The sequence below is a fragment of the Streptomyces sodiiphilus genome (genome assembly GCF_039529215.1).
Taxonomy (GTDB): Bacteria; Actinomycetota; Actinomycetes; order Streptomycetales; family Streptomycetaceae; genus Streptomyces; species Streptomyces sodiiphilus.
The window spans coordinates 1-57,331 of the sequence record NZ_BAAAMJ010000004.1 but is presented as its reverse complement, the minus strand read 5'-3'; the positions used below and the strand labels follow the sequence as shown (position 1 = coordinate 57,331).

The window sequence follows — 57,331 nt, the reverse complement described above, 5'->3', positions numbered from 1 at the left end:
GTGGTCAGGTCGGCGGCAAGTGCCCGCGCCCAGTCGGGTCCGGGCACCACGTCGTCGTCGAGGAAGACCACCCAGGGCTCCGGCACGGTGCGCCAGCCGGCGTTACGGGCGGCGGCCGGACCCGCGGCGGGGCCGGTGACGATCTCCACCAGGTCGCGCAGCGGCCCCGGGACGGTCACCGGCAGCGGCCGGGGATCCCACGGCGGGCGGTCGTCCACCAGGACGATCCGGTGCGGGCGCGGGCCGCGGCCGTCGGCCAGCGCCCGCAGCACACCTGCGAGGCTGGGCCGCCCCAGGGTGGGGATCACGATCGCGTAGTCGGGCGCCCGGGTCTCTCCGCCGCTTGCCTCCCGGCGGTGCTCCTGAGGCGCGGGGGCGCTCATCGTTCCTCCTCCGCCATGCCGGAGGAGGCCGCCCCCGCCGCGCTGCCGGCGAAGAAGCCGGCTCTGCGGACCACGAACGGGCCGATGGCCAGCAGGTCCACCGGAGCCGAACCGAAGCACTCCAGGGCATCGCGCGGATCGTCCACCATGGGGCGGCCGACGGTGTTGAGGCTGGTGTTCACCACCACCGGAAGGCCGGTCAGCTTCTCGAAGGACCGGAGCATGCGGGCCACCAGCGGCTCGGTGCCCGGGTCCACGGTCTGGATGCGGGCGGTGCCGTCCACGTGCACCACGGCCGGTATCCGGTCCCGCCAGGCCTCGGCCACCGTGTGCACGAAGAGCATGTACGGGCTGGGCAGCGGCCCGTCGAAGATTTCCGCGGCCCGGTCGGTGAGCACCATCGGGGCCACCGGCCGGAACCGCTCGCGTCCCTTGACGTCGTTGAGCCGCTCCAGGTTGCCCGACTTCCCCGGGTGGGCGAGCAGCGACCGGTGCCCCAGTGCCCGCGGTCCGCACTCCGAGCGGCCCTGGAACCAGGCGACGACACTGTCCTCGGCGAGGGCCCGCGCCACCGTGCGGGCCACGTCGGCGGGGCGCTCGTAGGGCACCGCGGCGGTCTTCAGCCACGCCTCCAGCTCGGCGTCCGACCAGCCGCGGCCCAGGTCGGCGCCGTGCGGCGGCGTGGGTTCCTCGCCGCGCGCCGCGGACAGCAGAAGTGCGCCGCCCAGCGCGGTGCCGGCGTCCCCCGCGGCCGGCTGCACCCACACCCGGTCGAACGGCCCCTCGCGGACGATGCGGGAGTTCGCCACGCAGTTGAGGGCCACGCCGCCGGCCATCGTCAGGACCCGGTCCCCGGTGCGGCCGTGCAGCCAGCGCACCAGGTCCAGCAGTGTCTCCTCCAGGCACGCCTGGGCGCTGGCCGCCAGATCGGCGTGCTCCTGTCCCCACGCCTGGCCGGGCCGGCGCGCGGGGCACAGTTCGTGCCACGGCACTCCGGCGGCACGGAAGCCGCCGTCGCCGGTGGGATGCACATGCCGGCGCAGCTCCGGCAGCATCCGGGGCCGGCCGTAGGAAGCCAGCGCCACCACCTTGTCCGCGTCACAGGAACGCAGGAATCCCAGGTGCTCGGTCAGTTCCTCGTGGACCAGGCCGAGGGAGTGCGGCAGCTGCTGGCTGCGCAGCGGCTCCAGCCCGTCCCGGGTGCGCCGGGCGGCCAAGTGGGACGTCGCCTCTCCGCGTCCGTCGAGGACGAGGACCGAGCAGTCCCCGGCGTCCGGGGCGGCGAACGCCGCGGACGCCGCGTGCGCCATGTGGTGCGGCACGAACTGCACGAGGGCCGGCTCCAGCCCGGGCAGTGCCGAGGCGAGGAAGTCGGGTGCCTGCCGCGCGTACATCAGCCGCAGGTGGTCCCAGGGATCGTCCAGACCCATCCGGTCGGCGGGCCGGGCCAGCCGGGGGTCGAAGGAGAAGGCGACGGCGTCCAGGTCCTCCGGCCGCAGCCCGGCCTGCTCCAGGCACCAGGCGGCGGACATCTCCGGCTGTTCCCAGGCGGAGAAGGGAACAGGCCGCTTGCCGTGCTTGCGCCGGGAGAAGCGTTCCTCCTCCGCGGCGGCGACGGTACGGCCGTCGACCACCAGGGCGGCGGCGGGATCGTGGAACACGGCGTTGATGCCGAGGATGCGCATGGGCGGGTCCTTCCGGCAGGCGTTCGGGCGCGTGGCGGGAACCGCCTGCTGCGGTCGGAGGGAAGGGCTGCGGAGATCAGTACGGCTGGGGGACGCGGCGCGGCAGGAAGACGCCGAGCGCGATCATGCCCAGGCCCAGCCCGAAGTGCAGCCAGTCGTCCGCGGTGTTCAGTGGCACGAAGTTGGCCGCCGAGTCGTGGTCGATGAGCAGGCCGTAGATCCACAGCACCAGGTAGATCGCTCCGCCGCCGATCAGGTACAGCCGGGCGAGGCGGGTGGTACGGGACATGGCCAGGCCGGCGATACCGAAGGCGACGTGCACCAGGTTGTGGAGCACCGAGACCTGGAAGATGCCCAGCAGCATCGCCTCGGACTCGTGCCCGGCGAACTCCATGGTGTCGTAGTCGGTGGTGATGCCGGGAATGAAGCCCGCCACCCCCACCAGCAGGAACACCACGCCGACCACCAGGGCGGCGAGAGAGACCGGCGTTCTTCCGGCCGGGGCACCGGTGCGGTCTGCGTGCGTCATCGCTCAACTCCCATCGAGGGACGGATACGGCCGCACCGGAGTACCCGCCCGCCACGAGAGGAAACGGTACTAATCCCCGCAAATGATCCGCATTGCTCCGCATGGGGGATCACGGCACGGGTACTCCGCCGCCTGACACCTACACCGTCCATCGAAGGGAGGTACGGTGACCATGTCCTCGCAGCCTTCGCACATGCGGACCGGTACCGAAGACGGGGCCGGGCAGGCCAGGGAGGCCGCCGGAGAGGTGGCCGGAACGGCCCGGGAGCAGGCCCGCGCCGTCGGGTCGGAGGCCCGGGAGCAGGCCCAGGAGCTGACCGGCGAACTCCGTCACCGGCTCGTCCGGGAAGTGGACAGCCAGGCGCACCGCACCGCGGGCAGTCTGCGGCAGTGGGCCGATGATCTTTCCGGCATGGCGGAAGGCGCCCGCCAGGAGTCGCCGGCCCGCGATCTGGCGTCCAAGGCGGCCGGGAAGACCCGCGAGCTGGCCGACACGCTGGAGAACCAGGGGTTCGAGGGCGCTGTGGAGGGCGTCCAGTCCTTCGCGCGGCGGCAGCCCGCGCTCTTCCTCGGAGGAGCCGCGCTCGCCGGACTCGTCGTCGGCCGGATGGCCAGGTCCGCCAGGGCCGTCCACTCCGACGGCTCGCACGGCGCTCACCGGAGCGGTCCGCCGCCCGTCCCGGAGTCCGAGCCGCGCCCGGCCTCGGGAGCCGCACCTCCGCCCGCCCCCTCCTCCCCGGGGGTGAGCTGAGATGGCGCTGCACCCGGGCCCCCGCACCGGACGGGAGGAGGACTCCCTCTCGGAGGTGCTGACCGATCTGACCTCGGACGCCCAGCGGCTGTTCCGTCAGGAGGTGGCGCTGGCCAAGACCGAGATCCGCCAGGAGGCCACCCGTGCGGGCAAGGCCGCCGGGATGTTCGGCGGGGCGGGCTTCGCCGGCTGGATGGTGGCCGTCTTCGGCTCGCTGGCCGCCGTGCTGGGGCTCGCCAACGTCATGGACGGCGGCTGGGCCGCCCTGATCGTCACCGGTGTGTGGGCGGTGGCCGCCCTGGTCCTGTACCTGATGGGCCGGTCCCGGATGCGTGAGGTCTCGCCCCGGCCCGAGGAGACCATCGACACCCTGAAGGAGGACGCGCAGTGGGCACGACAGTGGAGGAGCTGAAGGCCGAGATCGACCGCACCAGGGAGGACCTCACCCGGGATGTCGACCGGCTGGCCGAGCGCGTCAGCCCGCGCAACGCGGTGCGCCGCCGAGGCCGCCGGATGCGCGGCACCGCCCGCCGGGTGCGCGGTCGCGTCATGGGTGGCTCGCACGAGGCGGCGGAGAGCGGGCAGCAGACCGCAGAACGGGCCCAGGAGGCCGCCAGGTCGGCCGGTGAGACCGCCCGGTCCGCGCCGCGCGAGGCCGTCCGCCGGACCGAGGGCAATCCCCTGGCGGCAGGTCTGATCGCCTTCGGCGCCGGGCTGCTGGCGGCCTCGCTGATGCCCCCCAGCCGGCCCGAGGAGCAGGCCGCGGCCCGCCTGTCGGAACAGGCCGGGGAGAGCCTGGAGCCGGTGAAGGAGTCGGTGAGGAAGTCGGCTCAGCGGGTGGCGCAGGAGACCGGGGACTCCGCGCGCCGGTCGGCGGAACGGGTACGGGACGAGGCGCGGGGCGCCGGCCGGGAAGTGGCCGGGCAGGCCCGCGACCGGGCACCGGGCTCGGCTCAGTGACCCCGCGGGCCCGGGGACCGGCGGTCCGCCGGTCCCCGGGCCCGCCCGCCTCCGCAGCTGGAAGAGGGAGAGAAACGCATGCCGGCGCACACCTCCGACAGCCCTCCACCCCGCCGGGACTCCGGCAGCCCGCCGGGCAGCCCGGTCAAGCTGCCCAAGGGCTCCTGGAAAGGCGTGCTCAAACGCACCGTCACCGAGTTCAAGGCCGACAACCTGATCGACTGGGCGGCGGCGCTCACCTACTACGGGGTGCTGTCCATCTTCCCGGCGTTGCTGGCGCTGGTGTCCGTGCTCGGCCTGCTCGGCAGCGACGCCATCGACCCGCTGATCGAGAACGTCGGGACCTTCGCTCCGGACTCCGTGCAGCAGTTGCTCACCGAGATGCTCGGCCGGCTCCGGGAGAACCAGGCCACCGCGGGCGTGGCGCTGATCACCGGTCTGGCCGTGGCCCTGTGGTCGGCCTCCGGTTACGTGGCCGGCTTCATGCGCGCCTCCAACGCCGTCTACGACATCGGTGAGGGGCGTCCGGTATGGAAGACGCTGCCCATCCGGGTCGGCGTGACGCTGGTCCTCGTGGTGCTGCTGGCGGCCTCGGCCATCGCGGTCGTGCTCACCGGCACCCTGGCGCGGCAGGTGGGGGACGTCATCGGTCTGGGGGAGACCGCCGTGCGGGTGTGGGACATCGCGAAGTGGCCGGTCCTGGTCCTCCTGGTGGCCTTCATGATCGGGCTGCTGTTCCGTGCCTCGCCCAACGCCCGGCAGTCCGGCATGCCCTGGGTGAGCCCCGGCAGCCTGCTGGCCGTCCTGATCTGGATCATCGCCTCGGCGGCCTTCGCCTTCTATGTCGGGAACTTCGGCAATTACAACCAGACCTACGGCTCCATTGCCGGTGTGATCATCTTCCTCATCTGGTTGTGGATCTCCAACATCGCCATCCTGCTGGGCCACAAGTTCAACGCCGAACTCGAACGGGCCCGGGCCATCGCCACCGGGCATCCCCCCGAGGAGGAGCCCTACGTCGAGCCCCGCGACACGCGCAAGCTGGACGACTGACGGTGCCGCCGGTCGCCGGGCGGCACCGGTGACGCACAATGACAGCCAGGCCCCGCGAGCTGCGCAACCCGCCGGAAACCCCGTCACGTGATACTGGAGTGGCCCGGATGTGCACCGGCACGGCCCGAAAGAGTATGTGACCAGCGAGGATGGGTGGCTATGGATAAGCAGCAGGAGTTCGTGCTCCGGACGCTGGAGGAGCGCGACATCCGCTTCGTCCGGCTGTGGTTCACCGACGTGCTCGGCTTCCTGAAGTCCGTCGCCGTCGCCCCGGCCGAGCTGGAGCAGGCGTTCGACGAGGGCATCGGCTTCGACGGATCGGCCATCGAGGGCTTCGCCCGGGTGCACGAATCCGACATGATCGCCAAGCCCGCGCCCAGCACCTTCCAGATCCTGCCCTGGCGCGCCGAGGCACCGGGGACCGCGAGGATGTTCTGCGACATCCTGATGCCCGACGGCTCCCCCTCCTACGCCGACCCGCGCTACGTCCTCAAGCGCATCCTGGCCAAGACCTCCGACCTCGGGTTCACCTTCTACACCCACCCCGAGATCGAGTTCTTCCTGCTCAAGGACAAGCCGGTGGACGGCACCCGCCCGGTACCCGCCGACTCCTCGGGGTACTTCGACCACACCCCGCAGAACGTCGGCATGGACTTCCGCCGGCAGGCCATCACCATGCTGGAGTCCATGGGCATCTCGGTGGAGTTCTCCCACCACGAGGGAGCCCCGGGTCAGCAGGAGATCGACCTCAGGTACGCCGACGCGCTGTCCACGGCCGACAACATCATGACCTTCCGGCTGGTGATGAAGCAGGTCGCGCTCGAACAAGGCGTGCAGGCGACCTTCATGCCCAAGCCCTTCTCCGAGCACCCCGGCTCCGGCATGCACACGCACCTCTCCCTCTTCGAGGGCGACCGCAACGCCTTCCACGAGACCGGCGCCGAGTACCAGCTCTCCAAGGTCGGCCGCTCCTTCATCGCCGGCCTGCTCCGGCACGCCGGCGAGATCTCCGCCGTCACCAACCAGTGGGTGAACTCCTACAAGCGCATCTGGGGCGGCGCCAACCGTCCGGCCGGGGCCGGCGGCGAGGCACCCTCGTACATCTGCTGGGGCCACAACAACCGCTCCGCGCTGATCCGGGTGCCCATGTACAAGCCCGGCAAGATGGGTTCCACTCGCGTCGAGGTCCGCTCCCTGGACGCCGGCGCCAACCCCTATCTCGCCTACGCCGTCCTTCTGGCCGCCGGTCTCAAGGGCGTCGAGGAGGGCTACGAGCTGCCGCCCGGCGCCGAGGACGACGTGTGGGCGCTCACCGACCGCGAACGCCGGGCCCTGGGCATCGATCCGCTTCCGCAGAACCTCGGCGAGGCCATCGACCTGATGCAGCGCAGCGAACTGGTCGCCGAGACCCTGGGCGAGCACGTCTTCGATTTTTTCCTGCGCAACAAGCGCCAGGAGTGGGAGGAGTACCGCTCCGAGGTCACCGCCTTCGAACTGCGCAAGTCCCTGCCGGTGCTGTGACGGCCACGGGCCGGGGCACCGCGGGGATCCGGCCCGGCCGTTGCCGCCCCCGGACCGCCCGGTGCGGTTAGGCTCTCCCTCCGGTACAGCACGACGGCACGTCCGCACCCCGGTGCGCGGGAGGGCCGGACGAGAAAGGCACAACGTGGTGATGCAGGGCGGGCGAGGAGACAGCCGGGTCCGGCGGCTCCTGCGAGCGGGCTTCACCGACCCCAAGGCGGCCGCCGGACTGCTGGACTCGCCGGTGCTGTCCGCCGTCCGCAGCGACGGTGTGCTGATCGACGCCCTGGGTTCGGCCGCCGATCCCGACCTCGCCCTGCGCGGCCTCGCCCGGCTTGCCGAGGCGCAGGGGGACGCCACCGGCGGCCCGGCCCGGCTGCTGGAGACCGTGCAGGCCGCCAAACCGCTGCGGGACCGGCTGCTGGCCGTCCTCGGCTCCTCCGAGGCGCTCGCCGACCACCTGGTGCGTCATTCGGACCAGTGGCGGACGCTGGCCGCTTTCGAGACCCGTGACCTGCATCCGGGGCCCCAGGAGTTCGAAGCCGCGCTCGCCGGGGCCGAGGACCCCGACGCCCTGCGCGTCGCCTACCGCGGGGCCCTGCTCACCATCGCCGCCCGCGACATGACCGGAACCACCGCGTTCGCCGAGGCCGCCGCCGAACTCGCCGATCTGGCCTCCGCGACCCTCGCCGCCGCGCTGCGCATCGCCGCGGGCGAGGCCCCCCGGGGCGCCGCCTCCTGCCGGCTGGCCGTCATCGGCATGGGAAAGTGCGGCGGCCGGGAGCTCAACTACGTCTCCGACGTGGACGTGGTGCTGGTCGCCGAACCCGCCGAGGGCCACGGGGAGCAGACCGCCCTGCAGGCCGCCACCCGGCTGGCCGCCCGCATGATGCGGATCTGCTCGGACACCACCGCCGAGGGAACCATCTGGCCGGTCGACGCCAACCTCCGCCCCGAGGGACGCAACGGCCCGCTGGTGCGCACGCTGACCAGCCACCTGGCCTACTACCACCGCTGGGCCAAGACCTGGGAGTTCCAGGCACTGCTCAAGGCCCGGCCGGTGGCCGGCGACCCGGGACTGGGCGAGGAGTACTGCCGGGCGGTGGCCCCCCTGGTGTGGCAGGCGGCCGAGCGGGACAACTTCGTGCCCGACGTCCAGCAGATGCGCCGCCGCGTCGAGCGGAGCATCCCGGCCGCGCAGCTCGAACGCGAGCTCAAGCTCGGGCCCGGCGGGCTGCGCGACGTGGAGTTCGCCGTCCAGCTCCTCCAGCTCGTGCACGGCCGCACCGACCCGGATCTGCGCAGCCCCACCACGCTTACGGCGCTGGCCGACCTCGCCGCCGGCGGCTACGTCGGCCGCCAGGACGCCGCCGCGCTGGACGCCTCCTACCGCTTTCTGCGCACCGTGGAGCACCGCATCCAGCTCTACCGGCTGCGCCGTACCCACCTGATGCCCGAGGACCCCGCCGAGCTGCGCAGGCTGGGACGCTCCCTCGGCTTCACCAGTGACCCCGTCACCGAGCTCACCCGCGCCTGGAAACGGCACACGGCCGTCGTCCGCCGGCTCCACGAGAAGCTGTTCTACCGGCCGCTGCTGGACGCCGTCGCCCAGCTGGAGGCGGGCCAGGTGCGGCTGGGCACCGAGGCCGCCCGGCAGCGGCTGGAAGCCCTCGGGTACGCCGACCCCGCCGCCGCGCTGCGCCACCTGAAGGCGCTGGCCTCCGGTGTCAGCCGCAAGGCCGCCATCCAGCGCACCCTGCTGCCCGTCCTGCTGGACCGTTTCGCGGACTCCGCCGACCCCGATGCCGGGCTGCTGGGTTTCCGCAAGGTCTCCGATGCCCTGGGCACCACTCCGTGGTACCTGCGGCTGCTGCGCGACGAGGGCGCCGCCGCCGAGAACCTCGCCCGGGTGCTCTCCGCCGGCCGGCTCGCCCCCGACCTGCTGCTGCGCGCCCCCGAGGCGGTGGCGCTGCTGGGCGACCCCGAAGGACTCCGTCCCCGCCCCGCGCAGGCGCTCACCCAGGAGGTGCTCGCCGCGGTCGGCCGGGCCGACAGAGCGGAACAGGCGGTGGCCGTGGCCCGCGGGGTGCGCCGCCGGGAGCTGTTCCGCACTGCCGCCGCCGATATCGTCGGTGCCTACACCCCCGGCGGCACCCCCGGTCACGAGGAACAGGCCGCCGCCCTGGACACCGTGGGCGACGCGCTGACCGCGCTGAACGCCGCCACGGTGGCCGGGGCGCTGCGCGCGGCCACCGCGGCCGGCTGGGGCGACACCCTCCCCACCCGGTTCGCGGTCATCGCCATGGGCCGCTTCGGGGGCCACGAGATGAGCTACGGTTCGGACGCCGACGTGCTCTTCGTGCACGAACCCCGTGCGGGCGAGGACGAACAGCTGGCGGCCCGCGCGGCACTGGCCGTCGCCACCGAACTGCGCCGGCTGCTCCAGCTGCCGACCTCCGATCCCCCGCTGGTGATCGACGCCGACCTGCGCCCCGAGGGCCGCAGCGGCCCGCTGGTGCGCACCCTGGAGGGCTACGCCGCCTACTACCGGAGGTGGGCCCTCACCTGGGAGAGCCACGCGCTGTTGCGCGCCCTGCCGGTCGCCGGCGATCCGGGGGTGGGGGAGCGGTTCACCCGGCTGATCGACCCGCTGCGCTATCCCGAGGGCGGGCTCGGCGAGGAGGCCGTGCGGGAGGTCCGCCGGCTGAAGGCGAGGATGGAGGCCGAACGGCTGCCCCGCGGCGCCGACCCGGCCACGCACACCAAGCTGGGCCGTGGCGGGCTGTCCGACATCGAGTGGACGGTGCAGCTGCTCCAGCTGCGGCACGCCTGGTCGGAGCCGTCGCTGCGCACCACCCGCACCCGTCCCGCGCTGGCCGCAGCGCGCGACGCCGGCCTGCTGGACGCCGAGGACGCCCGGGTGCTGGACGAGGCGTGGGTGCTGGCCTCCCGGGTGCGCAACGCGGTGATGCTGGTGCGCGGCCGCCCCTCCGACACCTTTCCCTCCGACGCCAGGGAACTGGCGGCGGTGGCCCGCTATCTGGGGTACGAGCCGGGGGCCGCCCGGCAGCAGGACACCGGCAGCGGCGGGCAGATGCTCGACGACTACCGGCGCACCACCCGCCGGGCCCGGGCCGTGGTGGAGCGGTTGTTCTACGAGGGCTGATCTCCGGAGCCGGCCGGGCCGGGGGAGGCCGGGGCGGCCGGTGGCTCCGGCACCCTGCGGGGCAGCCGGTGGCAGGGGCGGCCGTACCACAGCCAGGAGACGGCGAACCCGAAGCCGAGGCAGATCACGCCGCCGACCGCGTCGAGCCAGAAGTGATTGGCGGTGGCCACGATGACCACCAGGGTCAGCACCGGGTAGAGCACGCCCAGCGCCTTGGCCCACAGCGGCCGGGCCAGCCAGACGATGATCAGCCCGCACCACAGGGACCAGCCCGCGTGCATCGAGGGCATCGCCGCGTACTGGTTGGAGACGGCGGCCATGCTCTCGGAGGACATCGCCCCCCAGGTGTTGTGGACCTTGACGGTGTCGATGAAGTCGACGCCGTGCATCAGCCGCGGCGGGGCGAGCGGATAGTAGTAGTAGCCGAGCAGGGCGATGGCGGTGGTGGCGAAGAGCGCCAGCCGCATCCCTCCGTACCGGCCGGGGTGGCGGCGGAACAGCCACACCAGGACGGCGACGGTGACGATGAAGTGCAAGGTCGCGTAGTAGTAGTTCATCGTCACGATCAGCCAGGTCACGCCGTTGACCGCGTGGTTGACCGACTGCTCGAAGGCCAGCCCCATGCTCTGCTGGACCTCCCAGATCCAGCGGGCGTTGCGCTGGGCCTGCCCGACCTGTTCGGGCGCCGCGTTGCGGATGAGCGAGTAGACCCAGTAACTGATCCCGATCAGCAGCAGCTCGAACCGGAGGCGGGGCCGCCGGGGCGCGCGCAGCTGCTGCAGACGCTCGGCGCGGGAGTCCGTGCCCCCGTTGTCGGGCGCGGGACGCGCTGCATTCACCCGGACATCATCTTTCGGCCTGACGCTGGTTGCCCCCATGGCCCACAGTCTGCCAGAGCCCTCCCAGCGGGCCGATCATCCTCCGGTCGGGTCTTGTGCCCGCTTGATCCTCCGCGCGGGGGAGCGGGGGCGGGGGCCGCTCCCGGGGTTTTCCCGGTGACCGGGGGCGCGGGCCGTCAGCTCCCGGCCGGGGGCGCGGCGGCGGTGGAGCCGCGCACCACGAGCTCCGGCATGAAGACGAATTCGCTGTGCGGAGCCGGGGTGCCGCCGATCTCCTCCAGCAGTGCCCGGACCGCCGCCTGGCCCATCGCGGCCACCGGCTGGCGGATCGTGGTCAGCGGCGGATCCGTGAACGCGATCAGGGGGGAGTCGTCGAACCCTATGACCGAGAACTGCCCCGGCACGGCCAGCCCCTGCCGGCGGGCGGCCCGGATGGCACCCAGCGCCATCATGTCGCTGGCGCAGACCACCGCCGTGCACCCCCGGGCCAGCAGGGCCGAGGCCGCCGCCTGGCCGCCCTCCAGGGTGAACAGGGAGTGCTCGATGAGTTCCCGGGCCTCCTCCTCGCCCGCCTCCAGTTCCTCCCGCATACTGCGCAGGAATCCCTCGATCTTGCGCTGCACCGGCACGAACCTGGCCGGGCCGAGGGCCAGTCCGATCCGCCGGTGCCCCAGCGACACCAGGTGCGTGACGGCCAGCCGCATCGCGGCCCGGTCGTCGGGCGAGACGAACGGTGCCCGGATCCGCGGGGAGAAGCCGTTCACCAGGACGAAGGGCACGCCGTGCGCCCGCAGGCGCTCGTAGCGCTCGGTGTCGGCGCTGGTGTCGGCGTGCAGCCCGGAGACGAAGATGATGCCGGCCACTCCCCGCTCGACCAGCATGCCGGTGAGCTCGTCCTCGGTGGAGCCGCCGGGCGTCTGGGTGGCCAGCACGGGGGTGTATCCCTGCCGGGTCAGGGCCTGCCCGATCACCTGGGCGAAGGCCGGGAAGATCGGGTTCTCCAGCTCGGGGGTGATCAGTCCCACCAGTCCGGCGCTGCGCTGTCTGAGCCGGGCGGGCCGCTCGTATCCCAGCAGGTCCAGCGCGGTCAGCACGGATTCGCGGGTGGCGGCGGCGACTCCCGGTCTGCCGTTCAGCACGCGGCTGACCGTGGCCTCGCTGACCCCCGCCTGGGCTGCGATGTCAGCTAGCCGCGCGGTCACAGTTCCGGACTGTACCGGGCGCCGTTCCCGCTGCCCACCGAGTCGGGTGTTTTGCCCCTTAAGTGCGTCATGCGGCGGGCCCGCCGTGACCTCGGCGTGGCCCCGCCGCAAGCCGCCCGAGACCCTTGCGGGGTCGCTTGCAGAAAATTGCCGCAAGCTCTTTCCAAAGGATTGCGCCCCTGTTACGTTCCAGTTCAGGCCCGGCGCCGCAGCGGCGCGATGTGACGGGGGTATGACCCAGCCCTCCGAAAACGGGCATATGGCTTGAAGGAGTTCACATGCGGCGCAGCATAGGGACGACGGCTGTCGTGGCCGCTCTGGCGCTTGCGGCAACGGCTTGCGGCAGCGACAACGGAGACGACAACGCCGCCGGCGGGGGAACGGACGGCGAGCTGTCCGGCACGGTCACGTTCTGGGACACCTCCGGGGACGCGGAGAAGGGCACGTTCGAGGAGCTCGCCAAAGGCTTCACGGACGAACACCCCGGCGTCACCGTCGAATACGTCAATGTCGGATTCGACGGGGCCCAGGACCGCTTCAAGAACGCCGCCCAGGCCGGCGAGGCGCCCGATGTGATGCGCACCGAAGTGGCCTGGGTCTCGGAGTTCGCCCAGCTCGGCTACCTCAAGCCGCTGGACGGCACCGCCGCGGTGGACGGCCAGGACGACTTCCTGGGCGCCCCCTGGAGCAGCACCCAGTACGACGGCGCCACGTACGCGGTGCCCCAGGTCACCGACACCCTGGCGCTCTTCTACAACAAGGAGCTGCTGGAGGAGGCCGGCGTCGAGGTCCCCGAGACCCTGGAGGACATCAAGAACTCCACCGAGGCGTTCGAGGAGATCGGCGTCACCCCGCTGTACCTGCGCGGCGACGACGCCTACTGGTTCTTCCCCTTCATCTACGGCGAGGGCGGCGACCTGCTGGACGCCGAGGCCGAGAAGGTCACCATCGGTGAGCCGGCCGGCGTCCGGGCCTTCGAGCAGATCAAGGACCTGGTGGACTCCGGCGCGGCCACCACCGACCTCACCGACGGCTGGGACAACATGATGACCCAGTTCGGCAACGGCGACGTCGCCATGATGATCAACGGCCCGTGGGCCATCAACGACGCCTACAACGGCATCGGCGAGGAGAACGTCGGGGTCGCCCCGATGCCGGCCGGCAGCGAGGGCCAGGGCGCCCCGCTGGGCGGCTGGAACTACTCCCTCTACACCGGTTCGGCGAACCAGGAGGCCGCCGAGGAGTTCATCCGCTACATGGCCTCGGCGGACTCCCAGCAGACGCTGACCGAGGAGCTCAACCTGCTGCCGACCCGCGCCTCGGTCTACGAGCAGTCGTCGGTCCAGGAGAACGAGATGGTCGCGTTCTTCGGCCCGGCCGTGGAGGTCGCCCACGGGCGCCCCTGGATCCCGCAGGCGGGCGGTCTCTTCGACCCGCTGCGCGACGAGATCCAGCGCACCCTCGACGAGGTCGTCACCCCGGAAGAGGCCGCCTCGAACGTGGCCGACAAGTACCGCGACCTTCTCGACGGCTGGGAGTGACCCCCGCCCCGGGGTCACCACGCCGATCCGGCTGACACACACGAAGGGCTGACCGACAACCATGGCTGTCGACCACAGCCAGTCGGTGGCGACGGCCGCGGGCGCCGAGAAGGGCGCCCGCGGCCCGCGCCGCAGGACTGACACACCTCCCGGCCGGCTGCGCCGCGCACTGGCCCCCCATTGGTACGCGTGGAGCATGATCGCCCCGGTGGTGGTCGTGATCGCCGGCATCATCGGCTACCCGCTGGCGCGCGGGGTCTGGCTCTCCCTGACGAACGCCAACGAGGCGAACGTCCAGCGCAACCTGGGCGCCACCACCATCGAGGCCACCTACGAGTTCGTCGGCCTGGACAACTACATCGACGTCCTGACCAGCTCCCACTTCTGGGACCGGCTGGGCTGGACCACGGTGTGGACCGTCGCCTGCGTCGCCATCACCTTCACCATCGGCCTCACACTGGCCAACATGCTCAACCGCAAGGTGACCGGCCGGACCGCCTACCGGATCGCGCTGATCCTGCCCTGGGGCGTCCCGGCGTTCGTCTCCGTCTTCGCCTGGCGGCTGCTGTTCAACGGCAACGGCATCTTCAACAGCGTCCTGCAGGGAAACGGCTTCGAGGCGATCCGCTGGCTGGAGAACCCCTTCTGGGCCAAGTTCTCGGTGATCTCCGTCAACGTCTGGCTGGGCGTGCCCTTCATGCTGGTCGCCATGCTCGGTGCCCTGCAGTCCATCCCCGAGGAGCAGTACGAGGCCGCGGAGATGGACGGCGCGGGGGCCTGGCAGCGCTTCTGGTACATCACCCTGCCCGGTGTCCGCTCGGTCGCCAGCACCGTGATCCTGCTGAGCACCATCTGGACCTTCAACATGTTCCCGGTGATCTTCCTGCTGACGCAGGGAGGCCCCTACGGCACCTCGGAGATCCTGGTCACCGAGGCGTTCCGGATCGGCTTCACGCACAGCCCGCGGGACTTCGCCGGCTCGGCCACCTGGGGCGTCATCATCCTGCTGCTCCTGTCCGTCTTCGCGGTGATCTACCGCCGCTCGCTCCGCAAGCAGGGAGAGGTGTGGTAGCGATGGCCACCCAGACGACCCCGGCATCCCTGGGGACACCCCCCGCCCCGGACACCGCGGGCACCGGAGCGCGCCGACCCCGCGGCCGGCGCGTGATCAGGCGCGGCGAGCGCGGCCGTGCGGCCTCCGCGGGCCTGCACCTCGGGCTGCTCGCCGCCTCCTGCATCGCGCTGTTCCCCCCGCTGTGGCTGCTGGTCACCTCCTTCAAGCCGCGCGGCGACGCCTTCAGCCTCGACCTGGTGAAGAACTTCACCTTCGCCAACTACGACTACGTCCTCAACGACACCAAGTTCCTGACGTGGTTCGGCAACTCGCTGCTCATCGTGGTCCTCACGGTGACCATCGCGGTGTTCATCGCTTCCACCACCGGCTACGCGCTCAGCCGCTTCCGGTTCCCCGGCATGCGGCCGCTGCTGTGGACCCTGCTCATCACCCAGATGTTCCCGGTGGCGGTGCTCATCGTGCCGCTGTACAACCTGATGGCGATGTTCGGCCTGCTCAACCAGCCCGTCGGCCTGGTGATCACCTACCTGACGATCGCCGTGCCGTTCTGTGCCTGGATGATGAAGGGCTTCTTCGACACCATCCCCGTCTCCATCGACGAGTCCGGCCGTGTCGACGGGCTCAACCCGTTCGGCACCTTCTGGCGGCTCATCCTGCCGCTCGCCAAGCCCGGCCTGGCGGTCACCGGCTTCTACAGCTTCGTCACCGCCTGGGCCGAAGTCGCCTACGCCACCGCCTTCATGACCGGCGAGGACAAGCTCACCCTCGCCGGCGGCCTGCAGACCTTCGTCAACCAGTACAACAACAACTGGGGAGCGATGACCGCCGCGGGCGTGCTCATCGCGGTTCCCGCCGCCGTGGTCTTCGGGTACGCCCAGCGCTACCTCGTCTCCGGCATGACCTCGGGCGCCGTCAAGTCCTGAGCGGGCCGGTGCCCGTCCCGGAACCACCGCCAAGGCAGGCGAAGGCCCGCCGGCCACCGGCCGGCGCCCCTCCGCCCGCCCCCGTCCTCGAGAACCAGGGATGACATGACCCAGCACCTCGCCGACCTCACCAGCCAGCCGAACAGCGCCCCCACCCCCGCTCCGGCCGCCAGAGGTGACCAGCCCGGCTGGTGGCGCGACGCAGTCATCTACCAGGTCTACCCACGCTCCTTCGCCGACGGCAACGGCGACGGCATGGGCGACCTGCCCGGCATCCGCAGCCGGCTGCCCTATCTCGCGCGCCTGGGCGTCGACGCCGTGTGGCTCAGTCCCTTCTACGCCTCACCGCAGGCCGACGCCGGCTACGACGTCGCCGACTACCGGGCCATCGACCCGATGTTCGGCACCCTCCACGACGCCGACGCCCTCATCCGCGACGCCCACGACCTGGGGCTGCGCATCATCGTGGACCTGGTCCCCAACCACTCCTCGGACCAGCACGAGTGGTTCCAGCGCGCCCTGCGCGAGGGCCCCGGCTCGCCGCTGCGCGACCGCTACCACTTCCGCCCCGGGAAGGGACCGGGGGGTGAGCAGCCGCCCAACGACTGGGAATCCATCTTCGGAGGTCCTGCCTGGACCCGCACCACCGACCCCGACGGCACCCCCGGCGAGTGGTACCTGCACCTGTTCGCCCCCGAGCAGCCCGACTTCAACTGGAACAACCAGGCCGTCCAGGACGAGTTCCGCTCCGTGCTGCGGTTCTGGCTGGACATGGGCGTCGACGGCTTCCGCATCGACGTCGCGCACGGCCTGGTCAAGGAGGACGGACTGCCCGACATGGGCCGCGCGGGGCAGCTCAAGCTCCTGGGCAACCAGGTCCTGCCGTTCTTCGACCAGGACGGCGTCCACGACATCTACCGGGCCTGGCGCAAGATCCTCGACGAGTACCCCGGCCAGCGCATCGGTGTCGCCGAGGCGTGGACCCCCAGCGAGGACCGCACCGCCCTCTACCTGCGCCACGACGAGCTCCACCAGGCGTTCAACTTCCACTACCTCAGCACCGCCTGGGACGCCGCGGCGCTGCGCCGGGTGATCGACAGCTCCCTGGACGCCATGCGCCCGGTCGGCGCCCCCACCACGTGGGTGCTGTCCAACCATGACGTCGTCCGGCACCGCACCCGGCTCGGCGGCGGCCTGGCCCGGGCCCGGGCCGCCTCCCTGCTGATGCTGGCGCTGCCCGGTTCCGTCTACGTCTACCAGGGCGAGGAACTCGGTCTGCCCGAGGTCACCGAACTGCCCGACGAGGTCCGCCAGGACCCCTCGTTCTTCAAGGACAACGGTCAGGACGGCCTGCGCGACGGCTGCCGGGTGCCCATCCCGTGGACCGCCGACGGGCCCTCCTACGGCTTCGGTGACGGCGGCAGCTGGCTGCCGCAGCCCGAGGAGTGGGGCGCCCTGTCGGTGGCCGGGCAGGAGGGCGACCCCGACTCCACCCTGGAGCTGTACCGCAGTGCGCTGGCAGCCCGCCGCGCACACCCGGCGCTGGGCGCGGGCGACGGTGTCGAGTGGCTCGCCGCGCCCGCCGGGGTGCTCGCCTTCCGCCGCCACGGCGCCGACGGCAGTGTCTTCGTGTGCGCCGCGAACACCACCACCGGCCCGGTGGAACTGACCGGTGATCTCTCCGCCCCGGGCACCGTGCTGATGGCCAGCGGCCCCTTCGAGGAGGGTTCCGGCGAAATCCCGGGGGACACCACGGTGTGGTGGTCCGCGTGACGGAGGCCCCGCCGGCGGCCGCCCCCGCCCGGCTGGCCGACATCGCCCAGCAGGCCGAGGTCAGCGAGGCCACGGTCAGCCGGGTGCTGAACGGCAAGACGGGCGTGGCGGCCGGCACCCGGCAGCGTGTGCTCGCCGCGCTGGACATCCTGGGCTACGAGCGCCCGGTCCGGCTGCGGCAGCGCAGCGCGGGACTGATCGGGCTCGTCATACCCGAGCTCACCAATCCGATCTTTCCGGCTTTCGCGCAGGTCATCGAGCAGGTCCTGGCCGGCCACGGGTACACCCCGGTGCTGTGCACCCAGACGCCCGGCGGCGCCACCGAGGACGAGCTGGTGGACCAGCTCGTCGAGCGGGGGGTCACCGGCATCGTCTTCATGTCCGGGCTGCACGCCGACACCAGCACGGACCCCTCCCGTTATGCCAGGCTCCAGGGCCGCGGGGTGCCGTTCGTGCTCATCAACGGCTTCAACAGCAGAATCGCGGCGCCCTTCGTCTCCCCGGACGACGCGGCCGCCACCAGGATCGCCGTGCGCCATCTGCGCACCCTGGGGCACGAGCGGATCGGGCTGGCCGTCGGGCCCGAGAGGTTCGTGCCGGTGCGGCGCAAGGTGGCCGGTTTTCTCGACGAGACCGGCCGCACCGCCGAAGAGGCGCTGGCCGAGGGAATCCTCCGGCACACCCTGTTCAGCGTGGAGGGAGGACAGGCGGCCGGGGCCGCGCTGCTGGAGGCGGGCTGCACCGCCGTCGTCTGCGGCAGCGACATGATGGCCCTGGGCGTGATCCGCGCCGTACGCCGGAGAGGACTGGACGTCCCCCGCGATGTGTCGGTCGTGGGATACGACGACTCCGACCTGTTCGCCTTCACCGACCCGCCGCTCACCACGCTGCGCCAGCCCGTGCGGGCCATGGCCCAGGCGGCGGTCGGCACCCTGCTGGAGGAGATCGCGGGCAGTCAGGTGCCGCACGCCGAGTTCGTCTTCCAGCCCGAACTCGTGGTGCGCGGCTCCACCGCTCCGTACCCGGCGGCCGGCTGACCGCCCGGCGACACGGTACGGCGGCCCCCCGGCGCGGTGACGCACCGGGGGGCTTCGTCGTGGAGTGGGGTCCCGGCCGGCCGGGCGCGTGAGGCCGCTTCGCGGCCCCCGGCCGGCCGGGGGTACTGGCGAAGTTAGCAGGCCGCAAGATCTTGCGAAAGAGGTTGCGGACAAGTAACGCCAATGTGACAAGGGTCGGTCCACCCCCTTGACCGTGTTACCGGCGCGTTCTACGGTCAGCTCTGCAAGGAACCTTCAATACTTTCCAGTTGCTTGCAGCAAGACCCTTCACCAGTTCTCCGGCCTTACGGGCATGGCGCGTTGCCGTTGAGAAGGCTGCACGGAAGGCCCGGACACCCACGGCTGCCGGGCCGCACCCCCACCTCACAGGAGGCGTCCATGACCGAACGACACCTCAGTCGCAGGGCGAAGGGGGCGTTGGCGGGCCTCGCCGCTGCCGCCGTCGCCGCCGTCACCCTCGCGGCTCCCCCCGCAGCGCAGGCATCGCCCCCCGGGAACAAGGACGTCACCGCGGTCCTGTTCTCGTGGAACTTCGACTCCATAGCCCGGGAGTGCACCGACCGCCTGGGCCCCGCCGGCTACGGCTTCGTCCAGGTCTCACCGCCCCAGGAGCACATCCAGGGCTCCGCGTGGTGGACCCAGTACCAGCCCGTCAGCTACCGGCTGGAGAGCAGGCTCGGCAACCGCGCCCAGTTCCGGAACATGGTGGACACCTGCAACAGCGCGGGTGTGGGCGTGGTCGTCGACACCGTCATCAACCACATGACCGCGGGGTCCGGCACCGGCACCGGCGGTTCCCAGTACAGCAAGTACCACTACCCCGACGCCCCTTACAGCGACGGGGACTTCAACGACTGCCGCCGCGACATCAGCAACTACCGCGACCGGTACGACGTCCAGAACTGCGAACTGGTCGGCCTCGCGGACCTGCGGACCGGCAAGGAGTACGTCCGCCAGCGCATCGCCGACTACATGAACGACCTGCTGTCGCTGGGCGTCGCCGGCTTCCGCATCGACGCCGCCAAGCACATGCCCGCCGACGACCTGCGGGCCATCAGGGCCAAGCTGAACAACCCGGACGCCTACTGGAAGCAGGAAGTCATCCACGGCGCCGGCGAGGCCGTCCAGCCCGAGGAGTACCTCGGCGCCGGCGACGTCCAGGAGTTCCGCTACGCGCACGACATGAAGCGCATGTTCCAGCAGGAACGCATCGCCCACCTGCGGACCTTCGGCGAGAGCTGGGGCTTCATGCCCAGCTCGCAGTCGGCGGTCTTCGTCGACAACCACGACACCGAGCGCAACGGCACCACCCTCAGCTACAAGGACGGGTCGGCCTACACGCTCGCCAACGTCTTCATGCTGGCCTGGCCCTACGGCTCCCCGGACGTCCACTCCGGCTACCGGTTCAGCAACTTCGACGCGGGCCCTCCCGGCAACGGCCAGGTGAGCCAGTGCTGGCAGAACGGCTGGGAGTGCCAGCACGCCTGGCCCGAGATCGAGTCCATGGTCGCCTTCCGCAACGCCACCCGCGGCCAGCAGGTCACCAACTGGTGGGACAACGGCAACAACGTCATCGCCTTCGGCCGGGGCAACCAGGGCTACGTGGCGATCAACCGGGAGAGCGGACCGGTCACCCGCACCTTTCAGACCTCCCTGGCCGCCGGTGACTACTGCGACGTCCAGTCCGGGTCCACGGTCACCGTGAACGGCTCGGGGCAGTTCACCGCCACCGTGGCCGGCGGAACCGCGCTCGCCCTGCACACCGGCGCCCGGAACTGCACCGGCAACGGCGGCGGCACCCCCCAGGAGCCGGTGGACGGCGGCGTCTCCTTCGCCGTCAACGCCTCCACGCAGTGGGGCGAGCACCTCTACGTCACCGGCAACCGCCCCGAACTGGGCAACTGGGACCCGCAGAACGCCGTCCGGCTCGGCTCGGACGACTACCCGGTCTGGAAGGCCGAACTGGCGATGCCCGCCGGCACCTCCTTCCAGTACAAGTACCTGCGGCGCACCGACGGCGGGACCGTGACCTGGGAGCAGGGCGGCAACCGCACCGCGACCGTCCCGGCCTCCGGGACCCTGCGGCTGAACGACACCTGGCGCAGCTAGCCGCACCCCCTCCGCTCCATGACCCGGGCCGCCCGGCATCCCACGCCGCCGGGCGGCCCGCCCCTTTCCCGCCCGACTTCTCGAAGGAGCACCGACACAGTGCTGCGAACCTCCCGCGCCCGCGGCGGCCTGTCCGCCGCCCTGGCGGCCGGGCTGCTGGCGACGCTGCTCTCCGGGGCGGCCCCCGCCGCCGACCCGCCGCCTGCCCCGCCCACCGACGCCGAACTGGCCGCCGAGCCCGCCCGGCACGACCTGACCCGGGAGCAGTTCTACTTCGTGCTCCCGGACCGCTTCGCCAACGGCGATCCGTCCAACGACACCGCCGGCATCGACGGCGGACGGCTCGACCACGGCCACGACCCGGCCGACGAGGGCTTCTACCACGGCGGCGACCTGCGCGGCCTGACCGACCGCCTGGACTACATCGAGGGGCTGGGCACCACCGCCATCTGGCTGGCACCGGTCTTCGTCAACAAGCCGGTGCAGGGGGAGGGCGAGCACGCCTCGGCCGGATACCACGGCTACTGGATCACCGACTTCACGCGGGTCGACCCCCACTTCGGCACCAACGAGGAACTGGCCGAACTGGTCGAGCGCGCCCACGACCGGGACATCAAGGTCTTCTTCGACGTCATCACCAACCACACCGCCGACGTCATCCACTACGCCGAGGACTCCTACGAGTACCTCTCCAAAGGAGCCTTCCCCTACCTCGACACCGAGGGCCGCCCCTTCGACGACCTCGACCACGCCGACGGAAGCACGGACTTCCCCGCCATCGACGAGGACTCCTTCCCCTACACCCCGGTCACCGACGAGACCGAGCGCGACCTGAAGGTCCCCGGCTGGCTCAACGACCCGACGATGTACCACAACCGCGGCGACTCCTCCTTCGCGGGTGAGAACAGCGTCTACGGCGACTTCTTCGGCCTGGACGACCTGTTCACCGCCCGCCCCGAGGTGGTCGAGGGGATGGCGGAGATCTACCGCACCTGGGTCGGCGAGTTCGGCATCGACGGCTTCCGCATCGACACCGTGAAGCACGTCAACACCGAGTTCTGGGCGCAGTGGGCCACCGCCATGGACGCCTACGCCGCCGAGCAGGGCAAGGACGGCTTCTTCATGTTCGGCGAGGTCTACTCCTCGGACGTGAGCGAGGCGGCCCGCTACGTCACCGAGGGCCGGCTGCACAGCACCCTGGACTTCGCCTTCCAGGAGGCCGCCCGCTCCTTCGTCTCCCAGGGCGGCTCCGCCGAGCGCCTGAGCCGGCTGTTCGCCGAGGACTACCGGTACACCACCGACCGGTCCAACGGCTACCAGCAGGTCACCTTCCTCGGCAACCACGACATGGGCCGCATCGGCCACTTCCTGGAGCGGGACAACCCCGACGCCTCCGCGGACGAGCTGCTGCAGCGGGCCCGGCTGGCCAACGAGCTGATGTTCCTCTCCCGGGGCAACCCGGTCGTCTACTACGGGGACGAACAGGGGTTCACCGGTTCCGGAGGCGACAAGGCCGCCCGCCAGACCCTGTTCGCCTCCCGGACCCCCCTCTACCTGGGCGACGGTCTGATCGGGACCGACCGCACCCACGCCGAGGACACCTACGACACGCAGCACCCCCTGTACCGCACCATCGCCGGCCTTTCCGCCCTCACCCGGGAACACCCGGCGCTGCGTGACGGCGTCCAGACCACCCGCTACGCCGACGAGGGCGCGGGCGTGTACGCCCACACCCGAACCGACGCCGACGAGCAGGTCGAGTACCTGGTGGCGGTCAGCAACGCCACCGAGGACCGCACCGTCACCATGCCCGTCGGCACCCCCGGCACCGCCTACCGTCCCCTGTGGGGAGTGGAGGAGGAGCTCACCAGCAGCGCCGAGGGCACCGTGGAGATCACCGTGCCCGCCCTGTCGGCCGTGGTGCTGCGCGCCGCGGAACCGCTGCCCGCCCCCGCCTCGGCGCCCTCGGTCGCGCTGACCGCTCCCGCGCCCGGCGCGCACGGCACGGTCGAGCTGACCGCCGACGTCACCGGGGGCCGGCTCAACCGGGTGGTCTTCGCCGCCCAGACGGGCAACGGCGACTGGCAGGTGCTCGGCTCCGCGGACCGGGCGCCGCACCGCGTCACCCACACCGTCGACCCGTCCACCGCCGAGGGAACGCCGCTGCGCTACAAGGCGGTCGTGACCGACAGCACCGGTGCCCTCGCCTCCGCCACCGCGGAGACCACCGCGGGCCGGGCGCCCGCCGAGCAGCCGCCGGCTGCCGTGTCCCGGGACTGGGCGGTCGTCCACTACCACCGGGAGGACGGCGACTACGACGACTGGAACCTCTACGCCTGGGGCGACCTCCACGAGGACGAGCAGTTCGAGTGGCCGGCCGGCAGGCCGTTCGCCGGACGCGACGCCTACGGCGCCTTCGCCTGGGTGCGACTGGCCCCCGGCGCCTCGGAGATCGGCTATCTCGTCGTGGACTCCGAGGGCAACAAGGACGTCGGCGCCGACCGCACCATCGACCTGTCCGCCACCGGCCGGGTCTGGGTCGAACAGGGCCGGGAGCAGGCACTGACGGAGGCACCCGAGGGGGTCTACCCGCCGCAGGACGAATCCACCGCGACCCTCCACTACCACCGGCCCGACGGTGACTACGACGGCTGGGGCCTGCACGTGTGGACCGGGGCGGCCCAGGAGACCGACTGGTCCCGCCCTCTCATGCCCACCGGCACCGACAGCTTCGGCGCCGTCTTCGAAGTGCCGCTGGCCGAGGGCGCCACCTCGCTCAGCTACATCATCCACAAGGGCGACGAGAAGGACGTGCCCGCCGACCAGTCACTGGACCTGCGCGCCCACGGCCATGAGGTCTGGCAGCTGTCCGGCCACAGCACCTACCTGCTCCCCGGATCGGGCACCGCCGCCGTGCTCGACCCGCACAAGGCGCGGGCCCAGTGGATCGACGCCGGCACCGTCGTGTGGCCCGTCACCACCCCGCCGGGCGGCAGCCAGCAACTGGTCTACCACCCCCGCGGCGGGATCGCCGTGGAGGACGGCGCCCTGACCGACGAGGGCCACTGGATCCGTCTCCTCGACACCGGACTCACCGACGACCAGAAGAAGGCCTACCCGCACCTGGCGGACCAGCGGGCCTTCGCCGTCGACCCGCGCGACGCCGACCGCATCGAGGACGCACTGCGCGGCCAGCTGCTCGCCACCCAGCGTGCCGCCAACGGCGCCCTGACCCTGGCCACCGGGGTGCAGATCCCCGGCGTGCTGGACGACCTGTATGCCGAAGCCGCCACCGGCACCGCACTGGGCCCGGTCTTCGCCGGAGCGAAGTACGACAAGCCGGGCAAGGGCAACGGTGGGAAGAAGGGCAAGGGGAAGAAGACGGGACACCATGGCGTGCCCACCCTGTCCCTGTGGGCCCCCACCGCACGGAACGTCGCCCTGGAGCTGGACGGCGAGACCGTCGCCATGACCCGCGACGACGCGAGCGGCGTGTGGAGCGTGAAAGGCAAGCGGAACTGGTACGGCAAGCCCTACCGCTACCACGTCACCGTCTGGGCCCCCGAGGCACAGAAGATCGTCACCAACAAGGTCACCGATCCCTACTCCACCGCGCTCACCGCGGACGGAACCCACTCCCTGATCACCGACCTGAACGACCCCGCCCTCACCCCGGACGGCTGGGACCAGCTCACCAAGCCCGAGCCGGCCGGCCTGAGCGACGCCACCATCCAGGAACTGCACGTGCGGGACTTCTCCGTCGGCGACCCGACGGCCCGCAACACCGGGAAGTACCTGGCCTTCACCGAGCACGGCTCGGACGGCATGCAGCACCTGCGGCGGCTGGCCGAGGCGGGCACCACCCACGCCCACCTGCTGCCCACCTACGACATCGGCTCCATCCCCGAGCGCGAGGAGGACCGGCGCGAGCCCGACTGCGACCTGCCGGCGCTGCCGGCCGACTCGCCACGGCAGCAGGAGTGCGTCGCCGAGGTGCGCGCCGACGACGCCTACAACTGGGGCTACGACCCGGTCCACTTCAACGTCCCCGAGGGCTCCTACGCCACCGACCCGGACGGCCCCCGGCGCACCCTGGAGCACCGGCTGATGGTGCAGGGGCTCAACGCCACCGGCCTGCGCGTGGTGGTGGACGTGGTCTACAACCACACCTTCGCCACCGGGCAGGACGAGAAGTCCGTGCTGGACCGGGTGGTGCCCGGCTACTACCACCGGCTGCTGGAGGACGGCAGCGTCGCCACCTCCACCTGCTGCCCCAACACCGCCACCGAACACGCCATGATGGGCAAGCTGGCGGTGGACTCCGTGGTGCTGTGGGCACGCCAGTACAAGGTCGACGGCTTCCGCTTCGACCTGATGGGCCACCACCCCAAGCAGAACATGCTGGACATCCGGGAGGCGCTGGACGCGCTGACCCTTCGGGAGCACGGCGTGGACGGGAAGAACATCCTGCTCTACGGGGAGGGATGGAACTTCGGCGAGGTCGCCGACGACGCCCGCTTCGTCCAGGCCACCCAGGCCAACATGGCGGGCACCGGCATCGGCACCTTCTCCGACCGCGCCCGCGACGCCGTCCGCGGCGGCGGCCCGTTCGACGAGGACCCGGGCGTCCAGGGCTTCGCCTCCGGCCTGTACACCGACCCCAACGGCTCCCCGGCCAACGGCAGTGAGGAGCAGCAGCTGGCCCGGCTGATGAACTACCAGGACCTCATCAAGGTCGGGCTCACCGGGAACCTCGCCGGATACGAGTTCACGGCTTCCGACGGCCGCCGGGTCAGGGGATCCGAGATCGACTACAACGGCTCACCGGCCGGCTACGCCGACGCCCCCGGCGAAGCCGTGGCCTATGTCGACAAGCACGACAACGAGGCGCTGTTCGACGCCCTGGCGTTCAAGCTGCCGCACGACACCTCGCCCGCCGACCGAGCCCGGATGCAGGTGCTCGCGATGTCCACCGCCCTGCTCTCCCAGGGGCCGGCCTTCGGGCAGGCCGGCAGCGACCTGCTGCGCTCGAAGTCCCTGGACCGCAACTCCTACGACTCGGGGGACTGGTTCAACACCATCAACTGGGACTGCGAGGCGGGCAACGGGTTCGGCCGCGGCCTGCCACCGGCCTGGGACAACGAGCCCAAGTGGCCGTTCGCGAAGCCGCTGCTCACCCACCCGGCACTGACGGTGGGCTGCACGGAGATCACCGGCACCGCGGACGCCTACCGGGACCTGCTGACAATCCGCTCCACGGAGGACGCCTTCGCCCTCACCACGGCCGGCCAGGTGCAGGAGCAGGTCTCCTTCCCGCTGTCCGGCACCGAGGGGGAGAAGCCCGGTGTGATCGTGATGGAGGCCGGCGACCTGCTGGTGGTCCTCAACGCCACGCCGGAGCGGCAGAGCGAGCGGCTGCCCGCCGGCGCGGGCACCGGCTACGTCCTGCACCCGGTCCAGGCGGACGGTTCGGACGAGATCGTCAAGGAGTCCGCCTGGGATCAGGACCGGGGAGCCTTCGAGGTTCCGCCGCGCACCGTGGCGGTCTTCACCCGGAGCTGACACCTCCCCGGCCCGCACTGCCCCGGCACGCCCCCGCCCGCCTCCCGGCGCCGGGGGCGTGCCCATCCCCCGCCCGCCCCCTGCGACTGCTCAGCCCTTCAGCCGCTCGTGGAGCTCCTCCGGGCGGGAGAGGAACCAGGTCCGGTGTCCTCGGTTGCTCTCCCGGACGAAGTCCCGCAGAGCCGGGCTGGCCGCTGTGCGCGCGGAGATGTCCCCGAGGACGACCAGTCCCAGGCGGTAGTTCGCGAACTTCTGGACGATGTCGCCGGCGACGCGGGTGCGCAGCCGGAAGAACCCCTCACCGAACCGTTCGACGGGGACGACGACCCACCGGGCCCCCTGGTAGCCGGCGTCGCCGATGAGATCCAGGGCGTCGCGCTCGCCGCGGATGAGGTCCCCTTCGGCGGCGCACATCAGGACGGGCACGCCATGGACGGTCTGCAGGGTGTTCATCGCGCAGTCAGTCCCCGGTGGTGCCGTCGGCCATTTCGCGCAGGATGTCCAGATGCCCGTTATGCCGGGCCGTCTCCTCGATCAGGTGCAGCAGGATCCACCGCAGGGTGACGTGCCGGCCGTCGCGGACCGGCCGCTTCGCGGTGGCCTCCAGGTCGTGGGCGGCGACCAGCTCCCGGTAGCGGGCGGAGGTCTCCTCGTACCGGTCCAGCAGTTCCGGCAGCGGAACGCCGGCCGCCACGGTCATCTCACCGTCGGGCTCCTCCTCCGACCAGGGGCCGCGGTCCTCCTCGCCGAGGAACACCACCTCGAACCAGGAGTACTCCACCCACCGCAGGTGGCTGATGACCGCGGCCGGGCTCATCAGCGGCGAGGTCGTGAGGGGCGCCCTGTGGGCGTGCTCCTCCGACAGACCTTCGCACTTGGCGCGGGCGGTGGCCCGCGTGTAGTCCAGAAGGGTCGTCAGGGAGGCGCGCTCGTCCCAGGTCTGCGGCAGATCGGTCCGTGAGGTCATGCGCCGATTCTGCGCGCGGCGCAGCCGGGTGTCGAACGGTTTACCGTCCGGCTAGTGGCCGGTGGCGCCGTCGAGGCGTTCGCGGAGCAGATCGGCGTGGCCGTTGTGCCGGGCGTACTCGGCGAGCATGTGCAGCAGGATCCGGCGCAACGAGACCGGCTCGCCGGTGGAGCGCTGGATGCCGGTGGCGTCCAGGGACGGAGCGGCGGCGACGACCTCGCGGGCCCGCTCGCACTCCGCACGCCACACGGCGAAGGCCTCCGTGACATCGCCGTCCAGCTCCTCGAAGTCCTGGTCCGGGTTGTCGTCGGAGTAGTAGAGGTGCGGCAGGTCCTCGCCGGCGAACTGCATGCGGAACCACCACCGCTCGGTGCCGGCCAGGTGCCTCACCAGGCCGTGCAGGCTCAGGCCGGAGGGCGGGACGCTCCTCTCCGACAGCCGGCGGGCGGGCACGCCGGCGCACTTGAGGGCGAAGGTCTCGCGATGCCAGTCCAGGAGGGCGGTGAGAGTCTCGCGCTCGCCACTGGTGCGGGGGAGCGGCTGTCTGCTGTCGTCGGCCCATTTCTGCGAAAAGTTCTCCGCCGGGATGTCGGTCATGCGGGGAGTCTGGCACGGGGCACGGACAGCGGAGTGTGGTCCGCGGCGGACGCCCCCGGTGGCCGGCGGGAGCCGGCGACCGGGGGCGTGACGGCGGGCCGTCAGGAGAACGTGGCGTTCCAGGTGTCAGGACCGACGATGCCGTCGACGGCCAGGCCGCGGCGCTGCTGGAAGGTCCGGCACGCCGACTCCGACGCCGGGCCGTACGCCGAGTCCACGGCCAGGCTGAAGCCGTGGGCGCTGTTCATCCGGGACTGCCAGGTGCCCACGCTCGAGTGGTGGAAGGTGGGCGGCTGCCGGAAGTAGACCCCCGGCCAGGACGGAGCTCCGCCGCCGCCGCCCGGGTTCAGGGATCCGTCCAGCACATAGGACGACAGGTTGCCCGGGCATGCCGTGGCCTTGTGGTCCATGTGCCGGTTGATGGCACTGGCCGCGCCGCCGGCGCTGCGCAGCGTCGAGATCGCCAGGTGGAAGGCGTCGATCAGCTGGGCCGTGATCGTGTCGTAGTTGCTGGAGGTGCCTCCCACCAGTCCGCACACGGCGTACCAGTTCTGGTTGCCCTCGGTGGTGCCGTTGGCGGCGGTCCGCTGGTTGGGACCCCGGCCCTCGAACACGTATCCATGGACGCAGGTCAGGTAGGAGTACGCGATGTCCTGCCAGCCGTTGGTGTCCATGTGGTAATTCTGGATGCCACGGACCTGGGCTGCGCAGTTGCTGTGGCTGCTGCGGGCGACCCGCACGGCGTCCACGTGATGGACGGTCACCCCGCCGTACTGCGGGGTGATGTTGCTGTTGCGGCTCAGCGGGGCGCGGGCGCCCCACGCGGAGCGGGAGACCATCGTGGCCATCAGGCGCCGCCTCCCTTGCCCAGCCCGCAGTCGACGGTGGCGTTCAGCGGTTCGGTGGCCGCACCGGCCGTGAGGGTGCGGGCGGAAGCGCCCTTCGGGTAGATCGCCCCCGGGTGCTCGGGGTAGGTGACGACCGGCAGTTCGGAGCCTGCCGCGAACGTGGAACCGGAACAGATGACGGTGACAGCCGCGCCCCCCACGGCTGCCGCGGCTGTCAGGAAGCCGCGTCTGGAAGTCTTGTGGGTCAACTCTCCTCCTGGCGTTGTGCCGCAGAGGTGAGCACGCACCTCCCCCGAGAGGCCCCGTCGGCGGAGCCTCGGCCCTGTGTATGCAAGGAGGTGGGGGCTCGCCTCACACGGTCCGGGAATCGCGTTCATCCTGCACGAACAACGTGTCGAACACCAGGTCGAAGATGCGAATGGATTCTCACAACTTCCTTGCCTGTCAAGGGGTTTGCCTATTGGCATGAACATGAGAATCTTGTCGGTCGGAGGACTGCCCGAGAAGGCGCAGCAACCCGCCGGAGAGCAGGTGCACGGCCGCTACCCCCAGCAGGAGAACCGCGCCGGGAAGCTGCGACAGCAGTCCGGCGAGAGCCGCACCCGCCGCCCCGGCCGAGATCTTGAGCCCGGCCGCCGTGGTGAACACCTGCGTGCGGACACCGGGCGGCGCGTGCGCGGCCCTGATACGCAGCGTCGCGCCCAGCAGCGGCCCTTCGCAGCATCCCGCCACCGCGAACAGCACGGCCCCCGTGCCCAGCAGGCAGGCCAGAGCCAGCGGTCCGGCCTCCAGGGCCGGGCGGAGCCGGGTGACGGTCAGGGCCCCGGCCAGCGCGCCCAGACGACGGCTGCGGCTCCCCCGACGGTACTGCTCCGCCCGCTGTGCCTCCCGGGTCCGGGTCGCCGCGCACCGGCGGCGCGGGGCGGCCCGGACCGGGAAGGAGACTCAGCGACGGAAGGGGCCGGACATCTCGTAGGTGATGCCGCCGAGCCCGGCCGGGTCCCCGGCCGTCCCTCGCTGCGAGGAGAAGTACAGCCGTGAGCCGTCCGGGGAGAAGGCCGGGCCGGTGATCTCCGAATCCCGCTGGCCGTCGATCCGCAGCACCGGCGCGACCACGCCCTCCGGGGTGATGATGTTGATCTCCATGTTGCCGCCGTCCTCCGCCACGTAGAGGTCGCCGCCGGCCACCCCGGTGACGTTGTCCACGCCGTCCAGCGAGCCGTCGGCGTCGTAGACCACGCTCAGCTCACCGGCTTCCGCGTCGTAGGCCCACACCCGGTCGTCGCCCTTGGTGGTGAAGAAGCACACCCCGGCGTTGTAGTGGCAGCCCTCGCCGCCCCTGAAGTGCAGGGCGTCCGGCACCTGATGGCGGGTCTGACGGCCCAGCAGCGGACCCGACGGGTCGGGCACCGGCTGCCAGCCCACCCCGCCGCCCGCTGTCTCGCACAGCACCTCCAGCCGGCCGCGGGACAGATCCCCCCAGCTGTCGGGGCGGTAGCGGTAGAAGCAGCCGTCCGACTCGTCCTCGGTCAGGTAGACGACCTCCCGGTCCGGGTCGCAGGCCGCCGCCTCGTGCTTGAAGCGGCCCATCGCCGGGTGCGCCACCGCTGCCCGCTGCCCGTACGGGTCGGTCTCGAAGACCTTCCCGCGGAAGGTCTCCTCGCACGACAGCCAGGTGTGCCACGGCGTGGCGCCCCCGGCGCAGTTGAGCGTGGTGCCGCCCAGGATGCGGTAGGCGCGGTCCACCAGCCCGTCGGGCCGGAACCGCAGCGCGGAGGCCCCGCCGACCAGCGGCACCTCGGAGTTCGAGACGTAGATCCAGCCGTCGCCGTCGGGGAAGCATGCCCCGCCGTCCGGAGCCGGATGCCACACATAGCCGCGCACCAGCCGGGAGGACCGGGCGACCATCCGGACGGAGAAACCGGCCGGAAGTGCCACACCCAGCTCGTTGGGCGGGAGCAGCGGCCCGTAGGGGCCGGGATCGGGGGCGGCGTGGGCGACGGGCACGGCGGCGCCCTGCCACAGGGCGCCGGAGAAGGCGAGGGCACCCGCGCCGGTGGTGGTGGCACGGAGGAAGGTACGGCGCTGCATGTCATCTCCTGGGGTCGGACGAGGAGGTGGAATCACGGAGCGCTGGCTACCGTGCCTCAGCACACCCGTCCCGCGGAAGACCGCATGGGCCAACAGCGGGCGACCGGCACATGACGGGAGGGGACACCGCGACGGGCGGGCTCAGCGCAGCACACCCAGCTCCCCGCCGTCCGCGAGGTGCGCCGTCAGCTCCACCTCCGCGTTCTCCTCGGCCGGGAGCGCCAGCGTGCGGCCCTCGGCCCGCCCCTCGGCCCCGCCGGCGGAGGTGATGGCGGTGACCTGCTCGCTGCCGGCCGCCAGCAGGTACCAGGTGTCCGAGGGGGCCTTCCACAGCACCCCGGCCAGCACCCGCGGATCGCGCGGGCCGCACTGCGGGCCGTCCTGCGACCCGGCCGCCACCGCGCCGGGCGCGCCGGGTTCCTGGCCGGGCACCTGGATCTGCGCCGTGGCGCGGCCGCCGCCTCCCCTCCAGGTCTCCGCCCTGGCACACACCCAGTGCGCCACACCCTGTTCCTCGGGCAGCACCTGTTCGGCGAACGCCCAGACGTTGACCGCCCGCACCCCGCCGCCGGTGAGCGAGGGCAGGTGGCAGGCGGTGCGCGCCCACTGCCGGCGGGCCTCCCCGGGCGGCACGTCCTGGGTGCCGGTGTCCGGAGGGCCGTATGTCAGCCGGGCCGGCAGGAGTTCGCCCAGATCGGCCAGGAGCGGGGAGGCAGCCGCCGTGCCGGGGTCCCCGGTGCCGGACAGCTCGAGCACTGGGTAGCGCTCGCAGCCCTCCTGCCCGGCCGGGCTGCCGTACGGCGCGGTCACCCCGTCCTCGGCGACTGCCAGACCGGTGGAGGTGCCCGCCGGGTCCCGCAGATCGGTGACGGCGGCCTCGGTCACCCAAGGAGCTGTCAGATAGCGGACGTTCCCGTCGGTGCGGCTGAGCACGACGGCGGCGGAGCCCGCCGCGTCGGCGCCGTCGGTGCGGGCGAAGTCCAAAGCGGCCGGGCCCGGACCCCCGGCCGGCTCGGCGTAGCGCACGAGACGCAGTCCGTCGTGCCAGATCACCACCGTGGTGCCGTCGCTCTCGCCCGCGTAGAGCAGGTGCGGCGGCCCGGGCGGCGGGCCGGTCGCGGTGCCCGGTGTGGCCGAGACCGCGACATCCTGCCCGGGCTCCGCCCACACGGCCAGCGCGCGCCGCAGCAGCGACTCGTCGCCGGCCGCCGTCCCGCGGGCCGGCCAGACGGAGAAGTCCAGCCGGGCGGCCTTCCGCCAGGCCCGCGGATCCGCCCGGTGCAGCTCCTGCGGGTCCAGTGCCGCCCGCGCGGCGGCCCCGGCCGCCGGGCCGCTCCCGTCCGCCCGCTCCCAGCCGGGCAGCGTCAGCAGCAGCGCGGCGACCAGCGCCAGCGCCGACCCGGCCGCCGTGGCGGCGCGCGTGTGCTGGCGTCTGCGCAGCAGGTCGGTGGGGCGGGCCTGCAGCGAGCAGGGGTCCGGCACCGGGACCGGACCGGACTCGCAGCCGGTGTCCCGGGCGACCGTGTCGGCGGTCCGCACGGCCTGGCGGGCCTGTTCCTCCCGGACCCCGGAGGCCTGCAGCAGGGCCGTGGCCGCCGAGGCCGGCAGGCCCTCCAGGCGACGCAGCGCGAACGCCGCGCGGGCCGGTGCGGAGACCTTCGACAGGGCCTGCTCCAGGGCCAGTTCCTCGGCGCCGCCGGAGCGGGGGAACAGCGAGAGTCCGAGCACCCGCGGCAGCAGCCGGGGCGGCCGGGGGAGCCGGCGCAGTTCCCGGCCGGCGATCCGCGGCGGACGTCCCGCGGCCAGCGCCGCGCGCAGTACGCGCAGCCGCAGACAGGCGTAGCCCGCCTCGTCCCCGCCGTCGCGCCGGCCGTCGCGCTGGTCGGGCAGGTGCTGCGGCACGGCCTGCGGACCCACCCGGCGCTCGCGGGGCAGTGCGCCCTGCACGACGGAGTGCGCGGTCAGCACCCGGCGTTCACGGCCCAGCGCCGGCGGCAGCACGAGATGCCCCAGGCGTACCAGCCGGGGATAGTGCTCGATGAGCGCGGCCTCGGCCTGTTCGAGACCGACGGGCCGGTCGGCCGCGTCGGTCTCTTCGAAGGGGGCACCGGGGCGGACGTGGTCGCCTGCGGGGGCGTTGCGTGCGGGCATACCCGGCAGAACGAGCCGGCCCGCCGTGGGTTACTCACGCCGGGGCGCCCGTGCGCCCGGCTCCCCGGTGCGGGACCTCCGGCGGGTGCGTGCACCTGGCGACGGCGGGGCACGTGGCGCGGCGCACCGAAGGCGCCCGCCGGTGGCGGGCGCCTTCGGTGTCCCCCCGGCGGTGCCGAGCTGCGGGGCTGCCGGGGGGACGGGTGCGGGCCGGGCCGCGGGGAGGTCAGACCAGCCCGGCCGACTCCAGTTCGGTGCAGCAGGTGTCGACCATCAGACGGGTGACCACGTAGGGGTCCACGTTGGCGTTGGGCCTGCGGTCCTCGATGTAGCCCTTCTTGTCCTGCTCGACCTGCCAGGGGATACGGACCGAGGCACCGCGGTCGGAGACGCCGTAGCTGTAGCGGTCCCAGGGGGCCGTCTCGTGGGCACCGGTGAGACGGTCCTCGACGCCGACGCCGTAGTTCTTCACGTGCTCCAGCGGCTTGCCGTCCTTGCCCAGCGCCTCGCAGGCCGTGATGATCGCGTCATAGTTCTCGCGCATGGCCCTGGTGGAGAAGTTGGTGTGCGCTCCGGCGCCGTTCCAGTCACCCTTGGCCGGCTTGGGGTCGAGGGTGGCGGAGACGCCGAAGTCCTCCGCCGTGCGGTAGAGCAGCCAGCGCGCCACCCACATCTGGTCGGCGACCTCCAGCGGGGAGAGCGGGCCGACCTGGAACTCCCACTGGCCCGGCATGACCTCGGCGTTGATGCCGGAGATGCCCAGGCCCGCGGCGAGGCAGTGGTCGAGGTGCTTCTCCACGATGTCGCGGCCGTGGATCTCGTCGAAGCCGACGCCGCAGTAGTAGCCGCCCTGCGGCGCGGGGAAGCCGCCCACCGGGAAGCCGAGCGGGCGGGTGCCCTCGAAGAAGGTGTACTCCTGCTCGATGCCGAACAGCGGTTCCTGAGCGGCGAACCGCTCGGCGACCGGGCGCAGTTCGGCGCGGCTGTTGGAGGGGTGCGGGGTGCCGTCGGTGTTGAACACCTCGCACAGGACCAGGATGTTGTCGCCGCCGCGGATCGGGTCCGGGTAGGAGGCGACGGGCTTCAGCACGCAGTCGGAGGCGTGGCCGGCCGCCTGGTTGGTGCTGGAGCCGTCGAAGCCCCAGACCCCGGGTTCGGCGCCGTCCGCGAGGATCTTGGTCTTGGAGCGCAGCTTGGCGGTCGGCGCGGTGCCGTCGATCCAGATGTACTCGGCCTTGTAGCTCACGGTCGTGCTCCTCCGGGGTCATCGCGGGTGCGGCGTGCACTGCCGTCACTGTCGCCAGCCGCCGTTTCCCGGCAATTGCCCGGCTGTTAAGGCGCGGTGAACTGCCGCGCGCGTTCGCCCGGTGTCCGGCGGAGAGGTGCCCGCCGTAGGGTGGGAGCGCTACCACCCGAGGCGAGGGAAAGAGGCATCCGCATGAGATTCGGCCTGCTCGGCACCGGTCCCTGGGCCCGGATGACACACGGCCCCGCGCTGGCGGAGCACCCCGGCGCGGAACTCGCCGGGGTGTGGGGGCGCCGCCCGGAGGCTGCCGGAGAGCTGGCGCGGGAGCTGGGCACCCGCGCCTACGATGACGTGGGCGCGCTGCTGGCCGACTGCGACGCGGTGGCCGTCGCGCTGCCGCCGGACGTCCAGGCGCCGCTGGCGGTGCGGGCCGCCGAGGCGGGCTGTCACCTGCTGCTGGACAAGCCCGTCGCCTCCACGCCCGAGGGAGCGCGGGCGGTGGCCGAGGCCGCCGAGCGGGCGGGCGTGGCGTCGGTGGTGTTCTTCACCCTGCGGTTCGCCTCGCTGACCGGGGACTGGGTCACCGAGCGGGCCGCGGAGGGCGGCTGGGTGACCGGCCGCGCGGACTGGCTCTCCCCCATCTTCGGCGGTGCCGACAGCCCGTTCGCCGCCTCGCCCTGGCGGCGGGAGCGCGGTGCCCTCTGGGACGTGGGCCCGCACGCGCTGTCGGTGCTGATGCCCCCGCTGGGTGATGTCGTGGATCTGGATACGATCCGGGCGGCCCGGGGGCCGGGGGACATGGTGCATTTCGTGCTGCGGCACGAGTCCGGCGCCTCCAGCACGGTCACGGTCAGTCACACCGTTCCGCCCGCCGCCGCCGAGGTGACCGCGGTGCTGCGCGGCAGCTCCGGGGTGGCGACCCTTCCGAACTGGTCCGACGGAGGACCGGTGCGCCCGTTCCTGCGTGCGGTGGACGCCCTGCGGGCGGCGGTGGAAACCGGCGAACCCGACGCCTGCGACGTGCGCTTCGGGGCCCGGGTGACCGAGATCCTGGCCGCCGTCGAGGCGGTGGCCGGGCCCACGGAGGCGGAGTGACGGCGGGGCGGGCGACCGGAGGTCCGTTCGGGTGCGGTGTGCAGCGGGCGTGGTGTCGTTTCGTCGCTTCCGGTGGGTTTCGTGAGAACAGTGAGTCATGTCATATGATTCATACGATAAAATGCGAATCTCGCGGAGGGTGCTTCTCGGAGCGGCCGGATGCCTCGGGCTGGTCGCGGTGAACCGCGCACTGCTCGGGCCGGGCGACGGGCCGGAGGGCCCGGACCCGGTTCCGCCGGCCGGCGCTCCGGGACAGGCGTCACCCGCCGACACCGCGGCCTACCGGCTGCGCCCCTTCGCCGGAACCGGCTCCGTCCCCTCGGCACCCGGACGGCCGCCCACCGCGGTCCGCCGGGCAGCGGCGAAAACCTTGCCGGGGCCCGGCCGGCGGATCGCCCTGACCTTCGACGACGGCCCGCACCCCCGCCACACCCCCGAGGTGCTGGAGATTCTGCGCCGGTACAACGCCCCGGCCACCTTCTTCGTCATCGGGGAGAACGCCGCCTGGAACCCGGACCTGCTGCGGGCCATCGCCGACGACGGTCACGTGGTCGCCAACCACTCCTGGAGCCATCCGCAGCTGAATCTGATCTCCCGGGCCCGGGTGCGCGAGGAACTCGGCCGCACCAGCGAGGTGATCGAGAAGGTGCTCGGGGAGCCGCCCCGCTGGGCCCGCGCACCCTACGGCGTCTGGGACCGGGCCTCACTGACCATCTGCGCAGAACTGGCCATGGAGCCGCTGGGCTGGTCCATCGACACCAACGACTGGACCCGGCCCGGCTCCGGGGCCATCTCCTCCGCGGTGCTGGAGGGCGCACACTCCGGCGGGATCGTGCTGGCTCACGACGGCGGCGGCGACCGTGGGCAGACCGTCCAGGCACTGCGCCATTACCTGCCCAGACTCAGGGACCGGGGCTTCGCGCTGGTCGCCCGGGCCTGAGGCCGGGCGGACCTGAGGGGCGGCGGGTCAGGACTCGGGCCGGCGGCCCAGCGCGGTGACAACCTCCTGCACGTTGCCGAACGTCTCCTCACCGGGGAGCCGCCGCACGGCCTCCAGGAGACCGTCGGGGGCGTTCTCCTCCCGAAGGACGTTCACGAGGTCGTCCCGGTGGCCAGGGAAGGCAGTCCGGCGCAGATGCCGGGCCAGATCGGAACGGAACTCCTCGTCGGCGGCCTCCCGCCGGGCGGAGGCGTCCGGCGGCACCGGCCCGGCCCCCACGTCCGGGTCGTCCTCCGCCGACGGCTCCGGCTCCCGCCACTCCTCGGCGTGCGTCGTGCCTCCGCCGCGCAGCTGTCCCTGCAGTTCCTGCTTCATCTCATCGTCCCGCCGCGCGTTCAGCCGGCTGTTGCCCCGGTCCTCCATGATGGCCTCCTTCAGCTTTCCGGTGTGCGGTTCTCCGCGCGGCCCTCGGACTCGACGGGCCAGCGCAGCAGCGCGCCGAGCCCGCCGGCCGGCAGGTCGCCGTCGGCCTTCGCCACCGCGCCCACCGACAGGACCTCGGCGCCGGTGACAGCCGCGGACCGCAGCAGCGCGTCGTCCGCCCGTGCCGGTTCCGGATCGGTGTCGCCCAGGTACTGGACCTCGGTGCGGCGCACCGCCACCTGATCCGGCTCGCGGCCCACCCAGACCTCGCGGTGCGTCTCCGGCGCGTCCGGCCGGACCAGCAGCGTGGCGATCCGGTGCTCCCTGGCCGCGTCCACCAGCGCCGGCGTGCCCTCCACGGCATCCAGCCGCCCCTCGGTGTCCGGTGCCCGGGCAGCCAGGAAACGGTCCACCGTGGCCTCCACCCGCCGGCGCGCGTGCGCGGCGCGCAGTTCCTCGATCTCGGCCTCCAGTTGCGGGGAGGAGGACCCCTCGGCACGCCCGCCGAACTCGGTCTCCGCCGCCACCGCCCGGTCGCTCTCGGGGAGCCGGTCCCTGACCGCGCGCCGCTGGCGGGGGTCCCCGGCCAGCACGATGAGCTCGGCGCCGGTCTCGGTGCGGCAGGCGGCCAGGTTCTCCGCCACCACGGCGGCGTTGCGCTCCCAGGTGTCCTCGACGCCCTGCTGGAACCGGCGCTCCGACCAGTCCTTGGAGGCGGTGCGGTTCAGGGGCCATTCCTCACCGGTGACGGTGCCGGCGGAAGCGGCGCCCAGCGGGCCGCGCAACTCGAAGTCGGCGCCGGTCCGGTCGATGTAGGCGACCAGGCAGGACGGGTGACCGTCGGCCAGCTCCAGCAGCGGAGCGGTATGGGGCAGCGGTGCCCACCAGGTCTGCAGACCGCCCGGAGGCTCCTCGGCCAGCGCGGGGTCCAGGACGACCTCGCCGTCGGCGGCGAACACCGCCCGGCCCGCGGGTGCGTCGGTGCGCGGGAGTGCGGCCAGCGCCTCGTACACCGCCCGGCAGGTCTTGCTGTCCGCGCCCTGCTCAGCCAGTTGTTCGCCGGCGGCGCGGGCGCTCAGCTCGTGCCGTGCGGCGGCGTCCTCGGTGGTGAACGAGGTGCCGAAGCAGACCGACGCCCAGGGGCCGGGGCGTTCGTACAGCGGACTGAGGAATCCGAGTTCCATGGGCTCCTCCTCGGGTGGGAGCGGGTGGCCGAACCGGGTACCCGGCCGGTGGCCATTGACACGGAAGGAGTCCGCCTGATGGGCATCGCACGCGACAGCACCGCACGTGAGAGGGGTTCCGGCATCGATCCGGCCGCGCTGGACGAGGCGCAGCTGCTGCGGGAACTCGAGGTCATCCACCGGACCAGGCACGACACCCTGCTGCACGGATCGGCCGACGCGCTGGCCAATCACAACGTCCGCATGGCGCAGCTGGAGGGGGAGTACCTGCGGCGCCACCCGCACCGCCCCGTCTCCGCCGGCCGCACCCGGGAGGGGGCCAGGGAACGCGGAATGTGAGAGGGGTGAGAGGGCATGGTTTGCGTCCGCCGGGCCGGGGCACCCGATCCCCTGGCCGACGCGAGTGGCCTCCGTAGGGGACAAGGCCCCGGGCAATGGGAGATCAGGGCTCCCGCCCGGGGCCGCCCCGCGTCCGGCGCCCGGCGGGCCGGGCCCGCCGCACACCCTCCCGGAAATCTCACCGGACTGTGACCTCCAAGGATTTGGGCATAGTTGGACAAAAGGCATAATGGGGGTGTGTGGCCCGTGTACCTCTCGGTGCACCCCGCACTCGCACGGGTCCGAAGGAGGTGGCTTGCGATGGCTGACGTCTCGCACCGCGGCACTGATCTGGCCGGACACCCCGACACCATGGAGATGCGGGCGCGCTACTCCCGTGTGATGGGCGGCCAGGACGTGACCCTGGTGGACGCTCCCGTGTTCCTGGCGGGGCTGTACCTGGCGATCTCGCCGTGGGTGGTCAACTTCACGGCGTCACAGCCCACCCTGGTGATCCACAACCTCATCGTGGGTGTGGCTGTCGGCCTGCTGGCCCTGGGCTTCGCCGTGGCGCCGGAGCGCATGTACGGGCTCGGCTGGGGGCTGTGCGCCATCGGTGCATGGCTGGTCGTCTCCCCGTGGGTGGTGGGCAGCAGCCCGGACGCCGGGGTGATCTGGAACCAGGTCGTGACCGGCGGTGTCATCTTCCTGCTCGGCATCGTGGGGGCCGCTCTGCTCCTGCAGGGCAGGAGGGGCACCAGGTGACCCGGCGCGGCCCGCGGAGACGGGCCCANGGAGCCTCGCTCCGGGCGGGCACCTTCTTCTGTCCGCGGTCGCGGCCCTCGGCTCTGCCCGGCCGTCGGAGCGGACGGGTGAGCGGCGCGATGCAACCGCTTGCAACTTCGTGCTGTTCAAGAGGTCTCCGGCCCGCCTCGCGTTGCGTGGGTGTTCTCCCCGCTCTCGTCCGATCCCTTGTTTCACAGGGGTAATGGAAGGACCATGTAGCACACCGTCGTGTCCAGAGCTGCGAGGGGCGATACAAGCCTTTGCAGTGATCGCGGTGTTCTCCGGCTGCTCGCTGTGCCGGTTTCCCCGCACGGACCCGTCCGAGAGGAGAAGGAGAGACACCGATGAGACCCTTGACCAAGGTGATCACCGCAGCGTGCGCGGCCGCGCTTCTGGCGGGCGCCGTACCGGCCGCGTCCTCGGCCCGGCCCCCGGCCGGACCGCCCGGGGACCCCGGGGCCGGGCTGGGGCACGAGGTGCTGGGCCCGCGTGACGGCTGGGCCGCCTACGGCGCCGGCACCACCGGAGGTGCCTCGGCCGCGCCCGAGCACGTGTACACCGTGTCGAACCGCTCCGAACTGCTGGAGGCGCTCGGCGAGCCCGGCGACGACACCCCCAGGATCATCTACGTCGAGGGCACCGTCGACATCAACGTCGACGACCGGAACCAGCCGGTGGACTGCACCCACTTCGCCGATCCCGAGTACACCCTGGAGTCCTATCTGGCGGCCTACGACCCCGGTACATGGGGAATGTCCGAGCGTCCCCACGGACCTCTGGAGGAGGCCCGGGCCCGTTCCCACCGGAACCAGGCCGAGCACGGCGTCTACCGGATTCCGTCCAACACCTCGCTCATCGGCCTCGGCGAGGACGCCCGCATCACCGGGGGCGCGATGTACGTCCGCGGCGCGCGGAACGTCATCGTCCGCAACATCACCTTCGCCGACAACGCCGACTGCTTCCCGGCCTGGGATCCACTGGACGGCTCCGCGGGGAACTGGAACTCCGAGTTCGACGCCATCTGGGTGCACAGCTCCACCAACGTGTGGCTGGACCACAACACCTTCGACGGCGGCGGCCGGCCCGAGCAGGAGTACTTCGGCCGCACGTACATGGTCTACGACGGCTCGGTGGACATCACCCGCGGTTCGGACCTGGTCACCGTCTCCTGGAACCACTACGACAACTACGACAAGGGCATGCTGGTGGGCGGCGGTGACGGTCACTCGGAGGACATCGGCCGGCTGCGTGTGACCTACCACCACAATCTCTTCGAGAACGTCATGCAGCGCTCGCCCCGGGTGCGGCGCGGCCAGGTGCACCTGTACAACAACTACTACAAGGTGGACAAGGGAGGGATCTTCGACTACGCGTGGGGCGTGGGGCTGGAGTCGGGGATCTACGCCGAGAACAACTACTTCGAGGGCCCGGTCGACCCCGGCCGGATCGCCCACCGCTGGAACGGCACCGACCTGTACGAGCGCGGCACGTATCTGAACGGCACATCACGCCGTCATCTGGTGGACGTGGTGGCCGAGCACAACGCGGCCCGTCCCGGCCAGGAGATCGGCAGGGACGTCGGCTGGGAGCCCTGGCTGTACGAGAAGGCCGACCCGGTCGGATCCGTGGTGAGGAACGTCCCCCGGAACGCCGGGGCCGGCAAGCTCCGCTGACGGCGCCCGGAACCTTCCCTCGGCCCGGCCCGGCGTCGGTGCCGGGGCCAGGACACGAGTGGCTGCCGCCCGCATCGCGGGCGGCAGCCACTCGAGCCGTGCCTCCGGCCGGATCCGTTCGGGGGAACCTCAGATGTCGAAATAGAGCTCGAACTCGTGCGGGTGCGGGCGCAGCTGCATCGGGGCGATCTCCTTCTCCCGCTTGTACTCCACCCAGGTTTCGATCAGGTCGGCGGTGAAGACGCCGCCGGCCTGCAGGTACTCGTTGTCCGCCTCCAGGGCCTCCAGCACCGCGGGCAGCGAGGTCGGGACCTGCTCGACGCCGGCGTGCTCCTCGGGAGCCAGCTCGTAGAGGTCCTTGTCGATCGGCTCGGGCGGCTCGATCTTGTTCTTCACGCCGTCCAGGCCGGCCATGAGCAGCGCCGAGAACGCCAGGTACGGGTTGGAGGACGGGTCCGGCGCGCGGAACTCCACGCGCTTGGCCTTCGGGTTGGCCCCGGTGATCGGGATGCGCATCGCCGCGGAGCGGTTGCGCTGGGAGTACACCAGGTTCACCGGCGCCTCGAAGCCCGGCACCAGGCGGTGGTAGGAGTTCACCGTCGGGTTGGTGAACGCCAGCAGCGAGGGGGCGTGCTTGAGGATGCCGCCGATGTAGTAGCGGGCGGTGTCCGACAGCCCCGCGTAGCCCTGCTCGTCGTAGAAGAGGGGGGTTCCGCCCTGCCACAGGGACTGGTGGACGTGCATGCCCGAACCGTTGTCGCCGAAGATCGGCTTGGGCATGAAGGTCGCGGTCTTGTTGTTGCGCCAGGCAACGTTCTTCACGATGTACTTGAAGAGCATCAGGTCGTCGGCGGCGGCCAGCAGGGTGTTGTACTTGTAGTTGATCTCGGCCTGCCCGGCGGTGCCCACCTCGTGGTGCTGGCGCTCGACCTCCAGGCCTGCCTTCATCAGCTCCAGGCTGATCTCGGCGCGCAGGTCGGCGAAGTGGTCCACCGGCGGGGCCGGGAAGTACCCGCCCTTGTAGCGGACCTTGTAGCCGCGGTTGCCGCCGTCCTCGATGGCGCCGGTGTTCCAGGCTCCGGCGACGGAGTCGATGTAGTAGTAGCCGGCGTTCGACTTGGTCTCGAAGCGCACGTCGTCGAAGACGTAGAACTCCGCCTCGGGGCCGAAGAACGCGGTGTCGGCGATGCCGGAGGAGGCCAGGTACGCCTCGGCCTTCTTCGCCACGTTCCGCGGGTCACGGCTGTACTGCTCGCCCGTGATGGGGTCGTGGATGAAGAAGTTGATGTTGATCGTCCTGTCCCGGCGGAACGGGTCGACCCGCGCGGTGGACAGGTCGGGGATCAGGGCCATGTCGGACTCGTGGATCGCCTGGAAGCCGCGGATCGACGACCCGTCGAACATCAGCGGCTCGGCCGGGTCGAAAGCGCCGGCCGGAATGGTGACGTGCTGCATGATGCCCGGCAGGTCACAGAAGCGAACGTCGATGAATTTGACGTCGTTGTCCGCGATGTACTTGTTGATCTCGTCGGCGTTCTGGAACATCCGATGTCCTCCTCGGCCCGCCACAGGGACGGGGATGCGCAGCTCGGGTAGCAGTCCGGTGCAACGTCCTGCCGGGGCCGACCCTAAGGACGGGCGATTACTCGGGCATGACCCGGTTGTTTCACTGATGTTAACCGGACAGTTCGTACCTACCCGCCCGGGCGGGCCCGTGTGCCCGGGCCGCCGTCCCGCTGCCGGGAGCCGGCGGGCACCGCGCTACGGTGGACGGGTGGACAACAGGCAGGCAATCGGATCGTGGCTCTCCGGCCCGCGCGCCGCGGCCGAGCAGATGGGCGTCGACTTCGGCCACCGCGGGCAGCGGCTGGGTCTCCCGGAGAGCGGGCCGGGCTCGATCGCCCCGCTGGGGCGGCGCTTCGGGGCCCTCTTCATCGACTGGGGCCTCTCCTCCCTGATCGCATACGGTCTGCTCTCCGACGGCCGGGCGGCGTCGACGAGCAACTGGACGCTGATCGTCTTTCTGGCCATGGCCGTGCTCACCGTCGGCACCCTCGGTCTCACCCCGGGCAAGCGCCTGATGGGGCTGCGGGTGGTCGCCCTGTCCGGGCAGCGGCTGAGCCTGCCGCGCGCGGCCTTGCGCACCGTCCTGCTGGGACTGGCGATCCCGGCGCTGATCTGGGACCGCGACACCCGGGGACTGCACGACCGGTTCTCCGGGGCGGTGCAGATCCGCGTCTGAGCGTGTTCCCGCATCCGGGCGCGGAGGGCTTGCGAGGCGTTCGGTCCGTCCCCGCGGGTTCCTCGGTGAGCTTCATACCCTTGGGCATGGGCCCCCTTCGGAAGCGGCATGCAGCTCATCAGGCCGTCCGTCCGCGTCCCCGTGTCCGAGCCCGAGGGCGCTTGTGAGCAGGGAGACACGCGAGGGGCCCGGTACCGTCCTCACGGTACCGGGCCCTGCCGCTGTTCGTATCGCTGTTGCTCGTCGGTTCTCCGGGGGTGCGGTTCAGCGGCCGCGCCCGCGGGGGGTGCCGCCGCCGGGTCCCTTGGGGAGCTTCATGCCCTTGGGCATGGGCCCCTTCGGGAGCGGCATGTTGCTCATCAGGTCGCCCATCGCCCGCAGCCGGTCGTTGACCTCGGTGACCCGGGTACCGGGCAGCACCCGCGGCAGCTTCATGACCTTCGAGCGCAGCTTCCGCAGCTCCACCTGGTCCTCGCCCTTGCCGACCACCAGAACGTGCACCGGGACGTCGGAGACCACCCGGGCCATCCGCCGCTTCTCGGCCGCCAGCAGGCCCTTCACCCGGTTCGGGTTGCCCTCGGCGACCAGCACGATGCCGCACTTGCCCACGGCCCGGTGCACCACGTCCTGATTGCGGTTCATCGCCACCGCAGGGGTGAACACGAAGCCGCGCTTGATGTTCTCCAGCACGGCCGCGGCAGCCCCCGGCTGGCCCTCCATCTGTGCGAAAGCCGCTCGCTCGGCCCGCCGTCCGAACACGATCGCCATGGTCAGCAGGGCCACCAGGAAGCCCAGGATGCCCAGGTAGACCGGGTGGCCCAGCAGGAAGCCGATGGCGAGGACAGCACCGAAGGTGCCCAGGCCCACAGCTGAGAGGACCAAGCCGATCCAACGGTCGACCCGCTTGGTCATCTTGTAGGTCAGAGCGATCTGCTTGAGCCGCCCCGGATTCTCGGAGTCCTTTTCCTTCCTCGCCATGCGGCAAGTTTACGGTCCCCCCGGAGGCCACGCGCCCACGGGTCGGACTCAGGCCCCCGGCAGCTCACGGGGCGCGGCGGCGCCGTCGGCAACAGCCCTGAGCGCCCGTTCCGCCTCGCTGCGGTCGAAGGCCCGGCGGCGGTCCTCCAGGACCCCCGCCCAGGCGTTGCGCCGGCCGCCGGCCAGCAGCGCCCGGTCCAGCGCGCGCAGGGTGCCGGACAGGACCGGCCCCACGGGTGCCGCGAAGTGCATGACAGTCCCTCTTCTCCCGGCGGAACATGGTATGTCCCGATCGTCGCACCATGGTGTTACCAGGTGGTGACCGACGGGTCAAAACCGTGCGCATGTCCAGGCCGGGCGGCCGGTCAGGCCGCCCGGTCCGCCTCGCGGCGCTCCAGCGCCTGCCGGTACAGGCGCCCCGCACGGTAGGAGGAGCGCACCAGCGGCCCGGACATCACGCCCGCGTAGCCGATCTCCTCGGCCTCCTGCTGAAGCTCGGTGAACTCCTCGGGCTTGACCCAGCGCTCCACCGGGTGGTGCCGGGGGGTCGGCCGCAGGTACTGCGTGATGGTGATCAGCTCGCAGCCGGCGTCGTGCAGATCACGCAGAGCCTGGCTGACTTCCTCCCGCGTCTCGCCCAGCCCCAGGATCAGGTTGGACTTGGTCACCAGTCCGTCCTCGCGGGCCTCGGTCAGCACCCGCAGCGAACGCTCGTAGCGGAAGGCCGGCCGGATCCGCTTGAAGATCCGCGGTACCGTCTCGACGTTGTGCGCCAGGACCTCCGGGCGCGAGGAGAAGACCTCGGCCAGCTGCTCGGGCACCGCGTTGAAGTCCGGGATGAGCAGTTCCACACCGGTGTCCGGCATCAGCCCGTGGATCCGGCGCACCGTCTCGGCGTACAGCCAGGCGCCGCCGTCCTCCAGGTCGTCGCGTGCGACGCCGGTGATGGTGGCGTACTTCAGCTCCATCTGCCGCACCGACTCCGCCACCCGGCGCGGTTCGTCCCGGTCGAGCTCGGCGGGCCTGCCGGTGTCGATCTGGCAGAAGTCGCACCGGCGGGTGCACTGCTCGCCGCCGATGAGGAAGGTCGCCTCGCGGTCCTCCCAGCACTCGAAGATGTTCGGGCAGCCGGCCTCCTGGCACACCGTGTGCAGGCCCTCGCGCTTCACCAGGGACTGCAGCGCGTTGTACTCCGGCCCCATCGTCGCCCGGGTCTTGATCCACGGGGGCTTGCGCTCGATCGGGGTCTGACTGTTCCGGACCTCGAGTCGCAGCATCTTGCGACCGTCGGGTGCGACAGCGGACACGTCCGGCTCCCTACACTTTCGATTCATCGGCGAACACCAGCGTACGCCTGTGGTTGCAAGATCTCAGACTGGGCGGGGCTCCGGGACGGCGGCCCCCAGAACCGCCCGCAGGTGTTTCTCCACCACGGGGACGACCTCCTGGACCGTCACCCGGCGCCCCAGCTCCGCGGAGAGCGAGGAGACCCCGGCGTCCCGGATGCCGCACGGCACGATGCGGTCGAAGGACGTGTTGTCGGGATCACAGTTCAGCGAGAAGCCGTGCATGCTGACGCCCTTGGCGATCCGGACCCCGATGGCTCCCAGCTTGCGGTCCTCGCCGCGCTGCCCGGCATTGGAGGGCGCGTACTGGGGGCCGGACAGTCGGGGGTCGAACTCCTCGTCGTTCAGCCGCGGGTCGAAGTCGAGCGACAGCCCGCCGGCGGCGAGCGCCGGGGACGGGTCGGCGATCGCGTCGCCCAGCACCCACACCCCGCTGCGTCCCTCCACCCGGGTGGTCCGGAGCCCGAACTCGGCGCAGGTGGCGATCAGCGCGTCCTCCAGCCGCCGCACGTGGGCGATCACGTCCACCGGGCGCGGCAGCTTCAGGATCGGGTAGCCCACCAGCTGCCCCGGCCCGTGCCAGGTGATCTTGCCTCCGCGGTCCACGTCGATGACCGGCGTGCCGTCCAGCGGGCGCTCGCTGTCCTCGGTGCGCCGGCCCGCGGTGTACACCGCCTGGTGCTCCAGCAGCAGGCAGGTGTCGGGAATCTCGTCGGCGAAGCGGGCGGTGTGCACCCGCCGCTGCTCCTGCCAGGCCGCCTCGTACTCGACGGCGTCGGCGCCGAATCCCAGATGGACAAAGCGCAGCTCGCTCACGGCATCTCCTGAATCGCCCGGGAGCGGCGGCCCACGGCCCGTTCCTCGCTCACCGAGGCTCCTTCTCGTCGTACGTCCCGGGGGAGTCGGGGCGTCCGCCTCCACTGTACGGCCGGGTTCGGCCGGAGCCCCAGGGGGCCCGTGGCTCACACGTACGGATGAACCTTCGGCCGTGGCGGCGAGGCGTGCGAGCCGGGCCGTTACATTCGCGCCGTTCCAGCAGAGCACCGACCCGACCTCTGCCGCCCAGCCGTAAGGCAGGAGACCGCATAGCTGATGTCCACGGAACATGCCGGCCACGCGCCGTCGTCCCCCCAGTCCCCCCTGCCCCCGCAGCAGTCCTCCGAGCCACCGCCTCCCTCACCGCAGCGGACCCCCAACCGCCAGCTGGCCGCCCTGATCGCCGAGGCGGGCTTCTCGCACGCGGGGCTTGCCCGCCGCGTCGACCAGCTCGGGCTGGAACACGGCCTGGACCTGCGCTACGACAAGACCTCCGTCACCCGCTGGCTGCGCGGCCAGCGGCCGCGCGGGACCACCCCCGCCCTGATCGCGGAGGTCTTCACCCGCCGGCTCGGCCGCCGGCTCTCCGCCCAGGACCTCGGCCTGGAGGCCTGCGCTCCCGTCTACGCGGGCCTGGAGTTCGCCGCCACCCCCACCGAGGCCGTGGACATCGTCTCCGGCCTGTGGCGCAAGGACTCCGGCAGCTACGCCGAACTGCGCAAGATCGCCTTCACCCCCGCCGGGCTGGTGGTGCCCAGCCGGGACTGGCTGATCGGCCGCCCCGACGACCGGGTGGCGCGCGGCGAGCCTTCCGAAGGGCCCTCGGCCCGCCCGCTGGTACGCGTCCCCGAGCAGGGACGGGGCACCGCGGCCCAGCCCTCGGCACCCCGGCCGGCGCCCCGGCCGGCCGACCGTGTCGAACGCGGCCCGGGCCAGCGCGTCACCGCGGGTGACGTCGCGGCCCTGCGCTCGGTGGCGGAGCTGTTCCGCGCGCTGGACAACGCCTACGGCGGCGGCCACGCCCGGCAGGCCCTGGTGCGCTACCTCGAGCACGAGCTGGAGCCGATGCTGCGCGGCTGCTACGGCGAGCAGACCGGCCGCCGGCTCTTCTCCGCCGCCGCCGATCTGACCCGGCTGGCGGGCTGGACCGCCTACGACATCGCCGCGCACGGACTGGCCCAGCGGTACTTCGTGCAGGCCCTGCGGCTGGCGCAGGCCGCCGGGGACCGCTCCTACGGCAGCTACGTGCTGGTCTCGATGAGCAGGCAGGCGGTCTACCTGGGCCACGGCCGGGAGGCGGTGCAGCTGGCCCGAGTCGCCCAGCAGGGCATGGCCAGCTCCGCGGCCCCCGCCGTCCAGGCGCTGCTGCACGCGGTGGAGGCCCGCGGCCACGCGCTGCTGGGGGAGGTGCGGTCCTGCACCGCCTCACTGGCCAGAGCCGAGCGGGCGCTGGAGTCCGCCCGTCCCGGGGAGGACGTGCCCCCGTGGGCCCGGTTCTTCGACGAGGCCCAGCTCGCCGACGAGTTCGGCCACAGCCACCGGGATCTCCAGCAGTACCGGGCGGCCGCCCGGCACGCCGAACGCTCCCTGCAGCTGCGCGGTGCGGGCTTCGCGCGCAGCCGGCTGTTCTGCCGGGTGGTACTGGCCACCGCCCGGCTCGGCCTCGGGGACGTCGAGCAGGCGTGCGTACTGGGTGCCGAGGCCGCGCAGCAGGCCGCCGGGATGCGCTCGGTGCGGGCGCACGAGTACGTGCAGGACTTCGAGCGCCGGCTGGAGCCCTACCGGGACGCCGCGGCGGTCCGCGGGTATCGAGAGCGGACCGCCGCCCTGGGCTGATCAGGCGATCGCCGGGACCGCCGGCCGGGCGGCACCGGCCGCGGCGGACGGACGCACGCCGATGTCCTGCAGCAGTGCCGTCGCGGCCCGCAGGGCCGAGGACAGCTCGCCGAGGACGCCCGGTGTCTCCCGGTGGTCGCCGCACACGTACAGGCCGCCCAGCAGCCGCACCCGTCGCTGGGTGGTGCACGGTGGCGGGAATGCGGGCGTCGCCTCGGCATCGTGGTGCGCGGCGAGCAGGTCCCAGGTCCGGGCCGGTGCCCGGTGCAGCAGGCTGAGCTGCGCGCGCACCGCCCGGTCGAGGGCGGCCACCGGCAGGCGGGCGGCGGCGCCGAGCACCACGGACGTGACCAGCGTCCGCCCGGCCGGGGCCCTGGACGGGTCCACGCCGGACGCGGCAAGGGTGTGCGCGACGGGCCCCCGCCGCGCGGTGTCCACGACCAGCGCGGCGCCGGCCGGGAGCGGGCCGGGCGCCGCGTGATGCAGCACGGTGGCCTCGTGGAAGGCCGGGACGCGCAGTCCCGGAACCAGCCGGGCGGCTTCCCCCGCCCCGGTGGCCAGCACCACCGCCCGGCACCCGAGGGTGCCGTGGCGCTCGGTGCCGACGGCCGTGGTGGTCACCGACACGGCCCGCACGCCGGTGCGCACGCTGCCCTCGGGCAGCGCCTCGGCGAGCAGGCCGGGCAGGACGTCCGACCCGCCGGCGGTCAGTGCCAGACCGCCGCGGGCGAAGGACCGGAGCAGGAGATCACTGAACCTGCTGGAGGTCGCCAGCTCAGGGTCCCCGAGCAGAGCGGCCAGCAGCGGGCGCAGCGACCCCCCGGCGATCCTGGCGGGTATGCCGCGGACGGCCAGGGCCCGTGCGGCGGTCAGTTCGGGCCTGGCGCGCAGCCGCTCCTCGGGGAGACTGCCCAGCCTCCCCAGATTCGCGCGGAGCCAGGCCTGGTCGAAGGCCGCCGCGAGCGAGCGGGCACGGACGGCGGGCTGGGACAGCCCCGGCCGGGCGCCGAGCCGGTGCACATGGCCCGGGCCGTGCAGCAGCACCCCGGACAGCGGGCGCAGCGGCAGTCCGTCGGGAAGCGGCGAGCTGCCCCGGGCCCCGGGAACGGTGAGCCGGCCGGTGCGGTCCAGCCGGAACCCGTCGCGGTGGTCGGTGGCCAGCCGGCCCCCGATCCGGTCCCGGGCCTCCAGGACGGTCACCGCCAGTCCCGCGGCGGTCAGGTGACGGGCTGCGGCCAGGCCGGCCGGGCCGGCCCCGATGATGACGACGTCGGTTTCGGTGCTGTGCGTATGGCTGTGTGGCACATGCCCCTCCGGGTGAGGCGGCCGGGCGGCGGGCCGGGGCGGGCAGCGCGGGCCGCCCGCCGGGCCGTCCGGCCGGGTATACCTGCTGGACCTGGCGGACCGGTGGACGCGGCGGAGAACTGACGGGGTGATGCCCGTTCCCGGCGCGGGCAATGCCCGGACCGGAGCCGACCATAGAACGTCCACGGTGCCCCCGCCCCTCGCGCACGCACCGGGCACGGGCGCACAGCGGGTCGCATCGTGCGTGCACCATGCATCCGGTGCGCGCCGTGCCGGGCCCCGGCGGTCAGCGCGATGCCAGGGCCGCCCGCACGGCGTCCTCGATGCCCGGGTGGGCGAAGGTGAAACCGGCCTCCAGCAGCCGGCGCGGCAGCACCCGCTGGCTGCCCAGGACGTCCTCGGCGAAACCGCCCAGGGCCGCCCGCAGTACCGGCGCCGGCACGGGGAGCAGGGTCGGACGGCGCAGCACCCGGCTCATCGCCGCGGTCACCTCGCGGTTGGTGACCGGTTCCGGGCCGGTGAGGTTCACCGGCCCGGACAGCGGAGCGCCGCCGGGCGGATCCGCACGGAGCAGGAAGCGCAGGGCGGCGATCTCGTCGTGCAGGGAGATGAAGCTCCAGTACTGCCGTCCGCTGCCGAGCCGCCCGCCCAGTCCGGCCCGGAAGACGGGGAAGAGCCTTCCCCACGCCCCGCCGGAGGCGGCCACCACCAGCCCGGTGCGCGCGAACACCGTGCGCACGCCCGCCTCCCGCGCGGGGTCCGCCGCGGCCTCCCAGTCGCGGCACACCCCGGCGAGAAAGGTGTTCCCGGCCGGGGCGTCCTCGTCCACGGCACGGTCGCCGGTCTCCCCGTACCAGCCGATCGCGCTCCCGCACACGAAGGTCCCCGGCGGCCGCTCCAGGGTGGCGAGGGCCTCGGCGAGGGCGGCGGTGCCGTGGACCCGGCTGTCGCGGATCTCCCGCCGGTAGCTGTCGGTCCAGCGCTTGCCGGCGACGCCGGCGCCGGCCAGATGGACCACGGCGTCGCAGCCCTCCAGCGCGGCGGCGTTCACCTCGCGGTCGCGGCCCGAGGGGTCCCACCGGGCCTGGTCCGGCTGCTGCGGCGGGCGCCGGACGAGTGAGCGGACCTGGTGTCCGTCCGACCGCAGGGAGTCCACCAGAGCGGAACCGATGAGCCCGGAGGAGCCGGTGACGGCGATGCGTTGCGACTGCATGGCCGCCATCCTGCTGCACCCGCGCACGGGCGGCCAGGGTGCCCCGCCGGTCAGCGGCCGTCCGGCCCCCGGAACCGCCGCCACAGCCGCGGGCAGGCGGCGGCCAGAGCCGCGTCGTCCTCGAAGTCCGGGGGGACTCCGACGGGCTCCGGCGGGGGCTCCTCCAGGCCGAGTTCCGGCAGTTCGAGCCCGGTGAGCTGCTCGTAGGCGTCGAACGCGGCGAAACCCAGGTCCTCCGCCTCCCCGTCCCTCTCCTCGTCGAAGCTCTCCAGCAGATCCGCCAGGGAGTCCGGGTCGTGGAGAGCGCCCTCGAAGACCTTGCGGCCCTGCCCGATGAGCCAGCACCGGAAGTTCTCGAAGGTGTCGTCGCTCGCCCCGTCCAGCAGGACCCAGGCGGCGCTCCACAGATCCCACCGGTAGGCGCGGAGGAAGCGCGACTCGAAGTGGCGGGCGAACATGGTGACGGCATCCGGGTCGAGCTCCGTGAGGCGGTCGACCACCAGCTCGGCCTGCGTGTCCGGGTCGCCGCCGGCGGCTTGCCGGCAGCCGTCGATGATCTCCCAGAATTCCGTCTCGTCCATCACGAGAACCAGGATCCAGGCTGCGGGCCGTGGTCGCACCCGCACGGCGCGTCCGGCGTGGCGGCCTGCCCGTACAGGTCCGCCAGACGGCGGGCGTCGGCGGCCATCCGCCCGCGCAGCTCCGGCGGTTCCAGCACCTCGCCCTCCGGGCCCAGGGTCCTGAGCTGCTCGTGGGCGACCTCCAGGCTCTCCACGGGCAGTGTGACGGTCACCCGGCCCCGTGCGTCGGGCGGACCGGCGGCGGCCAGGGCCTGCCGGGCGGCCTCGCCGTCCGTGACGTGCGGCAGCCGGCGGGCTCCCGCCGGGGTCAGGCGCACCACCGCCTCGGCCCGCAGGAGGGAGCGGGCGAACTCCTCCGCCCGCTCGGCCCAGAAGGCGGGGAGGTCGAAGCCGGTGTCACGGTCGAACCGGGTGCCGGTGACCCGGGCTCCGGTCATCCGGTCCACCCGGTAGACCCGGAACGGGCCGGTCCCGCCGGCCACCCGGGCGGCCAGATACCACACGCCCGCCTTCAGGATCAGGCCGTGCGGGTCGAGAGTGCGGACGACCTCCTGTCCGCCGCGCCGCCGGTAGCGGACCTCGGTACGCAGATCGTCGCGGACCGCGGCGGCGACCTCGGGCAGCAGCCGGGGCGTGCCGTCCTGCCGCCACCAGCCGGGGGCGTCCAGGTGGAAGCGGCGCGCCGCGCCGTCCGGCGCCCCGGACAGGTGAGGGGCGAGTGCCGCCGAGACCTTCAGCCGGGCCGCCGCCGCGGCCTCCGCCAGGCCCATGCCGTGCAGTGCGGACGGCACGCCGGACAGGAACAGCGCCTCCGCCTCGCTGCGGTCGAGGCCGGTCAGCCTGGTCCGGTAGCCGCCCACCAGCCGGTAACCACCGCCCCGGCCGCGGTCGGCGTACACCGGGACGCCCGCTCCGGAGAGCGCCTGGATGTCCCGGGCCACGGTCCGTTCGGAGACCTCCAGTTCGGCGGCCAGTTCGGCGGCGGTCATCGTCCGCCGGTTCTGCAGCAGCAGCACCATCGTGATCAGCCGGGCAGCGCGCATGGCCCCATCATGCCCCTGGACGCGCCGCGCCCCGCCCGGGAGACCCGGACGGGGCGCGCAGGCCGCCGGCCGGGCCGGCGGGGTGGGTCAGAGACCGAGCTCGGCCTCGAACTCGCCGGCCTCCAGGCGGTCCTTGACCGTGGTGAGGAACCGGGCGGCGTCCGCGCCGTCCACGATCCGGTGGTCGTAGGTCAGGGCCAGGTAGACCATGTCGCGCACGGCGATGGTCTGTCCCAGGTCCGGGTGGTCCACGACGACCGGACGCTTGACGGTCGCGCCGATCCCCAGCATGCCGACCTGGGGCTGGTTGAGGATCGGGGTGTCGAACAGGGCGCCGCGCGAGCCGGTGTTGGTCACCGTGAAGGTGCCGCCCGACAGCTCGTCCGGCTTCAGGCCGCCGTCCCGGGTGCGCTTGGCCAGGTCGGCGGTCTTCTTGGCGATGCCGGCCAGGTTGAGGTCGCCCGCGTTGTCGATGACCGGGACGAACAGCCCCTTCTCCGTGTCCACCGCGATGCCGATGTTCTCGACGTCGTGGTAGGTGATGGTGTCGTCGTCGTTCACCTTGGCGTTGACGACCGCGTGCACCTTCAGCGCCTCGGCGGCGGCCTTGACGAAGAACGGCATCGGGGAGAGCTTGACGCCTTCCCGCCGCAGGAAGTCCTCCTTCGCGCGCTCCCGCAGCCGCATGACGCGGGTGACGTCCACCTCGATCACGGTGGTCAGCTGCGCCGAGACCTGCAGCGAGCCGACCATGTGCTTGGCGATGGCCTTGCGCACCCGGGTCATCGGCAGCGTCTGCCCGCGCAGCGGCGAGGGCTCGGCCTTCGCCGGTGCCTTGGCGGGCGCCTCGGCGGCGGCCGGCTCGGCCTTTGCCTTCTTCGCGGCCTCGGCGGCCGCGACGACGTCCTGCTTGCGGATGCGGCCGCCGACGCCGGTGCCGCGCACGGTGCTCAGGTCGACGCCGTGCTCGCCGGCCAGCTTGCGCACCAGAGGGGTGACGTAGGCACCGCCGTCGCCGCCCTGGGAGGGGGCGGGAGCCGGGGCCTCGGCACGCGGCTGCGCGGGAGCGGGCCGGGCCGGGGCGGGCTCGGGCTTCTTCTCCTCCCGCGCCGGAGCGGGTGCCGGAGCGGGCTCGGGGGCCGGCTCGGGCTTCCTCTCCTCCTGCTTCGGCGCCTCCTCCTGCTTCGGGGCGGGAGCGGGCTCGGCCTGCCGCGGCGCGGCGCCGGCCGCGCCGATCACGGCGAGCCGGGCCCCGACCTCGGCGGTCTCGTCCTCGCCGACCACGATCTCCAGCAGGGTGCCGGCGACCGGCGCGGGAATCTCGGTGTCGACCTTGTCGGTGGAGACCTCCAGCAGCGGCTCGTCGGCCTCGACCTCCTCGCCGACCTCCTTCAGCCAGCGGGTGACCGTGCCCTCGGTCACCGACTCGCCCAGCGCGGGCAGCACCACGTCGGTGCCCTCCGCGGAACCGCCCTGCCCGCCCTGGCCCGAGGGGGCCGGCTCGGGCTCGGCCTGCTGGGCCGGTGCCTCCTGGGCGGCCGGCTCCGGCTCCGGCTCCGGCTCCGGGGCGGGCTCCGCCGCCTACCCGCCGCCGTCGCCGGAGCCGTCGTCGATGACGGCCAGTTCGGCGCCGACCTCGACCGTCTCGTCCTCGGCCACCCTGATGGAGGTCAGGGTGCCCGCGGCCGGGGCGGGGATCTCGGTGTCGACCTTGTCTGTGGAGACCTCGAGCAGCGGCTCGTCGGCCTCGACGCGCTCACCCTCGGCCTTCAGCCAGCGGGTGACGGTGCCCTCGGACACGCTCTCACCGAGCGCCGGCAGGGTTACGGAAACCGCCATGGTTTCTGTTGCTCCTTACGGGAAGTGCGGATGGTTGCGCGCTCTGTGAGACACGCGGCCCGGGTCCGTCCTGCGGATCAGTCGTGGGCGTGCAGCGGCTTGCCGGCCAGGGCCAGGTGAGCCTCGCCCAGGGCCTCGTTCTGGGTGGGGTGCGCGTGGACGAGCTGCGCGACCTCCGAGGGCAGCGCCTCCCAGTTGTAGATCAGCTGGGCCTCGCCCGCCTGCTCGCCCATCCGGTCGCCCACCATGTGGACGCCGACCACGGCACCGTCGCGCACCTGGACGAGCTTGATCTCGCCCGTGGTCTTGAGGATCTTGCTCTTGCCGTTGCCCGCCAGGTTGTACTTGAGGGTGACGACCTGGTCGGCGCCGTAGATCTCCTTGGCCTTGGCCTCGGTGATGCCGACGGAGGCGACCTCCGGGTGGCTGTAGGTGACGCGCGGCACGCCGTTGTAGTCGATGGGCACCGGGTTCAGCCCGGCCAGGCGCTCGGCGACCAGGATGCCCTCGGCGAAGCCGACGTGGGCGAGCTGGAGCGTGGGGATCAGGTCGCCCACGGCCGAGATCGTCTCTACATTGGTCCGGCAGTACTCGTCCGTCAGTACGAAGCCGCGGTCCATCGCGACTCCGGCCTCCTCGTAGCCGAGCCCCTGCGAGACCGGGCCGCGGCCGATGGCCACCAGCAGCAGCTCCGCCTCGTGGGTCTTGCCGTTGTCCAGCGTGATCCGGACCCCGCCGTCGGTGTACTCCACACCCTTGAAGAAGGAGCCCAGGGAGAACTTGATGCCGCGCCGGCGGAAGGCTCGCTCCAGCAGCTTGGAGACGTCCTCGTCCTCGGCCGGGACCAGGTGCGGCAGGCCCTCGACGATGGTGACCTCGCTGCCGAAGGACTTCCACGCGGAGGCGAACTCGCAGCCGATGACGCCGCCGCCCAGCACCAGGACGGACTTCGGGACCCGGTCGAGGGTCAGCGCGTGGTCGGAGGTGATGATCCGCTCGCCGTCGATCTCCAGGCCGGGAAGGGTCCGCGGCACCGAGCCGGTCGCCAGCAGGATGTGCCGGCCGGTGTAGCGCTGGCCGTTCACGTCCACCGAGGTGGGGGAGGACAGCCGGCCCTCACCCTCCACATAGGTGATCTTGCGGGACGCGATGAGGCCCTGCAGGCCCTTGTACAGACCGGCGACGACGCCGTCCTTGTACGAGTTCACCGCGGCCATGTCGATGCCCTCGAAGGTGGTCCGCACGCCGAACGAGGCGCCCTCGCGCGCCTGGTCGGCCAGCTCGCCGGCGTGCAGCAGGGCCTTGGTGGGGATGCACCCGTTGTGCAGGCAGGTGCCGCCCACCTTGCTCTTCTCGATGAGGGCGACATCCAGGCCCAGCTGCGAGGCGCGCAGGGCAGCCGCATAGCCTCCGCTGCCGCCACCGAGGATCACTAGGTCGAAAACGGTGCTGGCGTCGTTCGCCACGTCACGTCCTCCATGCATGGGTTTCGCCGGCGTCGGTCGACGGTGACCGGCCGGCGGCTTGTGGTGCCCGCTTGGTCGCGCGGTTGTCGGTGGCTCGCTCGGGGAGAGCCGGGCCGCCCTGCCCTGCAAGGCTTCGCCGGAACAACATCTTCGCACTTGTCGCGCGAGGATGAGACGCCGGGCCACCGGCTGAGACCGCTCGAAACGGGACGGATCGGGACATCGTGGGCGCACCGGGGCGGAACTACCCGCCGGTAGGGCCCCGACCGCCGCAGCGGCCGGGGCACTGCCGGAGGCATCGGGCCGTCCCGGAACGCGGCCCTCCGGGCGGTCAGCGGCTCAGCTCGCCCTCCGCGGCCCGTTCGGCCAGCCGCACCAGCGTGCGTACGGCCGAACCCGTACCGCCCTTGGGCGTGTAGCCGAACGCGGCGCCCTCGTTGAAGGCCGGTCCGGCGATGTCCAGGTGGCCCCAGGTGGTGCCGTCGGAGACGAACTCCTTCAGGAACAGCCCCGCCGAGAGCCCGCCGCCCATCCGGTCACCCACATTGGCCACGTCGGCGACCTGCGACTTCATGCCCTCCATCAGTTCCGCGGGCAGCGGCAGCGGCCAGGACTGCTCACCGGCCTGCCGGGCGGTGTCGTGCAGCAGCTCCCGGAAGGCGTCGTCGTCGCTCATCACGCCGAAGGTGCGCTTGCCCAGGGCCACCACCATGGCTCCGGTCAGCGTGGCCACGTCCACCAGGGCGTCGGGGGACTCCTCGCAGGCGCGGGTCAGTGCGTCCGCCATCACCAGCCGGCCCTCGGCGTCGGTGTTGAGCACCTCCACCGTCTTGCCGCTGTACATCGTGAGCACGTCGCCCGGCCGGCACGCCGACCCCGAGGGCATGTTCTCCGCCAGCGCCAGCCAGCCGGTCACGTTGGCCTTCACACCGAGCCGGGCGGCGGCCACCACGGCGGCCAGCACGGCGGCGGCGCCGCTCATGTCGCACTTCATGGTCTCGTTGCTGCCGGCCGGCTTCAGCGAGATACCGCCCGAGTCGTAGGTGATGCCCTTGCCGACCAGCGCCAGCGAGGCGGCGGCCTTGGAGTGCCGGTAGGTGATCCGCACCAGCCGCGGCGGCGACTGGGACCCCTGGCCGACCCCCAGGATGCCGCCGTAGCCGCCCTTGGCCAGCGCCTGCTCGTCCAGCACCTCGATCTTCAGCCCGTGCTCCTTGGCCGCCGTCTGCGCGGCCGCGGCGAAGTCGGCCGGGTTCAGCGCGTTCGGCGGGGTGTTGACCAGGTCCCGGGCCCGGGCGACCTCCTCGGCCAGCACGGTGGCGCGCTCGGCCGCGGCCCGGTGCGCCTTGTCCTTGGCCTCGGTGTCCAGCACGGTGATCTCGGCGGGCGGGGCGGAGGCGTCCTTCGCGTTCTTCCCCCGGCCCTCCTTCTTGCTCTCGGTGCTCCTGCCGCGGAAGGAGGTGAAGGCGTAGGCGCCCAGCAGCGCGCCCTCGCAGACCGCGGCGACCGCCGCCTCGTTCCCGGCGGGCAGGGCGAGGGCGACGTGCCCGGTGCCGGCCAGGGAGCGGACCGCGGCGCCCGCCGCGCGGCGCAGCGTCTCCGCCGGATAACCGTCCTCCTCCCGCGGGGCGGAGCCGAGCCCTGTCGCGACCACGAGCGGGGCCCGTACACCGTCCGGTGCGGGGATCCTGGTGACCTCGTCCTCACCGCCCTTCACGCCGAGGGCTTCCAGGAGGGCGGGCAGCTTGTCGCCGAAGGCGGCGCCGACGGCCGCCGCGGTCTGCGGTCCGGGGGCGAGGACGGGCCCGCTCTCGCCCTTGGCAACGCCGATGACCACGGCGTCCGCACGCACCGTTGCGGCGGATGTATTGCTGAGGGTCAGTGAAGTCACGGTGATGGAGATCCTGTTCCGTCGTGGGTGGGAGGTCCGCGGCCCGGGGTTGCCGGACCGGCTCCGGAGGGTTACGAGCCTACGCCGGACCCGCCCGGAGGCCGGGATCAGGTACGGCCGTGCCGCTCACGAGCCCCCCACTGCCAGGGTGACCAGGGCGGCCGTGGCCGCCGTCTCGGCCAGTGCCCCGAACACGTCCCCGGTGACCCCGCCCAGCCGCCGCCGGCAGTGGCGCAGCAGGAGTTCGGCGCAGCCCAGCCCCAGCGCGGCGGCCGCGGCGGCGGAGTGCCAGGGGCCGGCCGCCGCGCCGGCGGCCCCGCACAGCC

Annotated in this window: 48 protein-coding genes and 1 pseudogene (1 of these 49 cut by a window edge); 20 read left to right on the top strand and 29 right to left on the bottom strand. The window is 72.5% G+C overall.

Translation table 11 applies throughout. The features are described from left to right. The 3 genes from ABD299_RS02270 to ABD299_RS02260 all read right to left on the bottom strand — a co-directional run. Nucleotides 1–383: the start of a glycosyltransferase family 2 protein gene (locus ABD299_RS02270; RefSeq protein WP_344258373.1), read on the bottom strand. Its footprint begins 679 nt before the window's first position; only the first 383 of its 1,062 coding nucleotides appear in the window; it begins with the start codon at nt 381–383; its stop codon lies beyond the left edge, outside the window. After that, nucleotides 380–2,068 carry a carbamoyltransferase family protein gene (locus tag ABD299_RS02265; protein ID WP_344258372.1) on the bottom strand — a complete coding sequence of 563 codons (1,689 nt, stop codon included), beginning with the start codon at nt 2,066–2,068 and terminating at the stop codon, nt 380–382. Before ABD299_RS02265 ends, ABD299_RS02270 begins: the two co-directional genes overlap by 4 nt. Before the next feature lie 76 nt (nt 2,069–2,144). Further along, nucleotides 2,145–2,597, bottom strand: coding sequence for a DUF4383 domain-containing protein (locus ABD299_RS02260; RefSeq protein WP_344258371.1), 453 nt, complete (start codon nt 2,595–2,597; stop codon nt 2,145–2,147). Between the two features lie 193 nt (nt 2,598–2,790). Here ABD299_RS02260 and ABD299_RS02255 point away from each other — a divergent pair, with 193 nt between their 5' ends. From ABD299_RS02255 to ABD299_RS02230, 6 genes are all read left to right on the top strand, one after another. Then, entirely contained in the window at nt 2,791–3,348 is a 558-nt protein-coding gene (locus ABD299_RS02255) for a hypothetical protein (RefSeq protein ID WP_344258370.1), read from the top strand. A gap of 1 nt (nt 3,349) precedes the next feature. Then, the gene (locus ABD299_RS02250; RefSeq protein WP_344258368.1) at nt 3,350–3,760 is read left to right on the top strand and encodes a phage holin family protein; all 411 of its coding nucleotides are present in this window, start codon (nt 3,350–3,352) and stop codon (nt 3,758–3,760) included. Beyond that, nucleotides 3,736–4,308: a DUF3618 domain-containing protein gene (locus tag ABD299_RS02245; RefSeq protein ID WP_344258367.1), complete on the top strand. Its 573-nt coding sequence runs from the start codon at nt 3,736–3,738 to the stop codon at nt 4,306–4,308. Before ABD299_RS02250 ends, ABD299_RS02245 begins: the two co-directional genes overlap by 25 nt. Nucleotides 4,309–4,386: 78 nt before the next feature. After that, nucleotides 4,387–5,361, top strand: coding sequence for a YihY/virulence factor BrkB family protein (locus tag ABD299_RS02240; protein ID WP_344258366.1), 975 nt, complete (start codon nt 4,387–4,389; stop codon nt 5,359–5,361). A 159-nt stretch (nt 5,362–5,520) separates the two neighbouring features. Further along, nucleotides 5,521–6,882, top strand: coding sequence for a type I glutamate--ammonia ligase (gene glnA, locus ABD299_RS02235; protein WP_344258365.1), 1,362 nt, complete (start codon nt 5,521–5,523; stop codon nt 6,880–6,882). A 151-nt stretch (nt 6,883–7,033) separates the two neighbouring features. Further along, entirely contained in the window at nt 7,034–10,048 is a 3,015-nt protein-coding gene (locus ABD299_RS02230) for a bifunctional [glutamine synthetase] adenylyltransferase/[glutamine synthetase]-adenylyl-L-tyrosine phosphorylase (protein WP_344258429.1), read from the top strand. On the opposite strand, the gene ABD299_RS02225 is transcribed toward ABD299_RS02230, so the two are convergent. Beyond that, nucleotides 10,036–10,926, bottom strand: a complete 891-nt coding sequence (locus ABD299_RS02225; RefSeq protein ID WP_344258364.1) for a phosphatase PAP2 family protein — start codon at nt 10,924–10,926, stop codon at nt 10,036–10,038. The genes ABD299_RS02230 and ABD299_RS02225 overlap by 13 nt on opposite strands. A 137-nt stretch (nt 10,927–11,063) precedes the next feature. Beyond that, nucleotides 11,064–12,089 carry a LacI family DNA-binding transcriptional regulator gene (locus ABD299_RS02220; protein ID WP_344258363.1) on the bottom strand — a complete coding sequence of 342 codons (1,026 nt, stop codon included), beginning with the start codon at nt 12,087–12,089 and terminating at the stop codon, nt 11,064–11,066. 278 nt (nt 12,090–12,367) lie between these two features. Here ABD299_RS02220 and ABD299_RS02215 point away from each other — a divergent pair, with 278 nt between their 5' ends. The 7 genes from ABD299_RS02215 (at nt 12,368) to pulA (ending at nt 26,130) form a co-directional block, all read left to right on the top strand. After that, nucleotides 12,368–13,630, top strand: a complete 1,263-nt coding sequence (locus ABD299_RS02215) for an extracellular solute-binding protein (protein ID WP_344258361.1) — start codon at nt 12,368–12,370, stop codon at nt 13,628–13,630. Between the two features lie 61 nt (nt 13,631–13,691). Further along, complete coding sequence (locus ABD299_RS02210) at nt 13,692–14,702, top strand: carbohydrate ABC transporter permease (protein ID WP_344258360.1); 1,011 nt, start codon at nt 13,692–13,694, stop codon at nt 14,700–14,702. Nucleotides 14,703–14,704: 2 nt separating this feature from the next. Further along, nucleotides 14,705–15,628, top strand: a complete 924-nt coding sequence (locus ABD299_RS02205) for a sugar ABC transporter permease (RefSeq protein WP_344258359.1) — start codon at nt 14,705–14,707, stop codon at nt 15,626–15,628. 105 nt (nt 15,629–15,733) lie between these two features. Next, complete coding sequence (locus tag ABD299_RS02200) at nt 15,734–17,401, top strand: glycoside hydrolase family 13 protein (RefSeq protein WP_344258358.1); 1,668 nt, start codon at nt 15,734–15,736, stop codon at nt 17,399–17,401. Further along, complete coding sequence (locus tag ABD299_RS02195) at nt 17,386–18,438, top strand: LacI family DNA-binding transcriptional regulator (RefSeq protein WP_425581236.1); 1,053 nt, start codon at nt 17,386–17,388, stop codon at nt 18,436–18,438. The genes ABD299_RS02200 and ABD299_RS02195 overlap by 16 nt, the downstream gene beginning before the upstream one ends. A gap of 399 nt (nt 18,439–18,837) precedes the next feature. After that, complete coding sequence (locus ABD299_RS02190; protein ID WP_344258356.1) at nt 18,838–20,568, top strand: carbohydrate-binding module family 20 domain-containing protein; 1,731 nt, start codon at nt 18,838–18,840, stop codon at nt 20,566–20,568. An 18-nt stretch (nt 20,569–20,586) separates the two neighbouring features. Next, on the top strand, nt 20,587–26,130 hold the full coding sequence (gene pulA, locus ABD299_RS02185; protein ID WP_425581235.1) for a pullulanase-type alpha-1,6-glucosidase: 5,544 nt from the start codon (nt 20,587–20,589) through the stop codon (nt 26,128–26,130). Nucleotides 26,131–26,220: 90 nt separating this feature from the next. On the opposite strand, the gene ABD299_RS02180 is transcribed toward pulA, so the two are convergent. The 9 genes from ABD299_RS02180 to glnII form a co-directional block, all read right to left on the bottom strand. Continuing rightward, on the bottom strand, nt 26,221–26,583 hold the full coding sequence (locus tag ABD299_RS02180; RefSeq protein WP_344258355.1) for a DUF4180 domain-containing protein: 363 nt from the start codon (nt 26,581–26,583) through the stop codon (nt 26,221–26,223). Nucleotides 26,584–26,590: 7 nt separating this feature from the next. Next, nucleotides 26,591–27,097: a DinB family protein gene (locus ABD299_RS02175; RefSeq protein ID WP_344258354.1), complete on the bottom strand. Its 507-nt coding sequence runs from the start codon at nt 27,095–27,097 to the stop codon at nt 26,591–26,593. A gap of 51 nt (nt 27,098–27,148) precedes the next feature. Further along, complete coding sequence (locus tag ABD299_RS02170; RefSeq protein ID WP_344258353.1) at nt 27,149–27,694, bottom strand: DinB family protein; 546 nt, start codon at nt 27,692–27,694, stop codon at nt 27,149–27,151. A 101-nt stretch (nt 27,695–27,795) separates the two neighbouring features. Continuing rightward, a complete protein-coding gene (locus tag ABD299_RS02165) occupies nt 27,796–28,542 on the bottom strand; it encodes a peptidoglycan recognition protein family protein (protein WP_344258352.1) in 747 nt (248 codons plus the stop codon). Beyond that, nucleotides 28,542–28,790 (bottom strand): twin-arginine translocation signal domain-containing protein, encoded by a 249-nt coding sequence (locus tag ABD299_RS02160; protein WP_344258350.1) that lies wholly within the window; start codon nt 28,788–28,790, stop codon nt 28,542–28,544. The genes ABD299_RS02165 and ABD299_RS02160 overlap by 1 nt, the downstream gene beginning before the upstream one ends. Before the next feature lie 196 nt (nt 28,791–28,986). After that, entirely contained in the window at nt 28,987–29,286 is a 300-nt protein-coding gene (locus ABD299_RS02155) for a hypothetical protein (RefSeq protein WP_344258348.1), read from the bottom strand. Between the two features lie 201 nt (nt 29,287–29,487). Then, on the bottom strand, nt 29,488–30,633 hold the full coding sequence (locus ABD299_RS02150; RefSeq protein ID WP_344258347.1) for an alkaline phosphatase PhoX: 1,146 nt from the start codon (nt 30,631–30,633) through the stop codon (nt 29,488–29,490). 141 nt (nt 30,634–30,774) lie between these two features. Further along, the gene (locus ABD299_RS02145) at nt 30,775–32,784 is read right to left on the bottom strand and encodes a hypothetical protein (RefSeq protein WP_344258346.1); all 2,010 of its coding nucleotides are present in this window, start codon (nt 32,782–32,784) and stop codon (nt 30,775–30,777) included. Nucleotides 32,785–33,010: 226 nt separating this feature from the next. Further along, a complete protein-coding gene (glnII, locus tag ABD299_RS02140) occupies nt 33,011–34,030 on the bottom strand; it encodes a glutamine synthetase (protein ID WP_344258344.1) in 1,020 nt (339 codons plus the stop codon). Nucleotides 34,031–34,222: 192 nt separating this feature from the next. Between glnII and ABD299_RS02135 the strand changes: the two genes are divergently transcribed. Together ABD299_RS02135 and ABD299_RS02130 are read left to right on the top strand one after the other, a co-directional pair. Beyond that, nucleotides 34,223–35,125 (top strand): Gfo/Idh/MocA family protein, encoded by a 903-nt coding sequence (locus ABD299_RS02135; protein ID WP_344258343.1) that lies wholly within the window; start codon nt 34,223–34,225, stop codon nt 35,123–35,125. Nucleotides 35,126–35,246: 121 nt separating this feature from the next. Continuing rightward, on the top strand, nt 35,247–36,065 hold the full coding sequence (locus tag ABD299_RS02130; RefSeq protein WP_344258342.1) for a polysaccharide deacetylase family protein: 819 nt from the start codon (nt 35,247–35,249) through the stop codon (nt 36,063–36,065). 27 nt (nt 36,066–36,092) lie between these two features. On the opposite strand, the gene ABD299_RS02125 is transcribed toward ABD299_RS02130, so the two are convergent. Next, nucleotides 36,093–36,488, bottom strand: coding sequence for a DUF2795 domain-containing protein (locus ABD299_RS02125; protein WP_344258341.1), 396 nt, complete (start codon nt 36,486–36,488; stop codon nt 36,093–36,095). 11 nt (nt 36,489–36,499) lie between these two features. Beyond that, on the bottom strand, nt 36,500–37,672 hold the full coding sequence (locus ABD299_RS02120; RefSeq protein ID WP_344258340.1) for a baeRF2 domain-containing protein: 1,173 nt from the start codon (nt 37,670–37,672) through the stop codon (nt 36,500–36,502). Nucleotides 37,673–37,750: 78 nt separating this feature from the next. Here ABD299_RS02120 and ABD299_RS02115 point away from each other — a divergent pair, with 78 nt between their 5' ends. The 3 genes from ABD299_RS02115 to ABD299_RS02105 all read left to right on the top strand — a co-directional run bounded on the left by ABD299_RS02115 (nt 37,751) and on the right by ABD299_RS02105 (nt 40,449). Beyond that, the gene (locus ABD299_RS02115) at nt 37,751–38,011 is read left to right on the top strand and encodes a DUF6158 family protein (protein WP_344258339.1); all 261 of its coding nucleotides are present in this window, start codon (nt 37,751–37,753) and stop codon (nt 38,009–38,011) included. 300 nt (nt 38,012–38,311) lie between these two features. Then, nucleotides 38,312–38,755, top strand: a complete 444-nt coding sequence (locus tag ABD299_RS02110) for an SPW repeat protein (RefSeq protein WP_344258337.1) — start codon at nt 38,312–38,314, stop codon at nt 38,753–38,755. A gap of 365 nt (nt 38,756–39,120) precedes the next feature. Beyond that, a complete protein-coding gene (locus ABD299_RS02105) occupies nt 39,121–40,449 on the top strand; it encodes a pectate lyase family protein (RefSeq protein ID WP_344258335.1) in 1,329 nt (442 codons plus the stop codon). Nucleotides 40,450–40,578: 129 nt separating this feature from the next. Here the strand turns inward: ABD299_RS02105 and glnA (ABD299_RS02100) are convergent, their stop codons facing one another. Then, the gene (gene glnA, locus ABD299_RS02100; RefSeq protein ID WP_344258333.1) at nt 40,579–41,994 is read right to left on the bottom strand and encodes a type I glutamate--ammonia ligase; all 1,416 of its coding nucleotides are present in this window, start codon (nt 41,992–41,994) and stop codon (nt 40,579–40,581) included. A 229-nt stretch (nt 41,995–42,223) separates the two neighbouring features. Here glnA (ABD299_RS02100) and ABD299_RS02095 point away from each other — a divergent pair, with 229 nt between their 5' ends. Continuing rightward, nucleotides 42,224–42,691 (top strand): RDD family protein, encoded by a 468-nt coding sequence (locus ABD299_RS02095; protein ID WP_344258331.1) that lies wholly within the window; start codon nt 42,224–42,226, stop codon nt 42,689–42,691. Between the two features lie 264 nt (nt 42,692–42,955). Here the strand turns inward: ABD299_RS02095 and ABD299_RS02090 are convergent, their stop codons facing one another. From ABD299_RS02090 to lipB, 4 genes are all read right to left on the bottom strand, one after another. Beyond that, nucleotides 42,956–43,669, bottom strand: coding sequence for a DUF4191 domain-containing protein (locus tag ABD299_RS02090; RefSeq protein ID WP_344258330.1), 714 nt, complete (start codon nt 43,667–43,669; stop codon nt 42,956–42,958). Nucleotides 43,670–43,717: 48 nt separating this feature from the next. After that, entirely contained in the window at nt 43,718–43,921 is a 204-nt protein-coding gene (locus tag ABD299_RS02085) for a hypothetical protein (protein ID WP_344258329.1), read from the bottom strand. 113 nt (nt 43,922–44,034) lie between these two features. Continuing rightward, nucleotides 44,035–44,976, bottom strand: coding sequence for a lipoyl synthase (gene lipA, locus ABD299_RS02080; RefSeq protein WP_344258328.1), 942 nt, complete (start codon nt 44,974–44,976; stop codon nt 44,035–44,037). 63 nt (nt 44,977–45,039) lie between these two features. Then, nucleotides 45,040–45,831: a lipoyl(octanoyl) transferase LipB gene (gene lipB / locus ABD299_RS02075; RefSeq protein ID WP_344258327.1), complete on the bottom strand. Its 792-nt coding sequence runs from the start codon at nt 45,829–45,831 to the stop codon at nt 45,040–45,042. A gap of 276 nt (nt 45,832–46,107) precedes the next feature. Here lipB and ABD299_RS02070 point away from each other — a divergent pair, with 276 nt between their 5' ends. After that, a complete protein-coding gene (locus ABD299_RS02070; RefSeq protein ID WP_344258325.1) occupies nt 46,108–47,667 on the top strand; it encodes an NsdA family TPR-like regulatory protein in 1,560 nt (519 codons plus the stop codon). Here the strand turns inward: ABD299_RS02070 and ABD299_RS02065 are convergent, their stop codons facing one another. The 8 genes and pseudogenes from ABD299_RS02065 to ABD299_RS02030 form a co-directional block, all read right to left on the bottom strand. Further along, nucleotides 47,668–48,972 (bottom strand): FAD-dependent oxidoreductase, encoded by a 1,305-nt coding sequence (locus ABD299_RS02065; RefSeq protein WP_344258323.1) that lies wholly within the window; start codon nt 48,970–48,972, stop codon nt 47,668–47,670. It abuts the gene before it with no gap. A 286-nt stretch (nt 48,973–49,258) separates the two neighbouring features. Continuing rightward, nucleotides 49,259–50,185, bottom strand: a complete 927-nt coding sequence (locus ABD299_RS02060; protein ID WP_344258321.1) for a TIGR01777 family oxidoreductase — start codon at nt 50,183–50,185, stop codon at nt 49,259–49,261. 50 nt (nt 50,186–50,235) lie between these two features. Next, nucleotides 50,236–50,766 (bottom strand): DUF4240 domain-containing protein, encoded by a 531-nt coding sequence (locus ABD299_RS02055; protein ID WP_344258426.1) that lies wholly within the window; start codon nt 50,764–50,766, stop codon nt 50,236–50,238. Continuing rightward, entirely contained in the window at nt 50,766–51,809 is a 1,044-nt protein-coding gene (locus ABD299_RS02050; protein ID WP_344258318.1) for a helix-turn-helix transcriptional regulator, read from the bottom strand. The genes ABD299_RS02055 and ABD299_RS02050 overlap by 1 nt, the downstream gene beginning before the upstream one ends. A gap of 87 nt (nt 51,810–51,896) precedes the next feature. After that, nucleotides 51,897–53,648: pseudogene (sucB, locus tag ABD299_RS02045) on the bottom strand (2-oxoglutarate dehydrogenase, E2 component, dihydrolipoamide succinyltransferase). A 77-nt stretch (nt 53,649–53,725) separates the two neighbouring features. Further along, entirely contained in the window at nt 53,726–55,114 is a 1,389-nt protein-coding gene (gene lpdA, locus ABD299_RS02040; protein WP_344258315.1) for a dihydrolipoyl dehydrogenase, read from the bottom strand. 331 nt (nt 55,115–55,445) lie between these two features. Beyond that, nucleotides 55,446–57,005 (bottom strand): leucyl aminopeptidase, encoded by a 1,560-nt coding sequence (locus tag ABD299_RS02035; RefSeq protein ID WP_344258313.1) that lies wholly within the window; start codon nt 57,003–57,005, stop codon nt 55,446–55,448. 126 nt (nt 57,006–57,131) lie between these two features. After that, a partial coding sequence (locus tag ABD299_RS02030; RefSeq protein ID WP_344258311.1) for an adenosylcobinamide-GDP ribazoletransferase occupies nt 57,132–57,331 on the bottom strand: 200 nt, incomplete at its 5' end.

What these genes read in the sequence shown, in the direction of transcription:
- ABD299_RS02150 (WP_344258347.1), bottom strand. Translation starts at nt 30,633, where the DNA reads ATGCAGCGCCGTACCTTCCTCCGTGCCACCACCACCGGCGCGGGTGCC.
- ABD299_RS02135 (WP_344258343.1), top strand. Translation starts at nt 34,223, where the DNA reads ATGAGATTCGGCCTGCTCGGCACCGGTCCCTGGGCCCGGATGACACAC.
- ABD299_RS02210 (WP_344258360.1), top strand. Translation starts at nt 13,692, where the DNA reads ATGGCTGTCGACCACAGCCAGTCGGTGGCGACGGCCGCGGGCGCCGAG.
- ABD299_RS02060 (WP_344258321.1), bottom strand. Translation starts at nt 50,185, where the DNA reads ATGCAGTCGCAACGCATCGCCGTCACCGGCTCCTCCGGGCTCATCGGT.
- ABD299_RS02085 (WP_344258329.1), bottom strand. Translation starts at nt 43,921, where the DNA reads ATGCACTTCGCGGCACCCGTGGGGCCGGTCCTGTCCGGCACCCTGCGC.
- ABD299_RS02090 (WP_344258330.1), bottom strand. Translation starts at nt 43,669, where the DNA reads ATGGCGAGGAAGGAAAAGGACTCCGAGAATCCGGGGCGGCTCAAGCAG.
- ABD299_RS02180 (WP_344258355.1), bottom strand. Translation starts at nt 26,583, where the DNA reads ATGAACACCCTGCAGACCGTCCATGGCGTGCCCGTCCTGATGTGCGCC.
- ABD299_RS02200 (WP_344258358.1), top strand. Translation starts at nt 15,734, where the DNA reads ATGACCCAGCACCTCGCCGACCTCACCAGCCAGCCGAACAGCGCCCCC.
- ABD299_RS02265 (WP_344258372.1), bottom strand. Translation starts at nt 2,068, where the DNA reads ATGCGCATCCTCGGCATCAACGCCGTGTTCCACGATCCCGCCGCCGCC.
- ABD299_RS02215 (WP_344258361.1), top strand. Translation starts at nt 12,368, where the DNA reads ATGCGGCGCAGCATAGGGACGACGGCTGTCGTGGCCGCTCTGGCGCTT.
- ABD299_RS02125 (WP_344258341.1), bottom strand. Translation starts at nt 36,488, where the DNA reads ATGGAGGACCGGGGCAACAGCCGGCTGAACGCGCGGCGGGACGATGAG.
- ABD299_RS02230 (WP_344258429.1), top strand. Translation starts at nt 7,034, where the DNA reads ATGCAGGGCGGGCGAGGAGACAGCCGGGTCCGGCGGCTCCTGCGAGCG.
- ABD299_RS02110 (WP_344258337.1), top strand. Translation starts at nt 38,312, where the DNA reads ATGGCTGACGTCTCGCACCGCGGCACTGATCTGGCCGGACACCCCGAC.
- ABD299_RS02050 (WP_344258318.1), bottom strand. Translation starts at nt 51,809, where the DNA reads ATGCGCGCTGCCCGGCTGATCACGATGGTGCTGCTGCTGCAGAACCGG.
- glnA (WP_344258333.1), bottom strand. Translation starts at nt 41,994, where the DNA reads ATGTTCCAGAACGCCGACGAGATCAACAAGTACATCGCGGACAACGAC.
- ABD299_RS02130 (WP_344258342.1), top strand. Translation starts at nt 35,247, where the DNA reads ATGCGAATCTCGCGGAGGGTGCTTCTCGGAGCGGCCGGATGCCTCGGG.
- ABD299_RS02170 (WP_344258353.1), bottom strand. Translation starts at nt 27,694, where the DNA reads ATGACCGACATCCCGGCGGAGAACTTTTCGCAGAAATGGGCCGACGAC.
- ABD299_RS02120 (WP_344258340.1), bottom strand. Translation starts at nt 37,672, where the DNA reads ATGGAACTCGGATTCCTCAGTCCGCTGTACGAACGCCCCGGCCCCTGG.
- ABD299_RS02260 (WP_344258371.1), bottom strand. Translation starts at nt 2,597, where the DNA reads ATGACGCACGCAGACCGCACCGGTGCCCCGGCCGGAAGAACGCCGGTC.
- ABD299_RS02190 (WP_344258356.1), top strand. Translation starts at nt 18,838, where the DNA reads ATGACCGAACGACACCTCAGTCGCAGGGCGAAGGGGGCGTTGGCGGGC.
- glnA (WP_344258365.1), top strand. Translation starts at nt 5,521, where the DNA reads ATGGATAAGCAGCAGGAGTTCGTGCTCCGGACGCTGGAGGAGCGCGAC.
- pulA (WP_425581235.1), top strand. Translation starts at nt 20,587, where the DNA reads ATGACCCGGGCCGCCCGGCATCCCACGCCGCCGGGCGGCCCGCCCCTT.
- ABD299_RS02105 (WP_344258335.1), top strand. Translation starts at nt 39,121, where the DNA reads ATGAGACCCTTGACCAAGGTGATCACCGCAGCGTGCGCGGCCGCGCTT.
- ABD299_RS02175 (WP_344258354.1), bottom strand. Translation starts at nt 27,097, where the DNA reads ATGACCTCACGGACCGATCTGCCGCAGACCTGGGACGAGCGCGCCTCC.
- ABD299_RS02225 (WP_344258364.1), bottom strand. Translation starts at nt 10,926, where the DNA reads ATGGGGGCAACCAGCGTCAGGCCGAAAGATGATGTCCGGGTGAATGCA.
- ABD299_RS02055 (WP_344258426.1), bottom strand. Translation starts at nt 50,766, where the DNA reads ATGGACGAGACGGAATTCTGGGAGATCATCGACGGCTGCCGGCAAGCC.
- ABD299_RS02205 (WP_344258359.1), top strand. Translation starts at nt 14,705, where the DNA reads ATGGCCACCCAGACGACCCCGGCATCCCTGGGGACACCCCCCGCCCCG.
- ABD299_RS02145 (WP_344258346.1), bottom strand. Translation starts at nt 32,784, where the DNA reads ATGCCCGCACGCAACGCCCCCGCAGGCGACCACGTCCGCCCCGGTGCC.
- ABD299_RS02250 (WP_344258368.1), top strand. Translation starts at nt 3,350, where the DNA reads ATGGCGCTGCACCCGGGCCCCCGCACCGGACGGGAGGAGGACTCCCTC.
- ABD299_RS02240 (WP_344258366.1), top strand. Translation starts at nt 4,387, where the DNA reads ATGCCGGCGCACACCTCCGACAGCCCTCCACCCCGCCGGGACTCCGGC.
- ABD299_RS02115 (WP_344258339.1), top strand. Translation starts at nt 37,751, where the DNA reads ATGGGCATCGCACGCGACAGCACCGCACGTGAGAGGGGTTCCGGCATC.
- ABD299_RS02165 (WP_344258352.1), bottom strand. Translation starts at nt 28,542, where the DNA reads ATGGCCACGATGGTCTCCCGCTCCGCGTGGGGCGCCCGCGCCCCGCTG.
- ABD299_RS02070 (WP_344258325.1), top strand. Translation starts at nt 46,108, where the DNA reads ATGTCCACGGAACATGCCGGCCACGCGCCGTCGTCCCCCCAGTCCCCC.
- ABD299_RS02255 (WP_344258370.1), top strand. Translation starts at nt 2,791, where the DNA reads ATGCGGACCGGTACCGAAGACGGGGCCGGGCAGGCCAGGGAGGCCGCC.